General features: G+C 43.7%; 54 protein-coding genes and 1 pseudogene (1 of these 55 running past the window's edge). 25 read left to right on the top strand and 30 right to left on the bottom strand.

Going from position 1 to position 57671, the window contains the following annotated elements:
- From ahcY to WD077_11810, 3 genes are all read right to left on the bottom strand, one after another.
- A protein-coding gene (gene ahcY, locus WD077_11820; protein ID MEX0967919.1) for an adenosylhomocysteinase crosses the window boundary here: on the bottom strand, positions 1-543 show its beginning. Its footprint begins 774 nt before the window's first position; only the first 543 of its 1317 coding nucleotides appear in the window; it begins with the start codon at positions 541-543; the stop codon falls past the left edge of the window.
- Positions 544-762: 219 nt separating this feature from the next.
- Positions 763-2400, bottom strand: a complete 1638-nt coding sequence (locus WD077_11815) for an NAD+ synthase (protein ID MEX0967918.1) — start codon at positions 2398-2400, stop codon at positions 763-765.
- Positions 2401-2430: 30 nt separating this feature from the next.
- The gene (locus tag WD077_11810; GenBank protein MEX0967917.1) at positions 2431-3120 is read right to left on the bottom strand and encodes a porin family protein; all 690 of its coding nucleotides are present in this window, start codon (positions 3118-3120) and stop codon (positions 2431-2433) included.
- Between the two features lie 44 nt (positions 3121-3164).
- On the opposite strand from WD077_11810, the gene WD077_11805 reads away from it, so the two are divergent.
- Entirely contained in the window at positions 3165-4208 is a 1044-nt protein-coding gene (locus WD077_11805) for a hypothetical protein (GenBank protein MEX0967916.1), read from the top strand.
- Positions 4209-4305: 97 nt separating this feature from the next.
- Here the strand turns inward: WD077_11805 and WD077_11800 are convergent, their stop codons facing one another.
- Positions 4306-5610 carry a M23 family metallopeptidase gene (locus WD077_11800; GenBank protein ID MEX0967915.1) on the bottom strand — a complete coding sequence of 435 codons (1305 nt, stop codon included), beginning with the start codon at positions 5608-5610 and terminating at the stop codon, positions 4306-4308.
- Positions 5611-5901: 291 nt separating this feature from the next.
- Here WD077_11800 and recR point away from each other — a divergent pair, with 291 nt between their 5' ends.
- Genes recR through WD077_11785 form a run of 3 tightly spaced genes read left to right on the top strand, consistent with a single transcriptional unit; the run spans position 5902 to position 8883 of the window.
- Positions 5902-6507 carry a recombination mediator RecR gene (recR, locus tag WD077_11795; protein MEX0967914.1) on the top strand — a complete coding sequence of 202 codons (606 nt, stop codon included), beginning with the start codon at positions 5902-5904 and terminating at the stop codon, positions 6505-6507.
- Entirely contained in the window at positions 6504-8567 is a 2064-nt protein-coding gene (locus tag WD077_11790) for a glycosyltransferase (GenBank protein MEX0967913.1), read from the top strand. Before recR ends, WD077_11790 begins: the two co-directional genes overlap by 4 nt.
- Positions 8500-8883 carry a RidA family protein gene (locus WD077_11785; GenBank protein ID MEX0967912.1) on the top strand — a complete coding sequence of 128 codons (384 nt, stop codon included), beginning with the start codon at positions 8500-8502 and terminating at the stop codon, positions 8881-8883. Before WD077_11790 ends, WD077_11785 begins: the two co-directional genes overlap by 68 nt.
- 106 nt (positions 8884-8989) lie before the next feature.
- Here WD077_11785 and WD077_11780 read toward each other — a convergent pair whose 3' ends face one another.
- Positions 8990-9853: an RNA polymerase sigma factor RpoD/SigA gene (locus WD077_11780; GenBank protein MEX0967911.1), complete on the bottom strand. Its 864-nt coding sequence runs from the start codon at positions 9851-9853 to the stop codon at positions 8990-8992.
- 450 nt (positions 9854-10303) lie between these two features.
- On the opposite strand from WD077_11780, the gene WD077_11775 reads away from it, so the two are divergent.
- The 5 genes from WD077_11775 to xseB all read left to right on the top strand — a co-directional run bounded on the left by WD077_11775 (position 10304) and on the right by xseB (position 14799).
- On the top strand, positions 10304-10630 hold the full coding sequence (locus WD077_11775; GenBank protein ID MEX0967910.1) for a hypothetical protein: 327 nt from the start codon (positions 10304-10306) through the stop codon (positions 10628-10630).
- A 275-nt stretch (positions 10631-10905) separates the two neighbouring features.
- The gene (locus tag WD077_11770; protein ID MEX0967909.1) at positions 10906-12099 is read left to right on the top strand and encodes a M20 family metallopeptidase; all 1194 of its coding nucleotides are present in this window, start codon (positions 10906-10908) and stop codon (positions 12097-12099) included.
- 187 nt (positions 12100-12286) lie between these two features.
- Entirely contained in the window at positions 12287-13204 is a 918-nt protein-coding gene (locus tag WD077_11765) for a hypothetical protein (GenBank protein ID MEX0967908.1), read from the top strand.
- Positions 13205-13312: 108 nt separating this feature from the next.
- Positions 13313-14581 (top strand): exodeoxyribonuclease VII large subunit, encoded by a 1269-nt coding sequence (gene xseA / locus WD077_11760; protein MEX0967907.1) that lies wholly within the window; start codon positions 13313-13315, stop codon positions 14579-14581.
- Positions 14578-14799 (top strand): exodeoxyribonuclease VII small subunit, encoded by a 222-nt coding sequence (xseB, locus tag WD077_11755; GenBank protein MEX0967906.1) that lies wholly within the window; start codon positions 14578-14580, stop codon positions 14797-14799. Before xseA ends, xseB begins: the two co-directional genes overlap by 4 nt.
- A gap of 181 nt (positions 14800-14980) precedes the next feature.
- Here the strand turns inward: xseB and WD077_11750 are convergent, their stop codons facing one another.
- Both WD077_11750 and gyrA read right to left on the bottom strand, forming a co-directional pair.
- Positions 14981-16117, bottom strand: coding sequence for a tetratricopeptide repeat protein (locus WD077_11750; protein ID MEX0967905.1), 1137 nt, complete (start codon positions 16115-16117; stop codon positions 14981-14983).
- Between the two features lie 27 nt (positions 16118-16144).
- Entirely contained in the window at positions 16145-18724 is a 2580-nt protein-coding gene (gyrA, locus tag WD077_11745; protein MEX0967904.1) for a DNA gyrase subunit A, read from the bottom strand.
- 299 nt (positions 18725-19023) lie between these two features.
- Between gyrA and WD077_11740 the strand changes: the two genes are divergently transcribed.
- Entirely contained in the window at positions 19024-21363 is a 2340-nt protein-coding gene (locus tag WD077_11740) for a M1 family aminopeptidase (protein MEX0967903.1), read from the top strand.
- Positions 21364-21412: 49 nt separating this feature from the next.
- On the opposite strand, the gene WD077_11735 is transcribed toward WD077_11740, so the two are convergent.
- The 3 genes from WD077_11735 to WD077_11725 all read right to left on the bottom strand — a co-directional run bounded on the left by WD077_11735 (position 21413) and on the right by WD077_11725 (position 23367).
- Entirely contained in the window at positions 21413-21862 is a 450-nt protein-coding gene (locus tag WD077_11735) for a hypothetical protein (GenBank protein MEX0967902.1), read from the bottom strand.
- Positions 21863-22011: 149 nt separating this feature from the next.
- The gene (locus WD077_11730; protein MEX0967901.1) at positions 22012-22764 is read right to left on the bottom strand and encodes a hypothetical protein; all 753 of its coding nucleotides are present in this window, start codon (positions 22762-22764) and stop codon (positions 22012-22014) included.
- 447 nt (positions 22765-23211) lie between these two features.
- Positions 23212-23367: a hypothetical protein gene (locus WD077_11725; GenBank protein ID MEX0967900.1), complete on the bottom strand. Its 156-nt coding sequence runs from the start codon at positions 23365-23367 to the stop codon at positions 23212-23214.
- A gap of 215 nt (positions 23368-23582) precedes the next feature.
- Between WD077_11725 and WD077_11720 the strand changes: the two genes are divergently transcribed.
- Positions 23583-25028, top strand: a complete 1446-nt coding sequence (locus WD077_11720; GenBank protein ID MEX0967899.1) for an aldehyde dehydrogenase — start codon at positions 23583-23585, stop codon at positions 25026-25028.
- A gap of 75 nt (positions 25029-25103) precedes the next feature.
- Entirely contained in the window at positions 25104-25790 is a 687-nt protein-coding gene (locus WD077_11715) for a DNA alkylation repair protein (GenBank protein MEX0967898.1), read from the top strand.
- Between the two features lie 88 nt (positions 25791-25878).
- On the opposite strand, the gene WD077_11710 is transcribed toward WD077_11715, so the two are convergent.
- The 5 genes from WD077_11710 to hpt form a co-directional block, all read right to left on the bottom strand.
- On the bottom strand, positions 25879-26316 hold the full coding sequence (locus tag WD077_11710) for a septal ring lytic transglycosylase RlpA family protein (GenBank protein MEX0967897.1): 438 nt from the start codon (positions 26314-26316) through the stop codon (positions 25879-25881).
- Between the two features lie 10 nt (positions 26317-26326).
- Positions 26327-27490, bottom strand: a complete 1164-nt coding sequence (locus WD077_11705) for an AIR synthase-related protein (protein MEX0967896.1) — start codon at positions 27488-27490, stop codon at positions 26327-26329.
- 264 nt (positions 27491-27754) lie between these two features.
- Positions 27755-28762, bottom strand: coding sequence for an SRPBCC family protein (locus tag WD077_11700; GenBank protein ID MEX0967895.1), 1008 nt, complete (start codon positions 28760-28762; stop codon positions 27755-27757).
- Positions 28763-28883: 121 nt separating this feature from the next.
- Complete coding sequence (locus tag WD077_11695; GenBank protein ID MEX0967894.1) at positions 28884-29459, bottom strand: adenylate kinase; 576 nt, start codon at positions 29457-29459, stop codon at positions 28884-28886.
- A 53-nt stretch (positions 29460-29512) separates the two neighbouring features.
- Entirely contained in the window at positions 29513-30052 is a 540-nt protein-coding gene (gene hpt, locus WD077_11690; protein ID MEX0967893.1) for a hypoxanthine phosphoribosyltransferase, read from the bottom strand.
- A gap of 139 nt (positions 30053-30191) precedes the next feature.
- On the opposite strand from hpt, the gene msrA reads away from it, so the two are divergent.
- The 5 genes from msrA (at position 30192) to WD077_11665 (ending at position 36094) form a co-directional block, all read left to right on the top strand.
- The gene (gene msrA, locus WD077_11685) at positions 30192-30878 is read left to right on the top strand and encodes a peptide-methionine (S)-S-oxide reductase MsrA (protein ID MEX0967892.1); all 687 of its coding nucleotides are present in this window, start codon (positions 30192-30194) and stop codon (positions 30876-30878) included.
- Positions 30879-30998: 120 nt separating this feature from the next.
- Positions 30999-32435 carry a class I SAM-dependent methyltransferase gene (locus WD077_11680; protein MEX0967891.1) on the top strand — a complete coding sequence of 479 codons (1437 nt, stop codon included), beginning with the start codon at positions 30999-31001 and terminating at the stop codon, positions 32433-32435.
- Between the two features lies 1 nt (position 32436).
- Positions 32437-33354 carry a class I SAM-dependent methyltransferase gene (locus WD077_11675; protein ID MEX0967890.1) on the top strand — a complete coding sequence of 306 codons (918 nt, stop codon included), beginning with the start codon at positions 32437-32439 and terminating at the stop codon, positions 33352-33354.
- Between the two features lie 104 nt (positions 33355-33458).
- A complete protein-coding gene (locus WD077_11670; GenBank protein MEX0967889.1) occupies positions 33459-34748 on the top strand; it encodes a glycosyltransferase in 1290 nt (429 codons plus the stop codon).
- 11 nt (positions 34749-34759) lie between these two features.
- Positions 34760-36094, top strand: coding sequence for a flippase (locus WD077_11665; GenBank protein ID MEX0967888.1), 1335 nt, complete (start codon positions 34760-34762; stop codon positions 36092-36094).
- Here the strand turns inward: WD077_11665 and WD077_11660 are convergent.
- The 3 genes from WD077_11660 to WD077_11650 all read right to left on the bottom strand — a co-directional run bounded on the left by WD077_11660 (position 36091) and on the right by WD077_11650 (position 40486).
- On the bottom strand, positions 36091-37392 hold the full coding sequence (locus tag WD077_11660; GenBank protein ID MEX0967887.1) for a hypothetical protein: 1302 nt from the start codon (positions 37390-37392) through the stop codon (positions 36091-36093). The genes WD077_11665 and WD077_11660 overlap by 4 nt on opposite strands.
- A gap of 173 nt (positions 37393-37565) precedes the next feature.
- Complete coding sequence (locus WD077_11655) at positions 37566-38474, bottom strand: sulfotransferase domain-containing protein (GenBank protein ID MEX0967886.1); 909 nt, start codon at positions 38472-38474, stop codon at positions 37566-37568.
- Between the two features lie 101 nt (positions 38475-38575).
- Positions 38576-40486, bottom strand: a complete 1911-nt coding sequence (locus tag WD077_11650; GenBank protein MEX0967885.1) for a M1 family metallopeptidase — start codon at positions 40484-40486, stop codon at positions 38576-38578.
- Between the two features lie 132 nt (positions 40487-40618).
- On the opposite strand from WD077_11650, the gene WD077_11645 reads away from it, so the two are divergent.
- The gene (locus WD077_11645; protein ID MEX0967884.1) at positions 40619-40969 is read left to right on the top strand and encodes a phage holin family protein; all 351 of its coding nucleotides are present in this window, start codon (positions 40619-40621) and stop codon (positions 40967-40969) included.
- 4 nt (positions 40970-40973) lie between these two features.
- Here WD077_11645 and WD077_11640 read toward each other — a convergent pair whose 3' ends face one another.
- Complete coding sequence (locus WD077_11640) at positions 40974-41213, bottom strand: YkoF family thiamine/hydroxymethylpyrimidine-binding protein (protein ID MEX0967883.1); 240 nt, start codon at positions 41211-41213, stop codon at positions 40974-40976.
- Positions 41214-41390: 177 nt separating this feature from the next.
- Between WD077_11640 and WD077_11635 the strand changes: the two genes are divergently transcribed.
- The 3 genes from WD077_11635 to WD077_11625 all read left to right on the top strand — a co-directional run bounded on the left by WD077_11635 (position 41391) and on the right by WD077_11625 (position 46403).
- Complete coding sequence (locus tag WD077_11635; protein MEX0967882.1) at positions 41391-43466, top strand: hypothetical protein; 2076 nt, start codon at positions 41391-41393, stop codon at positions 43464-43466.
- Positions 43467-43549: 83 nt separating this feature from the next.
- On the top strand, positions 43550-44938 hold the full coding sequence (locus WD077_11630) for a sigma-54 dependent transcriptional regulator (protein MEX0967881.1): 1389 nt from the start codon (positions 43550-43552) through the stop codon (positions 44936-44938).
- Positions 44939-45143: 205 nt separating this feature from the next.
- Complete coding sequence (locus tag WD077_11625; protein MEX0967880.1) at positions 45144-46403, top strand: DUF389 domain-containing protein; 1260 nt, start codon at positions 45144-45146, stop codon at positions 46401-46403.
- Between the two features lie 83 nt (positions 46404-46486).
- Here the strand turns inward: WD077_11625 and WD077_11620 are convergent, their stop codons facing one another.
- Complete coding sequence (locus WD077_11620; protein ID MEX0967879.1) at positions 46487-47332, bottom strand: aminotransferase class IV; 846 nt, start codon at positions 47330-47332, stop codon at positions 46487-46489.
- A 187-nt stretch (positions 47333-47519) separates the two neighbouring features.
- Here WD077_11620 and WD077_11615 point away from each other — a divergent pair, with 187 nt between their 5' ends.
- Positions 47520-47951, top strand: a complete 432-nt coding sequence (locus WD077_11615) for a hypothetical protein (protein MEX0967878.1) — start codon at positions 47520-47522, stop codon at positions 47949-47951.
- A 33-nt stretch (positions 47952-47984) separates the two neighbouring features.
- Here the strand turns inward: WD077_11615 and WD077_11610 are convergent, their stop codons facing one another.
- Positions 47985-48608, bottom strand: a complete 624-nt coding sequence (locus WD077_11610) for an NUDIX domain-containing protein (protein MEX0967877.1) — start codon at positions 48606-48608, stop codon at positions 47985-47987.
- Between WD077_11610 and pyrE the strand changes: the two genes are divergently transcribed.
- On the top strand, positions 48607-49248 hold the full coding sequence (gene pyrE, locus WD077_11605) for an orotate phosphoribosyltransferase (protein ID MEX0967876.1): 642 nt from the start codon (positions 48607-48609) through the stop codon (positions 49246-49248). The two genes, WD077_11610 and pyrE, sit on opposite strands and share 2 nt — an antisense overlap.
- A gap of 31 nt (positions 49249-49279) precedes the next feature.
- On the opposite strand, the gene WD077_11600 is transcribed toward pyrE, so the two are convergent.
- The 4 genes from WD077_11600 to WD077_11585 form a co-directional block, all read right to left on the bottom strand.
- On the bottom strand, positions 49280-50491 hold the full coding sequence (locus tag WD077_11600; GenBank protein ID MEX0967875.1) for an AAA family ATPase: 1212 nt from the start codon (positions 50489-50491) through the stop codon (positions 49280-49282).
- Between the two features lie 129 nt (positions 50492-50620).
- Entirely contained in the window at positions 50621-51583 is a 963-nt protein-coding gene (locus WD077_11595; protein MEX0967874.1) for a glycosyltransferase family A protein, read from the bottom strand.
- The gene (locus tag WD077_11590; protein ID MEX0967873.1) at positions 51559-52716 is read right to left on the bottom strand and encodes a glycosyltransferase; all 1158 of its coding nucleotides are present in this window, start codon (positions 52714-52716) and stop codon (positions 51559-51561) included. The genes WD077_11595 and WD077_11590 overlap by 25 nt, the downstream gene beginning before the upstream one ends.
- A complete protein-coding gene (locus WD077_11585) occupies positions 52701-53993 on the bottom strand; it encodes a fatty acid--CoA ligase family protein (GenBank protein ID MEX0967872.1) in 1293 nt (430 codons plus the stop codon). Before WD077_11585 ends, WD077_11590 begins: the two co-directional genes overlap by 16 nt.
- A 216-nt stretch (positions 53994-54209) precedes the next feature.
- Here WD077_11585 and WD077_11580 point away from each other — a divergent pair, with 216 nt between their 5' ends.
- A complete protein-coding gene (locus tag WD077_11580) occupies positions 54210-54743 on the top strand; it encodes a T9SS type A sorting domain-containing protein (protein MEX0967871.1) in 534 nt (177 codons plus the stop codon).
- A 192-nt stretch (positions 54744-54935) separates the two neighbouring features.
- Positions 54936-55151, top strand: coding sequence for a DUF3185 family protein (locus WD077_11575; GenBank protein ID MEX0967870.1), 216 nt, complete (start codon positions 54936-54938; stop codon positions 55149-55151).
- 217 nt (positions 55152-55368) lie between these two features.
- Here the strand turns inward: WD077_11575 and WD077_11570 are convergent.
- From WD077_11570 to WD077_11550, 5 genes and pseudogenes are all read right to left on the bottom strand, one after another.
- Positions 55369-55651: pseudogene (locus tag WD077_11570) on the bottom strand (type II toxin-antitoxin system PemK/MazF family toxin).
- Positions 55652-55667: 16 nt separating this feature from the next.
- A complete protein-coding gene (locus WD077_11565) occupies positions 55668-55907 on the bottom strand; it encodes a hypothetical protein (GenBank protein ID MEX0967869.1) in 240 nt (79 codons plus the stop codon).
- Between the two features lie 79 nt (positions 55908-55986).
- The gene (locus WD077_11560; protein MEX0967868.1) at positions 55987-56955 is read right to left on the bottom strand and encodes a HipA domain-containing protein; all 969 of its coding nucleotides are present in this window, start codon (positions 56953-56955) and stop codon (positions 55987-55989) included.
- Positions 56945-57280 carry a HipA N-terminal domain-containing protein gene (locus WD077_11555; protein MEX0967867.1) on the bottom strand — a complete coding sequence of 112 codons (336 nt, stop codon included), beginning with the start codon at positions 57278-57280 and terminating at the stop codon, positions 56945-56947. The genes WD077_11560 and WD077_11555 overlap by 11 nt, the downstream gene beginning before the upstream one ends.
- Positions 57277-57486: a type II toxin-antitoxin system Y4mF family antitoxin gene (locus tag WD077_11550; GenBank protein MEX0967866.1), complete on the bottom strand. Its 210-nt coding sequence runs from the start codon at positions 57484-57486 to the stop codon at positions 57277-57279. The genes WD077_11555 and WD077_11550 overlap by 4 nt, the downstream gene beginning before the upstream one ends.
- Positions 57487-57671 lie beyond the last annotated feature (185 nt).

Here is a 57671-nt window from a genome sequence, read left to right as displayed (position 1 = left end):
CATTGGAAGTGTGCCTTTTTTCATGCGGTCGTAGAGGCGCAGTACGCCCGTGGTTGTTTCTTCGCTGATGCCTTTTACATGCTTGGCAATTTCAGGATATTGGTCGAGCACCACATTGGTGAGGTCGCCACCATCATCCAGGATCATGTTCAGTGGTTTGTCTTCACTGCCAAAAAACAGTGTTTGCTCAATGCACCACTCGTATTCTTCCTCGGTCAATCCTTTCCAGGCAAAAACAGGAACGCCAGCAGCGGCAATGGCAGCTGCCGCGTGGTCCTGCGTAGAAAAGATGTTGCAAGACGACCAGCGGACCTCTGCGCCAAGTTCCACCAATGTTTCAATCAACACGGCAGTCTGGATGGTCATGTGGAGGCATCCGGCAATCCGGGCACCTTTGAGAGGCTGGGTATCACGGTACTCTTCGCGTGTTGCCATCAGTCCCGGCATTTCAGCTTCTGCCAGTTCAATTTCCTTGCGCCCCCAGGCAGCCAGGGAAATATCCCTTACCTTATAATCTTCGGCTTTCACCTTGGTCTCGATCATTCTTAAAATTATTTAAAAGTTAGAAAACATTTTTTTGCGGCTGCAAAAGTACAAAAAGTGTTGTTTTACCTGTAAATATCAATGTCTTATAATGGTTCTTGCATCGAAGGCACTGTACTGAATTTACACAAATCCTTAAAGTATTGATGGAGGCGAAACCTATTGATATACAAGATATTCAGTTAATTAATGTATAGCATTTCACATGAAAATGTCCGGCTATCCCAGGTATTTGGCTACGATCGGCATTCTTCTTCCCATGCCGAAAGCTTTGTCAGAAACGCGCAGGATAGGAGGGAACTGCGCACGTTTGTACTCGCTTTGATTCACCATTTTCAGGATGCGTTTTACGGTGGCCTCATCATATCCGTTTGCTACGATCTCACGCGGACCCAGTCGCATTTCTATATACTCGTGCAGTATTTCATCCAGCACCTGATATGGTGGGAGGCTGTCCGAATCTTTTTGATCCGGTCGTAATTCTGCGGTAGGAGGCCGGGTAAGTATAGACTCCGGAATTTTCTCGTCATTGCGATTAATATAACGGCAGAGTTCGAAAACCTCTGTTTTATAAATATCTCCAATTACTGACAGCCCACCGGCCATATCGCCATACAGCGTTCCATAGCCCACGGCCAGTTCACTTTTATTAGAGGTATTCAGCAGGATGTACCCGAATTTATTGGCCAGTGCCATCAGGATGATCGCCCGGCTTCGCGCCTGCATGTTTTCTTCGGCAATACCAAAAGGCATATCTCCAAAGTAAGGATTCAATTCGGCCAGAAACGCCTGATAAGGACTTTGAACCGGAATTATTTTATATGAAATGTCAAGGATATCAGCTAGTTTCTCCGCATCTGACTTTGATCTGCCGGAGGTATATTCGGTCGGCATCATTACGGCCTGCACGTTTTCGTTGCCCAGCGCCTCCGTTGCCAGCACAGCAACCAGTGCTGAGTCAATTCCTCCTGAAAGGCCGAGAATAGCTTTTTTAAATCCCAGCTTCTGAAAATAGTCGCGAATTCCAAGCACAAGCCCATCATGGATAAGTTCATATTTTGAAGGTTTTGAATAGCGCACAATGGGCGATTGCTTCCTGACGTCTTCCAGATCATATATCCTGAGATCTTCTGTAAAACAATCCAACACATCATATACGCTTCCTCTCGCATTCATCACGGTTGAAGCCCCATCGAAGATCAGTTCAGTCTGAGCTCCCACATGGTTTACATAGAAGATTGGCAATTGATACTTCGAAGCGTTCTTTCGCAGTTCGTCCTTTCTGCGTTCATCATGTTTCCAGGCAAAAGGAGATGCGGCAATATTCACCATAAAGTCCGGAGCCTGGCTGATGAGCTGGTCCATAGGATTTACCGTATAAAGAGGATCTTCCAGCAAGTCCCAGATATCTTCACATATCGTGAGGGCTATCCGGCAGCCATTCAATTCAATGCAGGAATGTTCAATGGCAGGCTCAAAGTACCGGTACTCATCAAAAACATCGTATGTAGGCAGGAGCGTTTTGTGGTAGATATGCTCAATCTTCCCGTCTTTTAAATAAAATGCGGAATTGAAAAGATTCTTTCCTTCGGGCCGGGGATTGTGGGAAGGCCCTCCTACAATGGCAGCAATGCCAACGCATTCACGGGCAATGCTCTCCATACTCTGTTCGCAAAGCTCCAGAAAGTGATCAAACTCCAGAAAGTCGCGGGGAGGGTATCCACAAATAGCCAGTTCAGCAAAAATCACCAAATCGGCTTTTTCTGCTTTGGCTTTTTGAATGGCTGTAATGATCTTGTTGGTATTATAATCGAAGTGGCCCGTGTGGTAATTAAGCTGGGCAAGTGCAATTCTCATGTGTAAATTGAGTTGCAATTAAATTTAATATTAAAACAAAACACCAAGATTGAGGGCTACATAAGCGCTTTTTATAGGATGCTCTTTAACCACGTTAGTAAAACCGTTATTAAATGATAGGCCACCCAGCAAATAGGTAGAGCCTCCGAGCGAATATTGCGCACCTGCGCCAATTACCAATCCCAATCTGAAAAACCGGACATCCGGAGCCATCACCCCCGTACGCTCACCATCGCTTATAATCTCTTCTCCATTCAATACAATATCCTCATATTTAAGTACATTTTTCACCAGCACATCACCTTTTGCAACAGTGCGCATTCCTATGTCAAGTCCAAAATGTCCGAAATAAGTAAAATAGCCAATCTCATTCGTCTTTCCTTTAAGCATTACAGGAATTTCCACATATTGAACATTCATTTCCACAGAAGAATCAATACCTGAGGTAGTATATTTAAAACTGCCGGGAACCTGGCTCAGCATTAACTCAAATGCAACCGCATAATTCTCAGCCAAATTAAATTCAAGCATGGCTCCGTAGGAAAAGCCGAGTTTAGGCCCTGTGCCTTCCAGTGTATCAGAGTCTACTTTCAGAAAGGAGATCAGCGGGTTAAACCGCAATCCAAAATTTACCTTTTGAAAATCAGGTGTTGATTTTTCCTGGGCGGTCGAATTAAATGCAATGAAAGCGAGTATCAGGAAGGCAACAAGGTTTTTCATAGTTTTGCCGTTTGTCAGATTTATGGTGTTAAACAGATGATGATATGATTGGTTTTGCGTGGCGAAAATACCATCTTTTCCTTCCACAAATTATTTTCATTTTTTTCTTCTATGCCTGTGATTCCGGCAGGTATGATGTGGACGTGTCCCATATTGAAGCCCCCATTGAGGTGAAGCGTTTTGAGGTTGAGCTTTTTAATATTCCAGAAGAAAATTTTGAAAAGGAAATCGTCAGTCTTCAGGAAAAATATCCTGAAATGTTCCGTTTTTACGTTGAGCATTTGCTGCGTGCAGGTTCGGTTGAAAAGGAGAGCTATGTGGAAAATCTTAAGAAGTTCGTGTACGATCCCTACATGCGTGAACTATATAATGACCAGATGGCGCAGTTCCGCAAATTTGACCAGTATGAACAGGAGATTGAAGAAGGAATGCGGCATGTTAAATATTATTATCCCAAGGATACCCTGCCTGCAATTTTTACGATCATTACCGGAATGACTTATCAGGTCGTAACGTTTGAGGGCGCTTTTATCGCTATTTCGCCTGATATGTTTTTGGGCGCTGATTATAAATTTTATCCCAGCCGCGATTATTACAATTACCAGATGAGGCGATTCCGGCCGGAATATATTGATGCGCAGGTGCTGAAGGCATATTATTCAATGAAGTTCCCGGAGGCAGAATATGTGGATAATACATTACTCAGCGAAATGATATATCAGGGAAAAATGCTTTTTTGGCTGGACGTGATGGCTCCTGAAATGGATGATACTATTAAAATAGAATATACGGGTGAGCAGCTTGAATGGGCGCAGGAAAATGAGGGCGAAATGTACCAGCATTTTGTACAGGAAGAGCTTTTTTATATAACCAAACAAGTCATTAAGGATAGATACATGAGGGATGCGCCATTCACGATTGCCGAAGGTGTACCACAGGAATCATCGCCACGGCTCGGAGAATATCTTGGTTGGCAAATAGTCAGGAATTATATGGACGATAATGATGCGGTGACAGTTCAGGAATTATTTGCCGATAAAAATTACCAGAAAATATTTGACAGATCCAGGTATAAACCCAGGCTCTGAACGATCATTGGACGGGAAAACTTTCATAGGATTTGTCTTTGAATGCAGAAAAATCTGAACCCGCGCGGAATGATTTTATGCAGGAGCATCCTGATTTTCACTCTCTTTTCCAGGCCCAGTTATCCGTTTCAGTTTTTACCAGATAAAATTCATTGTAGCGCCCATACACCGGTAAAGAAGCTGACCGGGCCATTTGTACGAGCAGGGCAGAAGGGGCAGGCGCTTCATATAAAGAATCCGTGGTTTGAGCCGGAACATCAGAAAAAGGCTCCCCGGCAGGTGCAGCCAGCGATGAATGGAAGTAAGCCAGCTTCATGTCAGGCAACTGTATTCGAAACCAATCTTCTGTGGCAGCAAGTACGGTAAACGGTGTATTTCGCTCTGCGCCACCCAATACAGGCCGGGAGTTTTCCGGACTTCTCCTGAGATTGGCTTGCGCTGCGGTAACCCTCATTAACTTTCCTGGAGCAGAAATGTCAGCAGTGAGGGGTGCAGGTTGTGGCAAGCGGTTGTCAATAAAGGGAAGCGGATCTATTGCACCTCCTGATGTGTAAATCCCAAAATGCAGGTGGTGAGCCGTGTAGCGGGCGTTTCCGGTATTTCCAACCAGGCCGAGCGTATCCCCGGTATTTACTCTTTTTCCGGCTCCCACCATTTGCGAATCCAGATGGGCGTAATAATAACTGGCACCTTCGCCCCGGAGCCACACCACCTTTCCACCCAGCCGGTTGGTGCCGGTGCGCGTAATAATTCCGTTACTTACGGCCACTACCGGGGTTCCGCGCGGTGCAAATACATCCACGCCCTCATGCGATCGTGCTCCGCCATCACGGGGATCAGCCCAAAAACTGAGGATGGACCGTGTATCGCTTTCGGCAACAGGAAAACCGAGTGAAGGCTGTAAACGGATCGTAAGAGTGTAGCGGCCACCTTTTAATAATTCCGGCTGCATCCGGAGAAGATACTCCGCATTGCTTTTGGCTGTAAATTCCATCATGAACTCATCTTCGCCCAGAAAAGCCACCTGCTCAGGAGATTTCCCCTCCTTCAATATAAACAGATCCATGAAAATCCTGAAATGTGCTGGCGGAGTGGTTTCAAGACTAAAGATCATTTTCTGGCCGCGCTTTCCGGTAAATCGCAATCCTGTAGCCTGGACTTTATCCGCGAAAAAATATCCTTCTTCCTGATAGGGCAATGAAATGATCAGAGAATCGCTCAATGCTGCGCTGGCCGTTTGCTGCCATTGCCGCCCCAGTGCAGTCTGCTCCAGCCCGGCTTTTACCAGCGATTTGGTATATACTTCATGCGGACTGCTTTTTTTGATAACTTCTTTAATTTCATTACAGCCTGAAAGAATAAAAACAAAGGAGCAGAGCAGCAGGAAATACTTTCGTGTCATATTGAGTAATAAATATTTCCTGTTTAAATATGGATTTGCGTTTTAAGTTTTAGAAAATTTCATGATTCTCGATAAACTTGATTTCATGACGATCAGCATTTTCAGAATTTGGGAATGCTTCAACTGCCAGGGTCTTTCTACCGGCTTAGTAATTCGGAAGTAGTGCAAGGCGTCCGTCAACTTTATGAGAAAAGTTTTAATTAAATTTAAAATTGCCCCTACTTGTTATATACCTGCATTCCCGCCATTTTTTAGGAACTTTGAAGCCTTCATAGAGTGGCTAAACATTACATGCAATATCCTTCTAAGCTTATTGAAGAAGCAGTAAATGAATTTATGCGGTTACCTGGAATCGGGAAAAAAACTGCAACCCGGCTGGTACTAAGCCTGGTGAAACAGCGGCCTGCTGAAATTTCTCATTTTAGTGGTATTCTTCAAAAGCTATCTGAAAATCTGAAGCACTGCCAGGTATGTCATAACCTTACGGATGATGATATCTGTGCGATTTGCGGAAATCCGTACCGGGATGGAAGCGTGCTGTGCATTGTAGAGGATGTGCGCGATGTACTGGCCATTGAGAACACGGGGCAGTACCGTGGCAAATATCATGTGCTGAACGGTCTGATTTCTCCGATGGATGGAATCGGGCCGGATGATATTAATGTTAACAATCTGATCGTTCGCATTGAAGAAGAAAAAGTAGGGGAAATCATTTTTGCCCTCAGCGCCACAATGGAAGGTGACACTACCATGTTCTATATCTCAAAAAAAACCCAACCAATGGATATCCGGATTTCTACGCTTTCGCGCGGAATAGCGGTGGGAGGGGAGTTGGAATATGCTGACGAAATTACCCTTGGACGCTCTATCATCACCCGCATACCTTATAGCGTATGAAGCTCTCAGTAATTATAGTCAATTACAACGTAAAGTATTTTCTTGAACAGGCGCTCTATTCTGTGAGGAGAGCCGGAAAAAGAATGACAGAGGCCGGCCTGGGCGAATATGAAGTTTACGTAGTAGATAATAATTCGGTGGACGGTAGCGCTGAAATGGTGCGGCATAAATTCCCTGAAGTAAAGCTCATTGTAAATGAGAAAAATGCGGGTTTTTCTGCCGCCAATAATCAGGCAATATCCCTGAGCAAAGCGGAATATATTCTCCTGCTCAATCCTGATACGGTGGTGGAAGAAGACACTTTCACAAAATGTGTCAGCTTCATGGACGATTATCCAATGGCTGGTGGCCTGGGCGTAAAAATGCTGGATGGAAAAGGGCGGTTTCTGCCGGAATCGAAGCGCGCTTTCCCCACGCCCTCCGTGGCTTTTTATAAAATGTCAGGGCTTTCTTCGCTTTTTCCAAAAAGCCGGGTGTTTGGCCGCTATCATCTTGGCTATTTAAGCCCCGAAGAAGTACACGAAGTGGATGTACTGGCCGGAGCCTTTATGCTGATGCGCAAAAGTGTGCTGGATGAAATCGGCCTTCTGGACGAGACCTTTTTTATGTATGGCGAGGATATAGACCTCTCTTACCGGATAAAAAAAGGAGGTTATAAAAATTACTATTATCCTAAAACGCGGATCATTCATTACAAAGGAGAAAGCACACGCAAAAGCAGCGTGAACTATGTTTTTATCTTTTATAATGCAATGGTAATTTTTGCGAAAAAGCATTTTTCTTCCGGGCAGGCGAAAATGTTTTCCTTTCTTATCAACATTGCAATTTACCTGCGGGCAACAGCATCTGTCATTGCCCGAATCATTAAAACACTGGCCCTGCCGGCAACAGATGCAGCAATGATATTTGGCGGGTTGCTGCTTTTAAAGAATTACTGGGAAAGCACAGTAAAATATATTGATGGCGGTGAATATCCGGTTGAGCTGGTTTATTACAGTTTTCCCGCCTATACGCTGATCTGGATTTTAACCAATGCGCTTTCAGGCAGCTACCAGAGGCCCTATAGTTTAAGAAAACTGGTAAAAGGCGTGGTAGCAGGGACAATTCTTATATCTGTTATTTATGCATTTTTACCGGAATCATTCCGCTATTCGCGCGCGCTCATTATTTTGGGCGCTGCTATCGCAGCTGTAATTATGATGTTTAACCGGCTGTTATTGCACCTTGTGCGGGAGCGGAATCTTGATTTTGGAGAACCCAGGGAGAAGCGAGTGGCAATAGTAGGAAATCCACAGGAGGCCAACCGCGTGTTGGCCTTGCTTGAAAAAACCCGTGTTAATTTTAATCTAACCGGATTTGTTGCTACCGAGGAGTCGTACGAGAACGAAACAAACTTTGTGGGTTCCATCCGGCAGCTTAATGAAATTGCCGAAGTATATCAGGTAAACGAAATTATATTCTGCTCCAAGGATGTGTCTTCCCGCGAAATAATTCATTGGATGACGACAATCAGCAAAGCAAACGTAAATTATAAGATCGTTCCTGAGGAGAGCCTCTTTATTATTGGCAGCAATTCAAAGCATGCGCAGGGTGATCTCTATACTATCCAGCTTCATCTGGCGCTGTCAAGGCCGGATGTCCGCTTCAGAAAAAGATTAATGGATCTTGGTATTACGCTGTTTCTGTTTGTGGCTTCTCCGGTTTTAATCTGGAGAATTAAAGACAAAGGCGGATATTTCAGAAATATAATCCAGGTGCTTTCCGCAAAGAAAAGCTGGGTAGGATATGTGCCGGTGGAACAAAAAGAATCGCTGCCAAAAATACCACGGGGTATATTAACTCCACAAGATCGCTACGCCTACAGAAAAATGGGCCTTCCAATGTTGGAGCGGCTTAATTTCCTCTATGCAAGAGATTACAGGATAGAGCAGGATATAGAGATTGTGTGGAATGGTCTGAGGCACCTGGGAAGACAACAACTCAAATTGTTTTATGATGAAAGAGATCGTTCATACAGCCAAGGCTCCGAATCCAATAGGACCCTACAATCAAGCAGTTAAAGCAGGGAATACGCTCTATTGCAGTGGCCAGATCGCCATTGACCCTGAAAATGGCGAGTTGCTCCGGGGAAGCGTGGGAGCAGAAACCCGCCAGGTAATGGAAAACCTGAAGTATATTTTGGAAGAAGCAGAAATGGCGCTTTCTGATGTGGTGAAATGCAGCATTTTTCTAAGGAATATGGATGACTTCACCATCGTGAATGAGGTTTACGGAGCCTATTTTATTGAAAATTTCCCTGCACGGGAAACGGTACAGGTAGCACGTTTACCTAAGGATGCAAGGGTGGAAATATCATTGATCGCTGTTAAAGCTTAGCTTTAAATATGATGATCTGATCTAAATAAAAACGATCCGGAAAATCAATAAAAAAAGGCTGCCTATAAATAAGACAGCCTTTTTTACTTTCTGAAATGCAAAGGGGTTAACCCAAATAAGCTTTCAGCAGCTTGCTTTTTGAAGACTTCCTCAGTTTTCTGAGTGCCTTTTCCTTGATTTGCCGGACACGCTCCCGTGTCAGGTTCACCTTTTCGCTAATGTCTTCGTAAGAATGTGGGTAATTTCCTTCCAATCCAAAGTGGAGTTTAAGGATCTCCCTTTCTTTCTCAGAAAGAATAGACATTACACGAATGATCTCCTTTTGCAGCGACTCATGCAGCAAGTCCTTGTCAGGATCAGGTTCTTCGTTATTGCTTAATAATGCAAGCAACGAAGTATCTTCCTCATCGCTGATGGGTGCATCTATTGACAGGTGCTTGCTTGAAGTGGAAAGGGTCGTTTCAATTTCCGCCTGAGGAAGTTCCAGCTTTTCAGCAATTTCCTCTGTTGTTGCCTCTCTTTCAAACTTTTGCTCCAACTCGGCAGCCGCAGACCCGATTTTGCTGAGGGAACCAACCTTATTAAGGGGCAACCTCACCAACCGCGATTGTTCTGCCAGTGCCTGCAGGATGGATTGCCTGATCCACCATACTGCGTAAGAAATGAATTTAAAACCACGGGTTTCATCAAAGCGCTGCGCAGCTTTAATAAGTCCAAGATTTCCCTCATTGATCAGGTCGCCCAGGGTAAGCCCCTGGTTTTGATACTGTTTAGCTACAGAAACCACGAATCGCAAGTTTGCATTTACGAGTTTTTCCAGCGCATAGGGGTCATTTTGCTTAATTCGTTTAGCCAGTTCCACTTCTTCGGCAGGCGTTATCATTTCCACCTTGCTGATTTCGTTCAGATACTTGTCCAGCGATTTGTTTTCCCTGTTGGTAAACTGTTTACTGATCTTTAATTGTCTCATTCTACCTCCTTATGTAATTTACTTGTCATAGAAATACTTTTTAATCGAAAACACGTTTCAAATTTCCAGGCGCTCGCCTTAACAAATGCCATGCCCCTGTCCAGGAAAAAACATCCTGAAAAAAGCTTTGAATAAGTTTTAATGATGAAAAAGGCTGGATAGCTAAATACTGCGGGGAAAAAATTGGGGCGCAAAGTTAATAAAAGCGTTTGAAAATTTGATCGCATTATAGCAAAACCCGTGCAGCAACGGTCGTTTCAGGTAGGCTTAATCGCTTACGTATACATACTTGTTACTTCGGTCAGGCTGCCGTTAATATTTCATGTAAACACGCAAGGAGGTGTTTCCGTTTCCAGATAGGTTGAGCCCTTTCGAGTTTTTTGCAATGCTCGCAAAAATGAACATATCCTTTCGGCTGCGTTTTATATCAAAAATAAAAGCAAAGAACACATGACTATTAAACAGCATAAAAACCTTACCGGGAAGGACGAGACAATGAGCAAAACCATGCAGGAGCAAGGCATGACCGGAGAGCAGGCCGAGGAAGCAGCTAAAATGGAAAAAGGAAAGAACTATACACCGGTATCCAATCAAAAGGATGAAGAATCAGGAAACCCTGGTGAGAGACCACAATATGAGAACTGGACTGAAGAGCAGTTGAGAACCAAAGCCGCAGAAAAGAACATTGATAATTATCAAAAACTGGATAAAACAGAACTTATTGAGGCATTGCGCAATCTTCCACCCAGTGATAACCGTTACCGTTATAAAGTGTAGAAGATCGCTTTCAGAATTGCCGGCAATCAGCTATAGGAGCGGTTGAATGTAAGTTTTTCATTCAGCCGCTCTTTTTTTATCCTAATATCCTATACTTGAATAGACAAAGCAACCTGATAATCAATCCGGAATCCAGCTTAATTTAGAAACAATAACTTTGGGATTCAGGTTGAACATAGCATACTGTATATAATAAAACGATGCCTGAAGCAACTGCAGATTTCTGCCAATTATCGATGACATGAACTATCAGACACTAACTTAATATCTTAATGATGAATCTTGAACAAAGAATAAAAACACTGGCAGATGAATATCATCCGGATGTTGTAAGAATCAGAAGGCACATTCATGCCCACCCGGAATTGTCATTTCAAGAATTTAAAACAGCAAAATTCATAGCAGATGAACTGAGAGCTATGAATATAGAACATACAGAAGGTGTGGCAGATACCGGCCTGGTAGGAATCATAAAAGGTAAAAATCCAGAGCGCAGAACCATCGCATTGCGTTCAGACCATGACGCACTGCCTATAGTTGAACAAAACGAAGTTCCATATAAATCGCAAAACGAAGGAATAATGCATGCCTGTGGCCATGATGTCCATACGGCATCTCTTTTAGGGGCCGCACGAATTTTAAATGAGGTACGGGATAATTTTCAGGGAACCATCAAGCTGATTTTTCAACCCGGAGAAGAAAGAGATCCTGGCGGAGCTTCATTAATGATAAAGGCCGGAGTATTGGATAATCCACGGCCCGGTAAAATTTATGGACAGCATGTTTTTCCCGATCTGCCAGTAGGCAAAGTGGGTTTCAGGCCAGGGCAATATATGGCTTCTACGGATGAAATTTATGTTACAATTAAAGGAAAAGGAGGCCATGCAGCCCTTGCCTATAAGCTTGTTGACCCCATTCTCATTTCCTCGCATATTATAATTGCATTGCAACAGATCGTAAGCAGAAATGCCCGCCCTGATATTCCTTCCGTATTATCATTTGGAAAAATTACTGGAAAGGGATCTTTTAACATAATCCCCGATACCGTAACAATGGAAGGCACATTCAGAACATTAAATGAAGAATGGCGTGAAAAAGCTCATCGCCTGATGAAAAAAGTTGCGGAAGGAGTTGCCGCAAGCATGTCAGGCAGTTGTGATTTTGAAATCCGCAAAGGATATCCCTTTTTAGTTAATGATCCCGAAGTTACGCAACAAGCTAAAAACCACGCCATTAAATATTTAGGAGAAGACAATGTTGTGGATCTTCCGGTGCGAATGACAGGAGAAGATTTTGCTTATTATTCTCAGCAGGTTCCCGGGTGTTTTTACAGGCTTGGTATAGCAAACGAAAACAAAGGAATTGATGCCGGTTTACATACCAGCCGCTTTAATATAGATGAGGATGCATTAAAAATCGGAATGGGGCTGATGGCATGGATTGCATGTTCGGAACTCCCGTTAGATTAATTTTATTCACATATTAACAATGCTAAAAACAGACGTATTTTATAGCCTAATATGCTTTTAAACAGCATATTAGTTATTCAGCGAATCAAATAGCCAAATCAAATATTTTCATTTTGAACAATTCTTATGTTTATTTTTTAATCTTTTTGTTATAATATTGCCTTTTCAAATAAATGATCAAAAACCAATGAGAAATTTCAGTTTATCAGAGAACGAAGTATTGGAGATGAAAGCCTTTTACCAACAGGAAATGGCTAATCTCCGTAAGCGGCTGGACCATGTGCAGTCAATAATTGGCAAACTGGATACTGGCGGGTCTGAAGTAAAAGCACCGGCTCCTACAGCACCGGCTACCAGAACTGCAAGTGCCCCGGCCACAGGAAGTTCTGCAAGTGCAGCCACTACAGAACAGGCTCCTGCTCCACAAAAACGGAGAAGACGTAAAAGAACCACTGCTACTGCTGCTACTACAGCAGCCCCTGCAACTACTTCCAAACCAAAGGAAGCAAAAAACGAGGGTAGAAGAGGCAGAAAATCAAAATGGGGAACGTATATTTTAAAGACCCTGGAGAAAGAAAACGAACCCATGCCGGCCAATGAATTAGTGGACAGGGCAAGAACACGCTACAACGTTCCGGAGAAAGATGAGACTAAATTAAAAGCTGCAATTGCCGGTAGTTTATACCGCCTGCAACATGTAAATGACCAGATACAACCTTACAATGCTGAAGGCATCAGAGGTAATGTTTATGGTTTAAAGGATTGGTTTAAGGGTGATAATTTGAAAGAGGAATATCAAAATAACCTCAGGAAAAAATTAACTGAAAAAGCAACTGAGGAATATCTTGCAGCCAAAGCTTCTTCAGGTGACAGCCGCGCAAAAAAAGCCGGCAGACCAGCCAAAGCTGAAGCAGCACCAAAAAAGAGAGGCAGAGGAAGACCTCCTAAAAGTGCATCTCCGGCTGTGCAAGCTAAACCCACTGCTACTACCGGCAAGAGACGGGGAAGAAAAAGAAAAACTGAAACGGCTCCGGCACCTGCTCCGGCAGCCACTTCCGTCAAACCAAAAGGCAGAAGAGGCAGAAAGCCCAGAGCGAAATCCTGATGATTTTTTGTTACAGCAAAAGGCCATATTCTGAATATTCAGGATATGGCCTTTTTTTATCTGTTCATTATGGTATCTCTTAAACCTGTTACTTCCTAATCTTCTTTTATGCAGCAAGATCTTTTTGCCTTTGTATATTCCGTAACTGAAATTACATCTTTTGTAAAAGAATTACTGGAAGAAGAAGATTCCTTGCAGGATATTTTTATAAAAGGAGAGGTATCACAATTTACCCGAGCTCAATCCGGGCATCTTTACTTTTCTTTAAAAGACCCCGCGAGCCAATTATCTTGTGTAATGTTCAAGACCGGCCGTACCGCCTTCAAAATGCCTGATCTGGACAGAGGAGAAATGGTGGTGGTGCGTGGGTCATTTTCGGTTTACCAGGCGCAAGGCAGGTATCAGTTTTTGGTTTCTGAAATAAGAAAAACCGGGGTAGGGGACTTATACCAGCAATATCTCCGCTTAAAAGAAAAACTTGAAAAAGAAGGACTTTTTGAAGCCGCCCGAAAGCGTCCTTTGCCTTTTTTGCCCCATAAAATCGGAATTGCTACTTCTGCCCAGGGCGCGGTAATTCATGATATGATCAGAGTTTTCAGGACGAAATTTCCTCATATTGAAGTCGTGCTGTTGCCTACGCTGGTGCAAGGAATAGCGGCTTCCCGAGATATGTGCAGAAGTGTTGAAGTACTGAACCAGATATCAGGGCTGGAATTAATTATTCTGACCCGGGGAGGCGGCTCCTTTGAAGAATTGTTTTGTTTTAATGATGAAACCCTGGCGCGAACAATTGCTGCTTCGCGGCTCCCGGTAATAAGTGCAGTGGGACATGAATCAGATTTTACCATCGCTGATTTTGTTGCAGATTATCGTGCTTCAACACCTACGGCTGCTGCGGAAATTGCAGTGCCGGATGCAAAGGAATTGATGAATTACCTTTCCAATGCAGAATTGCTGCTGAGACGGCAGTCTGAGAGACTTGTAAAGGAGTATAGCCAGAAACTGGATGAGGAACAACGGAAACTTTCCTTCCTCGCAGAAAAGGTATTGGGGCAAAAAAGGTCAGAGTTGCGTTATTTTAAGGCGATTCTGAAGTGCGATGGGATGAAAGCCCAACTAAAGAAAAAGCAGGAAACGATAACAACCTTAATGAGAAACAAATTAGTTTCAGAAAAGCATCACCTGGCAGTGTTGGCGCAACGAATAGAGTTATTGGACGTGAAACAAAACCTGGAAAGAGGATATTCGCTGACGCTGAAAGACGGAAAGATCATAAAATCAATTGGCAATGTGGCTGTGGCCGATGAACTGGAAACTGTAACTGCCCGAGGCAGGATATTTTCAGAGGTTACCCGGATTAAACGATTAAGAAAATGAAAAAGAAAAGAAGTTTTGAGGAGCAGATTAAACGAATAAATGAAATTACAGAGGCAATGCAAAATGCTGAAATGGGACTTGAGGAAAGCCTGGCGCTTTTTGAAGAAGCTACAGAGTTGATAAGAAACTGTCAGGATTATCTTGATGATGCGGAGCTTAGAATAAAGAAAATAACGGATAAGAACTTTCCGGATGTAATGGAAGATTTTGAGCAATAATGAAAGTAAGCAGTGCTTTTAGTAAGAGAGAGGGATCATGTTGGTCAGAGATACGCTTGCTTTATTCAAATATCAACTTAACATAATATAAATTATATAACAATTGAATTTTTCACTTATAACAACAAAACCACCTGAACTACAACACGTTCAGGTGGTTTTGTTAAAGTTTTGAAACCAGTTACTTTTCCTGCATCAAAGCATTCAGCGCCTCAGCTTTTTCTCTTTTATCAAGCCTCAAATAAATTTCTCTGAGCGATATCATTGTATTTTTATCTTCAGGATCTATTTCATGTGCCTTTTCCAGGTAAGGCAAAGCTTCGGAGAAAATCTCTTTGTATTCAGCCTTTAATTGATTTGCCTTTTGAATATTGGTTTCATTCAGCTCTTGATTTACGATCTCAACACCCTGGTTATAGTAAATTATGCCCAGGTTGTAGTTAGCTTCAAAGTTATTGGGTTCTCTTGCCAGCGCTCTGCGGTTGATCATTATTGCGCTGTCAATTTTGCCCGCTTTGTCGTAAACATTGGCAAGAGCCACTAAAATACTGGTGTTGGACCGATCAAGTTCTGATGCTTTCCGGAGCTTTTCAATCAGCACATCCGTCTGGCCAAGTTTTAAATATAAATTCACCTCCATGTTGCTGAGTAACACATCTTCCGGAAAAAATTTTCTTCCTTGTTCGATGTATTTAATGGCCTCTGCGGTATCGCCATCATTGAGTTCCATCTGGTGTAATGAGGAATATACCCACGGATCCTGGTAATCCAGCTCAGCCAATTTCTTCAGGGTTCGCTGGGCATTTTCCATATCCTTTTCAATTACATACGCCTGTGCTGTATAAAAAATAGCGGCCGTATCTATCTGATCAGGATTTACCTTTTTGCTCATTGCAAGATAAGATTCAAATGCCTGAGACGCAGCCTTGAAATCCTTATCTGTATACGCCTTTGCTCCGGTATTGTAGGCATCTATCAGCAATTGCTTCAGGTTCTCATTTATTTCCTTGTCAAACTTTTCTTTCTCATCATACTTCCTTGCAGTGAGATAAGATTCAAAGGCAAGATCCGTCAGATTAGGATACTTCTCTCTCATTTCCTCATTGCCCATCGCAGTGGTATAAATAAGGCCACGGTAGTACCAGGTTTTAGGATCTTCAGCCGTTTTTTCATGCTTAATGGCTTCCTCAATCAATGCTATGGCATTTTCGGTCTGACCATTTTGTAATGATAAATAGGCGGAAGTTCTTTTACTGTTTTGTGCTGAGGCTATTGATACAATACCCAGGAAAAACAGTAAGGCAAAAGTGCTTTTCATAACGTTGTCGGTTTGAAATGGATTTGATTAGTTATTACTTTCTTCGTCTTCTGATCCGGTTTCATCCGGGTTCTCATTTTCTGGTTCATCAGGAGAAATTTCTTCATTGCTTAATTCGATGACTTCTCCTTCTATTTCTCCTTCAGCGGCCAGTTCCTCCTCTTCTTCGCGTGCGACTTTCGCCACGGAAGCGATTTCATCTTTGGCACCCAACCGGATGAGCCTTACGCCCTGCGTGGCGCGGCCAATCGTCCTGAGTTTGTCCATTGCAATTCTGATAGTAATACCGGATTTATTAATGATCATAAGATCATCCTGATCAGTAACATTCTTAATAGCAATCAGTTTGCCCGTTTTATCCGTGATCTGCAACGTCTTCACGCCCTTTGCCCCACGGTTGGTAATGCGGTAATCTCCAACTTGCGATCGCTTTCCGTAGCCTTTTTCGCTTACCACCATTACTGTAGATTCTTCATCGGCAACGCTCACCATTCCAATTACTTTATCATCTTTCTTGCCGCTGAGCCTGATCCCGATCACTCCCCTGGCGGTGCGTCCCATTGGCCTGATCGCGCTTTCGTGGAAGCGGATTGCCTGGCCTGAAGTTGAAGCTATCATCACCTCAGAATTTCCACTGGTTAATGCTACTTCCAAGAGCTGGTCATCCTCATCTATAGTAATTGCATTGATTCCTTTAATACGTGGACGGCTGTAGGCTTCGAGCGGAGTTTTCTTGATGATGCCTTTTTCCGTACAGAAAAGAATGAAATTATTGTTCAGGTATTCCTCATTCTCAAGATTATTTACCGGAATGACGGCCCGGATCTTATCATCCGGTTCAATATACAAGAGGTTTTGTACGGCTCGGCCCTTTGTGGTCCGGGTGCCTTCCGGTATTTCCCAAACCTTCATCCAGAAGCATCTGCCTTTTTCCGTAAAAAATAGCATGTAATTATGGGTAAAGGCAACAAACAGATACTCGGTAAAATCCTCCTGCCTGAAGCCTGCGCCTTTGCTGCCGCGACCTCCCCTGCCCTGCGATTTATAATCTGCCAGCGGTGTGCGTTTCATGTAGCCCATGTGGCTGATGGTCACCACCATCTCTTCATTAGGGATCAGGTCTTCTATCGAAATATCTTCATTTGTAAAAAGAACTTCCGTTCGTCTTTCATCCCCGAATTTCTTTTTGGTCTCAGTCAATTCATCCTTAATGATCTGCATCCGGAGTTCCTTATTTTCCAGCACACTTTTAAGGTATTCGATGGTTTTCATTAATTCATTATACTCATCCTTCAACTTGTCTCGCTCCAGGCCAGTAAGCTTTTGCAGCCTCAGATCAAGTATTGCCTTGGCTTGTATTTCAGAGAGTTCGAAGCGGCTCATAAGCCCCTCCCGTGCCTCATCGGGTGTACGGCTGCCGCGGATCAGGTTGATCACCTCGTCCAGGTTATCTATTGCGATAATAAGCCCCTGCAGGATGTGCGCACGTTTTTCGGCCTCGTCAAGTTCATATTGTGTGCGCCTCACGATCACTTCATGGCGGTGCTCCACATAATACTTCACCATATCCTTCAGGTTCAGCACAATGGGGCGACCCTTTACCAGCGCCACATTGTTGATGCTGAAACTGCTTTGCAACTGTGTGTACTTGAATAGTTGATTCAACACCACGTTGCTAACCGCATCTCTCCTAACCTCATACACCACGCGGTATCCGCTACGATCACTTTCATCATTAACTGCAGATATCCCCTCGATAACGCCACTTTTTACGAGTTCAGCGGTGGCCTTGATCATGTTCGCTTTGTTCACCTGGAAGGGCAATTCCGTTACGATGATTTTATCTGATCCTTTTTCAGAAGGTTCAATGTTGGTTTTACCCCGCATCATCACCCGGCCTCTGCCGGTCTCGAAGGCGCGTTTTACACCATCATAGCCATAAATTATTCCACCTGTAGGGAAATCCGGAGCCTTGATGAACTGCATCAGTTCTTCAATGGTGATGTCGTTATTATCAATGTAGGCGATGGTGCCATCCAGGACTTCAGAAAGATTGTGGGGCGCCATATTCGTGGCCATTCCCACAGCGATCCCGGATCCACCGTTTGCAAGAAGATTTGGAAAGCCTGCAGGAAGAACGACCGGCTCCTTGAGTGATTCGTCAAAGTTGGGCCGGAAATCAACCGTGTTTTTATCAAGGTCAGTGAGCAATTCTTCAGCAATCCGGGAGAGGCGGGCTTCTGTGTAACGCATGGCTGCCGGAGGGTCGCCATCCACAGAGCCAAAGTTTCCCTGGCCGTCAACAAGACGGTAACGCATACTCCATTCCTGCGCCATCCGAACCATAGTGTCATAAACTGCTGAGTCGCCATGAGGGTGATATTTACCCAGCACTTCCCCCACTATACGCGCGGACTTTTTGTAAGGACGGTTAAATCCAAGCCCTAACTCGGTCATTGCATAAAGCACCCGCCTGTGTACAGGTTTCAGTCCATCACGCACATCAGGCAACGCTCGTGAAACAATTACGGACATCGAATAGTCAATGTACGCTGAGCGCATTTCTTCTTCAATATTGATCGGGATGATCTTTTCGCCTTCTGCCATTTATCTCGTAAAAAGTTTGATGAATAAATTTGATTTGAAAAACTTCACAAAAGTACCCCGAAAAAGCCACCTGACCCTGTCCGTTTGTGGGTTTTATTGCACAAGTTGTGGAAAAGATCAGCATACTGCCCCGCTCCTTCTTCCGGATTGGAATTAAAGGAACAGGCCGGCTAATTACAATTTAAATGTTCAGCCTGAAAACCCCGGATCTGTTGGAATTCTCATATCAGAAGTAAAGCCTGCCTCTTTGCATCTTCATGTTCTTTAATTTTGGAGCTTAATTCAAAATAATTATAAAAATGAAATTCTCCCTGCCGTTGGCCATCTTGCTCCTCTCCTCTCCTTTTGCTTTCAGCCAGGTGTTTGATTCGGTTGACGTGCAGCATTATCATATTGCGATGCAGTTTCCGCAGCTATCTGCAAAAACTTTTACGGCACGTTGTAATATTTCTTTTAAAACCAACCAGAATCTCGATGAGGTAAACCTGCATCTCTCCTCTCTTACTGTGGATTCGATATTTCTGGGACAGCAAAAAATTACGTTCTCCCATACCGGTGACAATCTTCAGGTTTTGCTTCCCGCTTCAATGAATCCCGGTGATACCGCCACTATCGCTGTTTATTATCAGGGAACGCCTGCACAGGATCCCTCCAGATGGGGCGGTTTTTACTTCAATACAATACAGGATGGATATGCCTGGAACCTGGGAGTCGGTTTCGAGGTGGATCCTCATAATTTTGGCCGGGCATGGTTTCCGTGCCGCGACAATTTTGAAGATAAAGCAACTTACACTTTTGCCATTCTTACCGATTCAAATCTCAAAGCTTTTTGCAATGGAAGCCTGGAAAACGTAACGAATCACGGCAATGGCACCAGCACCTGGAATTGGAATCTGCGCGACTCTATTCCTACTTATCTTGCTTCAGTAGCCATTGCCAATTATCATGAAGTCTATTTTCCCTATACCGGCATAGCATCCACTTTCCCGGTTTCCGTGGCTGCACATCCCGAGGACACCGGCAAGGCACGGAAATCCTTTGAGAACCTGCCCCGGGGATTGCTTGCATTTGAGAATGCCTATGGTCCGCAACCCTTTGAGCGCGTTGGATTTTGTGTAGTACCATTTACCGGAGGAGCGATGGAACACGCTACAAACATTGCTTATCCCAGGTTTGCGACAGATGGCACGCTCGCCTACGAAAGCCTTTGGGCACATGAGCTTTCACACCACTGGTGGGGCGATCATGTTACCTGCGCAACAGCCGAAGATATGTGGCTGAACGAAGGTTGGGCTTCCTGGTCTGAAGCTTTGTTTTTTGAACATTTGAATGGCGCTGAAGCCTACCGGGAATATGTACGGGCGAATCATCTCCAGGTGTTGCGATATGCGCATACTGATCTTGGCGATGAACAACCGCTCCCCGTTTCGCCTGTAGGACATGAGCATACTTACGGAACACATGTTTATAATAAAGGAGCTGACATGGTGCATACACTTCGTAATTATATTGGAGATGCAAAATTTTTCCCGGCCCTTAAATTATATCAGGATTCTTTTGCTTTTAAAAATGCTTCATCCGCAGATCTCAGGGATTTTCTTTCCCGGCACACGGGCGTAGATCTCCAGCATTTCTTTAATGACTGGATATTTCAAGCCGGGTTTGCGCATTTCAGTATTGAAAAATGGAGCAGTTCACAAAGTTCCACCGGATACGATATTACCGTAAACCTGCGCCAGAAGCTGCGGTTTGCTGACCATAATTTCACCAATGTCCCGCTGGAATTGGTATTTATGAGCAGCGACTGGAAGATGCATGTAGAGACAATAATGTTGAGTGGAAACGGCATAGAAACGCAAGTAAATATTCCATTTGAACCTGTATTTGCCGGTGTAAATATTGACGGCAAACTGAGCGATGCAAAAACCCGCCAGCATAAAATAATTGCAGAAAAAGGCGTTTACGAGTTTTCAGATGCACTTATGGAAATAGATGTGGAATCAATCACCGATTCTGCTTTCCTCTTGGTGGAACATAATTGGGTGGCTGCAGATCCCTTCAAAGGCCAGAATCCTGGAATTCGTATTTCTGACTATCGCTATTATTCCGTGAGCGGGGTATGGCCCATCCAATTTGAGGCAACCGCCACGATTCCTTATGAGGGCCGCACCATAGCAGGTGGCTATCTGGATCATACACTTGATATATCAACTGAAGACAGCCTGGTTTTGCTTTATCGCTCCTCTCCTTCTCAGAATTGGACAGAATATCCTGATTATGAAAAAGAGATGATTTTAAAAACAGATAAGCGGGGCAAGATCATCATCAATGATCTGAAACAGGGGGAATACGTAATCGGATATCGCGACATTGCAGCAAGCGTTGAAGAACCCAAAGGCCGCGGACAGTTGCAGCTTTTCCCCAACCCGGCTGAAGGCTGGGTACGCATCAAAAGCCCGGTATCGGGTATGGCCACACTCACAATTTTTGATATGAGTGGAAAACAAGTAGACCGGCAGCACCTGCAGCTCGGAGATACAACTACGCTCGTGCAATTACAGGATTACCGCAAAGGCACTTATTTATTTGAGGTGCGGCAATATGACTGGACGGCACAGCAAAAAGTTGTCGTGAGATAGCGATCAGGTTCCAGCAATTTCAAACTCGGTTTGGTATTCATGATTCAAATCACTTCACGCGTCCTTTCGCTTCCAGAACGGTAGCACAAGCTTTTATCTTCTCGGCTTCTGAAGCAATATCATCCAACACTTCCTTTACATATTCTGAGACTGTAAAATTTCGTCCGGGAAAGATGACTTCAGATTCCTCCTCAAGCTCCTCAAGCTCTTCTTCCAGTTGGCTGCTACCATTTTTAATCTCACCCAAAAGATTTGTGTAGCCAGGGCTTTCAAGGTCGAGAACCAGATATCCCTTTTCTGTAGCCAGGAAACGCGAGAGCCTGGCGAGCAAGCCTGGAATGGCGTGATAATAACCAGTCGAGATCAGGGTCTTTTCTACTACCGTATTAAGTTCCTTGTTGTTGCTGACCAACGTTTGCGGTGCAAGGACCACTCTTCCTGCCGCTTCTATTGTTATCAAATTATGGATCAGCCTGTCTATAAACTCAGCATTTGTCATAATTAGCCTTTCATTGTTGCCTGCAAAGGTATTTTACTTTGCTTAGCTGTCCGGCCTTCCCAACCAGTACAAAATGAAATTTGCTTTGAATGATTAGTACCCAAAGCAATAATTTTAATGTAAAAACCGATGGCTGGCTTTGAGCGCAATCACTGTTCCGGAGTTTTGTCCTTTTTATACCGAGGAGCCAGGTTAAACGTCACCCCCAAATTTGCCGCTATTACCTTGTGGTGTACAGGAACACCGGTTAAATTGTTCACATACATCAACTGAAAATGCCCTTTAACCCACTCAATCCCTGCACGTACTGTTATTGCAGGTTCTAAAAAGAAAAACATTGCTTCGTCCAATCTATGCAGTTGAAAAAACTCCAGTTCGGATAAAGGAAAACTATCTTCCTCAATAGAGTGAAATTGCAGTCCAACTGCCCTTAAAGAAAAACCGATTTCAATATTTTTATCAACATAACCAATGGAGGGCTGAACGAAAAACTTATTATTGTTGGCTTTAAAACGAAATTCCGCACTTTTAGGATTGAAATTATCACCAAACTCAACTGAGCCTACACCGCCACCTCCAATTATTTCAAAAACTCCTTCATCCCCAAATGGCTGATATAATCCTAAGCCACCCTCAGCAAAAAAGCGCCTGGCACGGTAATTAAAATCAAGATCTCCATCTAATGAATTGTTGTTTTTATAGAAGCCATTTCCTACAACAAGAAAATTTTCAACAGGCGAGTAGGCAACCTGCAGGTTGGCCGGGTTTGCTGTTACTTTTAATTCTTCGGCTTCCTTTATCAAACTCGCATTGTGCATGTTCGGTATATAGACGTTGTAACAACTGCTCAGGCTCAGTGTAAACGCTATAAGTAGCAGGTAAAAAGATAATTTAGTTTTCATCCTGTTTTTGTGTTTGTTAGTTCAAATGTAATATAAGACGGCAATTATACCCTACGGTTCCATATTTTATGATTTGGCTACAGGATGGCAATTTCGGAATATTCACGAAACCACCAACTACTTTCCGATTTTTCATATCTGCTTCCGCCCCTATTAATGGGGCCTGGCATATTATATCCTGACGCACAGAAACCAGAGTGCATCAGCCTTGGGTGTTTAAAGGTTCTGCGGAGGCGGTAATGAGGAAAGGGCTTCATCTCGGTATCGACTACCGTAGGTTTCAGGCTCCGCATGCAGTTAGTGTTGTTAGGTTAGGCTTTCGGGCCGGCTACCGCTTCTGGTTTGGGAAGGAAAACAATTAGTAAAAATAGCCATTGGTCAGGTGGCTGGACCATTTTTACTTCTGATTTGCTATTTCTTTAGAGTATTTTTAGCACTTGATAATGCTCATTGTTCCAATATCTGTTTAAGTTTTTTAAGGTCTTTGGTATTTGCTTTTCTCATCATCCACTCTGGAGTATTATCCGGGTTGAAGGCATACTCTGAAACCTCTATGATGGGAACAGAAATAATGGTACTGGTTAAGACATCAACCGGTTTCATAGTGTGTTTATTTTAAGACGAGTCAATACTAAAAATTTGGACTTTATTCCTGATTCTCTTTTAAGAATGGAATGACTTCGTTCAGCCTGCTGTGCATCAAATATCCATCTTTCTTATGCTTTTCATACCCAGCAAGAACGTTTTGAACAAGTATAGGAATACATCCGATTTTCATCAATCCCTATCAAACCCTGCCGAAATCATAATTTTGCTACATGGAAAAAATCAAGAATTATATCGGAGGTACATTCCGGCCGGCACAGTCGGGTGAATGGCTGGACAATGTGAACCCTGCAACCGGAGAGATATACAGCTTTATTCCTGATTCTGACGAGCAGGATGTCGGGGAGGCTGTAGAAGCTGCCAAAGCGGCATTTCCCGAATGGAGCAGGACGCCTGCCGCAATACGGTCCAAATATATGCTTGACATTGCCGAGCGCATTGAGGCTCAGCTTGAGGAATTGGCTATGGATGAAACCAACGATAATGGCAAGCCAATCTGGTTGAGCCGCAACGTGGATATTCCGCGAGCTTCGGCCAATTTCAGGTTTTTTGCCACGGCTATTTTGCACTGGGAAACCAGTACCCATATGATGGATGATACGGCTGTAAATTACACACATAAAAGTCCGCTGGGCGTGGTAGGCTGCATTTCGCCCTGGAACCTGCCGCTCTATCTCTTTACCTGGAAAATTGCTCCTGCCCTGGCGGCCGGGAATTGTGTGGTGGCCAAACCTTCGGAAATCACGCCTCTTACAGCTTACCGCCTCGCCCAAATCTGCATAGATGCAGGATTACCTGCCGGGGTTCTGAATATTGTACATGGCAGCGGTCCAAAAGCAGGGCAGGCCATCGTGGAGCACAAGGATGTAAAAGCGATATCGTTTACTGGCGGCACTAAGACGGGTGAAGGAATTGCCCGTACTGCTGCGCCAATGTTTAAAAAGCTGTCGCTGGAACTCGGTGGCAAAAACCCCAACATCATCTTTGGCGACTGCGATTTCGAGGATGCCGTAAAAACAACCGTTCGCTCTTCTTTTTCCAATCAGGGCCAGATTTGTCTCTGTGGCAGCCGAATTTATATTGAACAAAATATCTACGAAAAATTTCGTGATGAACTGGTAAAAAGGGTGCAACAGCAGCTTGTGCCCGCAGACCCGCTGATGAAGGAAACCCGCATGGGCGCTGTGGTTTCCAAATCGCATAAGGAAAAAGTACTCTCCTACATTGAACTGGCCAGAGAGGAAGGCGGGAATATCCTGACGGGAGGAGCAGAAGCTGATGCAGGAGGCCGCTGCAAAAACGGCTATTTCCTGCAACCCACCATTATAGAGGGCCTTTCGGAAACTTGCCGCACCAACCAGGAGGAGATCTTTGGCCCGGTGGTGACCCTCCAGCCATTTGAAACGGAGGAAGAAGTGCTGGGATACGCGAACTGCACGCCTTACGGACTCAGCGCAACCATCTGGACCAGCAACTTAAAGCGCGCACACAACCTGGCCCATCGCCTTGACAGCGGTATTATCTGGGTGAACACCTGGCTGCTCCGGGACCTGCGAACACCTTTCGGGGGGATGAAACAATCAGGCGTAGGCCGCGAAGGTGGATACGATGCGCTAAATTTTTTCTCAGAAACAAGAAATGTTTGTATTAAACTATAATTGCTTTTTGAAATAAAAAAATACTTTTTATAAGTCTTCGTTGAATACGTTTCATTATTTAATATAGGTAAATTAATGGCTGATTTGAAAAGACGGCTGCATCCGTGGTTGCAACCCCTTAACAGCATGTTTTCAGCGGCTGGAGATCCTGAGATCGCACAGCAGCAAAAAGCCTATATGCGAAACCAGTTTGAATTCTTTGGAATAAAAACTCCGGAAAGGCGGGCAATTTTAAAGGAATTTATAACCGTTGCAGTTTTGCCGGAAAAATCATCGCTACCTGCTATTGTAAAAAGTGCCTGGCTACAGCCTGAACGGGAATATCAGCAATTAATGCTTGATATTTTAATGAAAAAACTGAAACTAAAGGAACCGGAATTTCTGCCACTCTGCGAATATATGATCACGCACAAAAGCTGGTGGGATACCGTAGATATGATTGCCAGCAATATTGTCGGCAGAATATTGCTTTTGCATCCGGAATTGCGAGAACCCTCTTCTGTAAAATGGATCGGGTCAGAGGATATATGGCTGAACCGTACCGCTATTTTATTCCAACTTATGTATAAAACTCAAACGGATACCGACCTGCTTTTCCGAAATATCCTGAACAGTTTGCCTACAAATGAATTTTTTATACAAAAGGCAATTGGCTGGGTGTTACGGCAATATTCCAAAACCGATCCTGCTGCCGTGGAGAAGTTTGTTAATTCACATCACCTGCCTGCGCTGAGCAGAAGAGAAGCTTTACGGCTCATGTAGAGATTATGAACACTTTGAATTTTAAATCGAGATATTATAATCCCGTGGAGGTAAATCCAAATGCTCACCGGTTTCGCCATTTTTCTGTTTAGCGGGTTTCCTCGGGTGCGGATGCTTTCACCTGGCTGGTATCCGGCCAGTCCAACAGCTCCATTGTTACAGGAACTCTTCCCTCTTCCCGCATATTTAATTGACGGGATGCGGCACGGGAGAGATCTATATACCCGGAAGGAATTCTTTTGTTGAGCCGGTCAGCAATGTGGACCACAACCGAACTGTCATTATTTAAATTGGTGACTTTTACCCTGGTCCCGAAAGGAAGCGTATCATGCGCGGCATGCATACTGTCGCGGTGGTAAATTTCTCCGTTAGCCATCATCCGGCCATGAAAGAATGAGGCATAATAGGTAGCCGTCCCTTCTAGTACGATATTCGGAACCTTTTCCTCCTCCTGGCCTGCACATCCCATGAAAAGTAAGATGCCTGCTAAAATGATAGAAAATCGCGTAAAATTCATTTTATACATAATTTATTTTTTAACTCTTGTAATTAAATTCGCCCTCCCGAACTGCAATCGTCACTTTCTTCTCGTCAGAAGCAAAGCATTTCCCGATAATCTGCGCTCTGATATTGAATTCCCTCAGTGTTGGCAGCAACTCTTCAACGTCTTTCTGCGGCAAATATATTTCCAGCCGTGTTCCCATATTAAAAACCCCGAACATCTCCTCCCATTTCGCCCCCGTCTGTTTCTGTATCATCCTGAATACTGGCGGAATATCAATTATATTGTCTTTTACGATGTTCAGATTGTCAATGAAGTGCAGCACTTTCGTAAGTCCGCCACCAGTACAATGAATAATACCGTGGATTTTCTTCCTGTGTTTCTTTAAAACCTCCTTCAGCACTGGAAGATAAGTCCGGGTGGGTGAAAGCAGCATCTCTCCTACTGTCATTCCTGTTTCTTGCACAACATCAGTCAGGTTCATGCGACCGGAATACACAAGATCGTCCGGCACCTGTGGATCGTATGTTTCAGGAAAGAGTGCCGCATATTTATGGCCGAGCACTTCATGGCGGGCAAACGTGAGCCCATTGCTGCCAATACCGCTATTGTAGCAGCTTTCGTAAGACGCCTGTCCGTAAGAAGACAATCCTATGACGACATCGCCCGGCTGAATATTATTCACCACAACCTCTTCTCTTGGTAATCGTGCGAATGCCGTAAATCCAACATCTGCCGTTCGCACAATATCGCCAACATCTGCCGTTTCGCCACCTGCATGGTGTATCTGCACATCAAGACTTGCCATCTTTTGGATAAATTCCTGAGTGCCTTCGATAATGGCTGCCAGCACCTCTCCCGGAATCAAATTCTTGTTGCGGCCAATGGTAGAAGAAATAAGGAAGTCACCGGTAACGCCTGCACATGCCATGTCGTCCAAATTCATCACCAGCGCATCCTGTGCAATTCCCTTCCAGACGTTTATATCTCCGGTTTCCTTCCAGTAGAGAAAAGCTAATGAGGTCTTGGTTCCGGCCGTATCCGCGTGCATAATGTTGCAATAATCCGGATCCTGAGCAGCATAATCAGGCAATATTTTACAAAAGGCATTAGGATAAAGTCCTTTGTCCAGATGCTTTATGGCCTCATGAACCTCGGATTTAGAAGCTGAAACGCCCCGTTTTTCGTATTTGTCCATTCCAATAATTTGAGGGCAAAAGTAGAAATTGCAAATTTCTAAGACCGGGTAATCACGCGGGTATTCGCGTTTATGATGTGGCCAAATTGAATTCAGTACCTTACTTCTGTGAATAAATCAGATCGCTGAAACGTAAAGGTTATTTTGAAGTTGAATCCATCTACGTTTGTCTGATCAGCAATGATGATTTTGATTAACTAAAAAAGCCCCACCCACAAGTAATACTGCTGCGGGTGAGGCTTTTGTTCTTGATTTTATAATTTTCTACTGAACCGGAAAGTAGATTTCCGTTATCCATTTTTCAGGATCTTGCTCAGAATCAGGACCGACCTGATAAACTTCCCATGAGTTTCCTGCCGGTTGCATTTCATTTTCCTGCATCCATTTCATGAGGGAAGTGTAGGTTGTCTCAAGGTTGTCATAAGGCCCATTATGTACAACGTAGGCTGCTTTCCCTTCAAGCTTTACGAGCCTGAGGGTGGTATCGGCCAATTCTATGGAATCTGCCACAGGCATTCCTGCCGCAATATCAGCCACAGGCGGTTCCCATTTGTAATTTATTGAAAGAGCTGGACCTGTAGCTGCCAGATCATTCTGGCCCATATAGGTTCCAACCTTTTGATACATCCTTGTAAAATTAGCGGTCATTGAATCCGGGATGGTCGGCATTGTTTTCCGCGTGGTAATTACCCATTGTGGCGCTACTTCCTTTACCGTCACTATTAGCTCCGGTTCGGGCGGTGTGGCTTCGCTTATCTCTTTAAGCTTTGACAGACCTTCCTCAAAATCACCCCCTAACCAGGAATCCATTAAAAGTCCCATATACTTGCCTACAGGATTATTTCCCATATCAGAGTCCATTGACCAGGTTACCCTGGTGCCGCTGTCGGTTTTTTCGAAAAGCCAGTCACTATAGGCCGTCCCCTGATCCATGAAATTCATTTCCGTTTCAATTCTTTCATAAGGCTCACTTTTCGTAATGATCAGCGAACCATTTCCAACGTCCTGATGCTCGCTCGTCCAGATGTAAGAAGATCCGGTGCCTTCTCCGCTGCCAGTGTATTCAAGCTGCATGTTTGAATCAATCTGATGCCAGGGAGACCATTCTTCCCAGTTGCGCAAATTATTCACCTGTTGAAAGACGACTTCTGGCGGAGCATTGATTTCTGCAGTGCGCTCCACATGCACCTGCGATGAAATGAAGAGCGAAGCAAGCAATGGCAGCCCTATGAACAAGGCCAGCACAATGCCGATGATGGCTAAAATTCTCATAAGTAAAATTGTTTAGGTTGATGATGGTAAAATTACCAATGCAATTATAGCAACAAGTTCCATAACTTATTTAAGTCTTTCTGCGATTAAACCTAAGTATATTTCATTAGCAGAGAAGTTATTATCTTTTCATTTCCTCAACCACTTGGTTTATTCTCCTGGCGATCTCCTCAACTTCTCCTACTCCGTCTACAGCAAAGTGTTTTTGCTGTTCCCGGTAATAGTCAGCCACAGGTTTGGTTTTATCTTCATACTCCCGGATCCGCTTTGCAATCACATCTTCAGTATCATCTGCCCTGCCTGATGTCGCTCCGCGCAATAGCAGCCGTTCTACCAATTCAATTTGATCTACTTTGAGTTCTATCATTCCTGAAACCTGCGTTTGATGTCGTTTCAACATTTCATCAAGCGCTCTGGCTTGTTCCTTTGTCCGGGGAAATCCATCGAAGATAAATCCCTGCGCCTCCTCATGTGCTTCCAGCTGGTGTTCAATCATGCCGATCACAACTTCATCCGGTACCAACTTTCCCTGGTTAATGAAGAATTCCGCCTTTTTTCCCAGGTCTGTTTGTGCTGACCGCTCCGCTCTCAGAAGATCGCCAGTAGACAGATGAATGAGCTTATGCTCCTTTTTCAGCATCTCAGATTGTGTTCCCTTTCCCGCCCCCGGAGGGCCAAATAGTATAATGTTTAGCATGTGCTTATTTTAATTTTTGCTGGTAAAATATTTATTCTGAAAAACTTTGTCTGTTACTCCTTCAGGCGATAAATGTCGCGGTAATTGCGTCCCAACTGGTTGTAGTCAAGGCCATATCCCACCAGAAATTGATTGGGTACTTTAAAGCCGATAAAATCAAGTTCCACCTGCTCCTGCAGGGCATCAGGTTTCAGCAGGAGAGCCGCTACGGCCACCGACTTCACCTCCATTTCTTTCAACATCCGTACTACCTGATTGATGGTTTTCCCTGTATCTACAATGTCCTCCAGCACCACCACGTTTCTGCCTGCCACTGCGCCTTCCAGCCCAATGAGCTCCCGCACCGTACCACTGGAAGAAAGTCCACTATAGGAGGCAAGCTTCACAAAGGAAATCTCACAGACGAAATCCAGTTCGCGCAACAAATCTGCTGCAAAGAAAAATGAACCGTTCAGGACTGCAAGAAACAACGGGTTCTTATCCCGCAATTCAACGTTCATCTCATCAGCTAATTCAGCAATGCGCTGGCTGATCTCTCTGGCAGGGATGGCCGGAACAAATTGTTTGTCCCACACGGTAATCACAGAAGGCATAATTTTGCTTTGGATGAAGGGGCAAAGGTATTAGATTAGCAATTTTAGATTCCCACGGATTTGATGACATTAAAAACCTGAATAACCTCTGAACTTTCCGTACTCCATAATCTTCTTTAAAAAAACACGACCTATAATAATGCAGACAACAAGAACGCTGACGAACATGCTCATGCTGCTATTGATGGCAGTCAGCATTTCATGCACGCAGCAAAATAATTCGAATAACCAAGAAGCAGAAGTGAAAAGCTCCGAAGATGATGGCCCGGAACGCCAGGACAAACAATCACTTGAAGGGTTGGAGAAAGCTGTTTTTGCATCCGGCTGCTTCTGGTGTGTCGAGGCAATTTTCCAGGAGGTAAAAGGCGTGAAGGAAGCCATCTCCGGATATGCAGGCGGGACAGAAAAGGACCCAACCTATGAGGAAGTCAGCTCAGGACAAACGAGCCATGCGGAAGCCGTACAAGTGTATTACGATCCTCAGGTGGTGGACTACAGCACCCTGCTAAAGGTGTTTTTTGGCTCTCACGATCCAACCACCCTGAACCGACAAGGACCTGACATAGGCCCTCAATACCGCAGCGCAATATTCTACGTCAATGAAGAGCAGAAACGACAAACGGAAGCATTCATTGGGGAGTTGGAGGCATCTGGAGAATTTAAGGAACCTATTACAACAGAAGTGTCACGGCTCACCAGATTTTATCCTGCCGAAGACTATCACCAGGAATATGAGGCAAAAAACCCGGATGATCCGTATGTCCGGAAAGTATCCGTGCCACGGATCGAACGCTTCAAAAAGCGCTTTCCGGAGTTGCTGAAATGACATTATATGCAACAATCCAGACTAGGTGGGTTTGAGCTGTCCGAATAAACCATCTTCAGCTACCTGATAAGTAGTAGTTTTGCAGACGAGAAAAAGCACACAATAATCAATTAGCATTAGATGAATGAAATTCTTGAAATTCCGGCAGGTTCAGTTCAATTTGCAGGATATGATACGGATGATTTCGGAAGAGTATTTATATGGAATGATAGAGTTTTCAGAGGGGTCAGGAAGGAAAAGGAAGTAATGGCTATGTTTGCCTGCGGATTGCTCGAAGAACTTCAGGAAAAAAACCTTATTCCTAAAACCTGGATTACGAAAATTCAGATGGAAGGGTTTAATTTAATTCTGGAACATGAAAAAATACCGGTGATCAACTATCCTTATGAATGGTCTTTTAATATGCTCAAGGATGCCGCATTAACCATTCTCAAGGTAAATAAGGTGGCCGAAGAATATGGATACCAAACAAAGGATGCTCACGGCCATAATATTATTTTCCATTTTGCGACACCCAAATTTGTTGACATTGGAAGTTTTATACCTAAGAACCCGGCAGCATCCAAACAGTGGATAGCTTATGAGGAATTTGTTAAGTTTTTTATTTATACCCTTGATATATGGAAATCTCAAAATTCATATATTGCCCAACGAATTTTATCATACCCGTTAAATAAAAATGCTCACGTAAATTATTTACTTTATACTTATCCCCTATTACGAAGAATCAATAAAAAATATCTTGAGCACTTGGTTTCAAGTTATTATAAAATACGGCTTCTCGGTGGTCAACAATATACTAATCCCAAATTGAGCGGATTCAAAGGTAAACTATTGCAACAACTGAAGAAACGAAATTTATTACCTTTTCAGAAAGTAAATTTTGATAAGTTAATAAAGAAAATTAATAAAATAAATATTAATACTTACAATACAGAATGGGATTACTATCATGATCAATTTACCGAGAAAGATGGAAAACTTAGCTCAACTCCCAGATTTGATTATATTATCAATATACTTAAAAAAATGGACATCACGGATGTTCTGGAGTTGGCCGGAAATCAGGGTGTACTTAGCCGTCTGATCCTCGAAAGAACATCAATAAACAGGGTGACTTGTAGCGACTATGACGAAATAGCGGTTGATAAGTTGTATCAACACGTCAAATTCACAGAAGTATCAATTACTCCCATCCTTTTTGATTTTGTATATCCTATTAACTTTAACTATTTTTCTGACACATTTTCCAGGTTTAAATCCGATGCCGTTCTGGCATTAGCGGTTATTCATCATTTGGTTCTTTCTCAGAGCTATCCGTTAGATTTTATTTTTAATATTTTAAAAGGCTATTCAAAAAAATACGTTTTTATTGAATTTATGCCTTTGGGCCTGTATAATCCGAAAGTACCCCATACGCCAAGTGTTCCCTCATGGTACAATATCGAATGGTTCAGAAAAACCTTTAATCAACATTTTTATTTAATCGAAGAGACTACCCTTGAAAAAAATCGAATTCTTTTTATAGGGGAGATCAGAATGAATGCGGAGGTTTAAAATGAAAGAAAAAATATTGTGTCCTTTAAATCTTAAAGTTACCGCTGAACTGGAAAGAACCATTAGCGCAGAATTTATTATTAATAAATATCAAAAAAGTATCGGGATTTCTATAGACCGCCTATTTGATAATATTCAGGAGGTAGGGCTATATCGTTGTTCAGATACAGGCTTCAGGTTTTATCGTCCTTCTACAATCAGCGGAGATGCCCAGTTATATGCTGATCTGCAAAATTTCGAGTGGTACTATAAGCCCTGGAAATGGGAGCATCAACAAGTCTTCTCAGAAATTACAGATGGAAATAAAATATTGGAAGTGGGTGCCGGAGATGGTTCCTTTATTCGGAAAATAAATGACAAGTTCCTGGTGCATACACTGGGGCTGGAGTTAAACACTGTAGCGGTCAGGGAGGCACAGGAAAAAGGGCTTAATCTGATTAATCAGTCAATTGAGGAACATGGAGATAAAAATGCTGATACCTATGATGTTGTGTGCTCTTTTCAGGTACTGGAACACATAGCTGAGGTACATGATTTTATTGAAGCTATGAAAAAGTGCCTTAAACCCGGAGGAAAATTATTTATTGGAGTGCCAAATAACCAGTCTTTTGTAAAACATGACTGGCAGCGGGATTTCTTAAATTTGCCGCCACATCACATGAGCTTATGGGATCCTACTTCCTTAGTATCACTGTCCGGTATTTTTGATCTTAAATTACTTGATATGAAGTTTGAACCTTTGCAGCCATACCATTTTGATTGGTACATAAATAACCTGCTATTTAAGTATAGTGGAAGAGTTGTCTCTAACGTATTAATAAAAACAGGCATATACAAAATCTTTCGTGGCATCATGCCTAAGGTAGCTCAGGGTATTCATGGACACAGCGTCCTGGCAGTATATCAGAAGGTTATATAGATTTGATCTGAGAGTTTATAAATTCAATTTACAAGATCAGGCTGTAAGTTTTTTTAGTACCATAACCACATTCATTTATATTTGCAGAACAAATCGAAAACCAAATGAAGATTGCTTTAATTAATGCGACTGATTTCGGTTCAGGGGCGGCAAATGCCTGTTACCGTTTGATGGCATCATTAAATAGTGCCGGGGCCTCCGCTAAAATGATCGTTCAGAAACAGAAAGGACCACCGCACCCTCACATCATCCCAATTTTAAAGAAACGTTGGCAAAAGTTTCCGTATTTACTCAGGCATTTAGGACAGAAGCAAGCATTAAAACCCTATCAGGTTGAGCGAGCCCATGGATTCTCTCTATCATCGGGGAACCCTTCTTTAATGAATCATCCATTTTTGAAAGAAGCCGACATTATTAACCTTCATTTTCCAAATGATTTTTTTGTTTCGGTCGCCCAAATAAAAAAACTGTCTGAGTTAAAAAAGCCGTTCTTTATAACCTTACATGATATGTGGTTATTTACAGGTGGATGCCACTACAGTATGGGCTGCGACAAGTATGTCGCCCATTGTAAGTCTTGTCCTGCCTTGAACAGCAGCATTGAAAAAGATTTGTCTTATCGCCTGTTTGAAAAAAAGTTGAACTATTTTGAGCATCTGTCTTGTCATATTATTACTCCAAGCCAATGGCTTCAGTCCAGGGCGCTAGAAAGCAGACTGTTCTCAGATACCCCGGTTTCTTTAGCGCGTTACGGCCTGGATTTGTCCTTGTTTAAATCAGAATCTAAAGAAGAATGCCAGCGATATTTTAATATAGAGCCTGACGAAAACAAAGTGGACATACTATTTGGAGGGGTAAATTCTGTTGATGATAAACGAAAAGGTATAGAGTACCTGCTTGATGCCCTGGAAGAAGTAATTAGAACCAGGCCTGAACTTTCCAAAAAAATAAGATTGCTCATCTTTGGTGTTGAGAGTGCAGATCTAAAACTGGCATCCACTCTTGAAATTAAATTTTTAGGAAAAATATATGATGAAAAATTAATCCCTAAATGCTATAATGCTTGTGATATTTTTATTCTGCCTTCTTTAGAGGACAATTTGCCCAATACGATAATTGAAGCAATGGCCTGCGGTATACCCATCATTGCATTTGATGTGGGAGGCATTCCTGAAATGATCGTGGATAGAATAACCGGCCACTTAGTGAAACCACGGGATAAGATTGATCTTGCGGTTAAAATCATATCCCTAACTGAGAATTCCGCACGGAAGCAGATGGGCGAAAAGGCGCGCGAGAAAGCAACAAATATGTTCAGTTATGAAAAATGTGCTAGCAGCCATCTCAGCCTATTTCAAAAGGCACTAGACGCATTTCAGAAAAGCTCCTTGTAAAAAAAGAAGATTTGAGAGCATTATTTAAATCTGAATATTTTCTTAATTACTTCTACAGTATATCATGGCAGTTTTTTGAAAAAATATTGACCCTTATTTCAAATATGCTTATAGGCATATTATTAGCGAGGTATTTGAAACCAGAGGGATACGGAGCATTGAACTACGCTGTTGGATGGATGCTGATATTTCTTCCGATTGCCAATTTTGGGCTCAACAGGATAATAGTGCGGGAGCTGGTCAACGACCCTGAAAAAGAAGACGTATACCTGGGTACGGCTTTAGCTCTTAGCCTGGGGAATGCTGTGTTGGCTTTTGGCCTGGTAATGTTCCTTATTCATCTGGTTCTGGACGAGGACCCGGTCTCTAAATTGTTGATATTTATTGTTTCCACCAATCTTATTTTACAATCAACAAATGTTTTTGAACCTTACTATTATGCTAAAGTAAGGCTCAAATTTTTGTCCATTGCCAAGATAATTGCGCTGATACTATCAGGTTCTACCAAGATTGCATTGATAATAATGGAAATGCCCCTGGAATACTTTGCGATTACCTTTTCCCTTGAAACCTTAGTAATAATCACAACACTGTTTTCTTTCTATCGCTCCAAAGAGGGTAAATCCGTTTCGAACTGGAAATTCGATTTAAAGGTAGCTTTAAATTATTTGAAAGAAGGGTGGCCTCTTATTTTGGCAGGAGCATTTAGTACTTTAAATCTGCGTGTAGATCAGCTTATGATTAAAAAACTATTGGGCAAGGCCGATACCGGATACTATTCAGCAGCCGTAAAAATTAGTGAAGCATATATTTTTATTGGAATAATACTAACAGAAACTTTATTTCCGGCAATTATAAATGGTAAAAAGCTGGGCCAGCAAATTTATCACCAGCGCATTCAGCAACTCTATGATCTTTTGGTCTGGACAGCTCTTTTCTTTAACGTCAGTATATTCATATTTGCTGAGTATCTGATTGTACTTCCCTTTGGCGAAGCCTATGCACCGGCAGTCGCTCCCTTGAGGTTTTTATCATTTGCCGGCCTCTTTACTTTTATGGCTTTGCTCAGCCACAAAATATTGATCGTTGAAAAGTTGCAACATCTGGTAACTGTGAGCTACCTGGTGGGCAGTATTTTCAATATTGTCTTTAATTTTCTGTTGCTACCTGTATTAGGTATTAGTGGTGCCGCAATTTCTTCGATAGCTACCTATGCGATAGTTTTATTCTATTATAATATTGTATTCAAATCCTGTCGATTCAATTTAATCCTGATGTTAAATTCATTTAATATCGTCAGAATTTCTAAGACTCTAATAAGAAGTATCAGGAAGGATAAGCATTAGATTTTCCTTTCATCTTTAAATTTAAGGACAAAAAGAATGCGATCTACATCTAAGCTCACTTCTTCGATAACCTCACAGTAGATTTTAACACTAGCCCTGAACCACTCTATTGAATACCACGAGGGCGCTTGTGATCCCCCACTACCTTTCAGACCCAACGGCATAAATTCTATCAGCAAAAACTTCCGGGTATACGTCAGCAATACTTGCAAAATAGCATGAATGGAATATCGCTCGGTTAATAATAAATTATGTATTTCTGCCAAAACCAAAACTGCATCGGAACAGAGCCGGATAGAGGCTGATAAATGATGAATATTGTTGATGGGATTTAAAAAATTCAGTAATAGGGGTGAAACAGTGATATTGCATACTTTAATCGAATTATACAGCCTTTCTACTATGTGATAATTATAACCAGCATAAGTTATTCTGTCGTACCTTTTTTGATCACTTAGTGCGCAGGACAATATACCTTCCATGCCTCCAAGTTCGAGTACTGTCTTGACTTGAAGCCTGGACAGTACCTCTTCTATAGTTTCTAATTTAGAAGAAACAGATTCAGAATTCCTGGCTAAGAATGTGGTTCCTGAGTTCCCTTCCTTTTCGTTGGATTTGATCTTTATCCTTTTAATTGTTCTGCTAAGTTTCGCAAAGCTCACAGATTGAAAGGGTAAAAGATTATTTCTCAGCAACCATGACAACAAATCAATTCTTTTCCCCTTTTTGCTCAGCAGGCCTGAATTCAGAGAAATCTTTCTGAATTTATAAATATTGGTAAGGACTTTATCCACTGTACTTGCTTTTAAATATCTTAAAACCGGATATTTATATAAATAAAAAGTAGTATGTGCAATTAAATTCAACCGACCGGACAGCATATATCTCGCTAAAAAAGTGCTCTGATCAGCCCACATTCGTAAAGGATAAAGAAAATATTTTATGAATTCTTCATAAGCCATCCAATTCATTTTGTTGGTTCCCAAAGGAACAAAACTTCCAATATCAACAAACTTGGGAGTACCATAGTGAAAGAGCACGTTCAGGCCATGTCCGTCTTTAGTTTGATAACCGTAATTTCTTGCAATTTCATTTACTTTTAATATCGTGATTCCTGCATCCTGCAACATTCCAAAGGTCCACTCATAAGGATAGGAAATAACCGGTATTTTCTCATGACTGAGAACTAAGCCGAAATTTTCCAGTCGATATTTGGATATACAGGTCTGGGGTATAAGTTCTTTGGAATTTAATTCTTTGATAAGTCCTGAATCAAATAAGCTGCGAATCTCATGCACAAAATCTTTCCGTATTGCCCTGAAAATGCCTCCCTTCCATTCAAAGACGACTCCTACCTCATCGCTGCGATGGGGCCCGAAGTTGACTTCCTCTGTAGGTATTCTATACTCCACATTCATAATTCCTCGTGCATTTCTGCCAGTCCGTTCCTTTGGCTTAATTGCATCGCATCCTATTCATCCAGCCAAGTATAGAAGTCCTTCCCTGTAAGCTTGCACAATCTATTTATGTCCGGCTCATATTTTTTTAACAGTCTTTTTCTGAGATCCGGATCAAGCTTAGGAGGTTTAGCGCTTATTTGAGTAAGCCTAACAAGAGAGTCCCTTTCCTTTTTAGATTCCTTCTCTCCTAATAAATGCCCATCAACAACTTCTTTAATATTATTCAATTTTCTTAAAGCAAAAGTAATATAGGAGGAATGGACCAGCTTGCTATCGTTCAATATTTTAGGACTCAAAGAAGTTGGTTCAGCTTCCAGAAACGCACAAACTTCATTGTAAACCTGGCGGGAATTTGCCACCAAATCCTCAAATTTTAATATCAAGGTAGGAAAAAGCTTCAAATATCTTTCAACTTGCCTGGAATATAAACCTGATGCAAAATAGCGGTAATTCCAATAATATTCCGGTTCCCAAAAATTAGGTATTCTTTTGCTTTTCCGCCTGTTTCCGGCTTCAAGCGCTTTTTCAAATGTATTCAAATACTCATATCCTTCCTGCACCATCCAGTTATAGAGGGAGTAAGCACGATCAGCAGGATTTCTCAGAATTATTATAATTTTTGCTTCAGGATTAAATTCGTAAATATTCTTGGATGCCGAGGGATCTGTTAAATAGGCGGTGGAGGCTTCACCGATCACTTGACCAGGATAAGCCCCGGAAAATAATTTCAGATACCTTTTAAAGGTCATTTTTTCTCTCTTGGCTAAGTCAGAAAAAAACTTTGGTTCTTTAACCAATTCATCTCCGGGAACATATACACTATCATTTTCCTTCAGATAATACCAAAGGCTAGTGGTTCCACTCTTAGCCGCTCCAACTATAAAAAAATCAGGTATTTTATTCTCTGCACTGGTGTTCATTTTATCGGTTTAACGTTAATATCGTTTTCCTTTAAATTAAGAAGTGCTACTGAAATTAAAATGTTTCGCAATTATTTCTCTCTGCTTAAGAATTCCACCCCTCACTCTCTCTCCCACTCCACTACGTCATCAATAGTTCCTGTGGAGACGGAATGATAGCTGGGGCGGGCTTGATTGTAAATTTTCAGAGCCCTTTGTTTTCCTTCAGGAGTTGCCACCATCTCGGTGTAGAGTGGGGTGAGGAACTTCCTGCGGCCTATTTTGGTCAGGAATCTTTCCAGGGCGGGGTAGGCTGCGGTGTAGTTGTTACGGATGGCGGTGCGGTACCAGGCGGCTTGTATTTCTGAATTGCCGGAGGTGGTGAATCCAAAGGATGTGTCAAGTTCCGCCATTTGTTCCTCGCTCATTTCATGAGGCAACTGGCGAATGAAGCGCAACCATTCATGCGAACTCCATCCTGATGTATCAAGGTTGCCTGCCGGTTCTCCTTCTTTCCAGGCTTCTACCTGGCTCTCTACATGAGCAAAGCGCTGGGATTCAACTTCTGCAATATTGTCCGGCAATCCTCTGCCATATACCCATTTGCCCACTTGTAATTGCTCATACAGCGTATCATCATTGTTCAAAAGATTTTCCTTCATATAAGCCAGAAAATATGAGGTAGTCATAGGTTCAAAGGCAAATTTGTCAAAATACTTTTTCAGGAAATTGTCAAATTTTTCGCGACCTGTATTTTCCTCAAGCATTCTTAAAAAGAAATATCCTTTTTCATAGGCCACGTCCGTGAGGCCGTCATCAGGATTTCGGCCTTCAAGGTCGAGTTTCAACCTGGTATCATCAGGATTTTCCCCCATCAATCGTTCTACGGTGCTTCGCAGATCCTGAATACCGAGCAGGGCCAGCATCTCTGAATATTCGCGGCCATAAAGCGCTTCCATTATGCGCCTTTCCAGGTATACCGTAAAGCCTTCGTTCAGCCAGAAGTCATTCCAGTTGGCATTGGTAACGAGATTGCCGCTCCAGGAGTGTGCAAGCTCATGTGCCACAAGTGCTGTGAGCGATCTGTCTCCTGCCAGAATGGTAGGCGTGGCAAAAGTCAGCCGCGGATTTTCCATGCCTCCAAAAGGAAAGCTGGGAGGTAAAACGATGAGATCATACCGCTCCCAGCGATAAGGGCCGTAGAGCTCCTCCGTTGATTCCAGCATTTTCTCCATATCTGCAAATTCATACACCGAGGCATCTGCCATACTGGGTTCAGCATATATACCCGTGCGCCTGCCGATAGGCCGGAATTCAAGATCGCCCACCGCGAGCGCCATGAGGTAGGAAGGAATGGGCTGCGACATCTCAAAATTGTAAATGCCATCTTCCGTTTTTTCCTGGGGATTTTCTGCGCTCATAACCGCCATCATTTCGCGGGGCACGGTAACTTGTGCATTATAGGTGAACCGGATGCCTGGGCCGTCCTGCAACGGGATCCAGGTGCGGGCAAGGATTGCCTGGCTTTGGGTATAAAGGAAGGGATGTTTGCCGCCAGCCGTTTGCCGGGGTTCAAGCCAGTCGAGCGCGTCTGCTTCGGGTCCGGTAACATATTCTACCGTTACCTTCTTTACATTCGATGTGATCCTAATGGTAAGCGGCTGTCCCATCATCTCATTTCCCTCTCCCAGATCCCAGACTGCCGGTTCTTCGCTTTTGTCAATGGTAACACTCTTTATTTCCAGGCCTCGGGTATCAAGAATGAATTGCTCTGCATCAGATGCCGTTTCCAGCGTGTAAATGCTTTTGCCCAGAAGTCGTTTTTGCTCAAAATCCACCGTTAGCTCAAGGTCCAGATGTTGAATGCGGGCTTCATCCGGATTTGCATAAGAATGCGGATCAGAAAATGAGGTATTGCTCATGGTGGTGTCAGCAGTAGTTTCTCCGTTTTGGCCCTGCCGGTCCTGGCTGCCTGTGCAACTTGTGGTCAGGGTGCCTGCCAGCAGGCAGCTTAAGATCATCAGGTATCTCACTTCAGTTTGTTTTTTTGATGGTAAAGAGCCGCGAATTTAGTTATTCTGCTTTCATTTATTTTCAATGATCTGCAAAACAGCCCAGGTCCGTATGATGTACCTACCTTTGATCATTCATATAAAATCCAAAAGATGTTAAGATTTATTTTAAATATCGCTTTATCGGCATTGGCCGTAATGCTGTGCGCCTGGCTGCTGCCGGGGGTTTCGGTTACCGGATTTTGGATTGCCGTGGTAGTTGTGGCCATTCTTGCGCTGCTCAATGCATTTGTAAAACCTGTCCTTATTCTTCTTACTATTCCTCTTACGGTTTTTACGCTTGGACTCTTTTTACTTGTCATCAATGCCGTAATTATCATGTTGACGGATTGGCTCATTCCCGGCTTTGTAGTGCGCAATTTCTGGTGGGCACTGCTCTTCAGCCTCATCCTTTCCATTGTGAACAGCCTTATTGATACCTTCATTCCGCGAAGCAAAAGTTAACTCTTTATCTAAGATCTCGGGCTGAGAGCTTCATTACAGCAATTGAGGGCTGCCGGCTTAATACTTCCTTCAGCTCAGTGGAAAGTAATTTCATTATCTCGTCATAATCCCCAAAAATCTGGGTGCTGAATGAATTTACCTCTACTTCCAACTTCTCATTCTTTTTTATGCTGTTTATAAAATCCAGGATTATTTCCTTGTAATTTTCTTCCAAAGGATAAAAACTTATTTCCAAAGATGCCATGATTTTTTATTTATTAAATTTAATATACCATAAAAAGTTTATAATTAAACAGGTAAAATAATAGCGGCAATGGTTCTGGTATTTTCCCTTGTTTTCCGTTCCTCAATCGCATGAATTCATGGATTTTTAATATTCGTCCGCTTTATCCTGCTGTTCTTTTCATCTAATTTTGCAGGTATGATCATGCTTCGTTTTGCGCTTTTTATTCTCCTCTCCTGCATTGCTTTCAGCGGATATAGCCAGCCCTATCTCTCCGACTATACCGATGCGGGCAATATCGGACTTAGCATCAGCAATACCGGTACGATTGGCCGACCCAATGTGAGGAATGATCCCTCCGGCCCTCCTTCAATGGAATATCCCTTAGGTTCCGGGATAGAGCATCTGTTCGAGGGTGGGATCTGGATCGGGGCACAATTCAATGGCAACACCACAGTATCTACAGCCGCTTTCGATGCGCCTTCAGGCTACACCACCGGTGCAAGCGGATTTGAGTTTACTACCCTGAGTGGCATTGTTGAACGCAGCAGCCTCCCCGGCAGTGAGAACTTCTCCTCCGCTGCCATTTCTCACCAGGATTTTGTTACCAATTTTACTGACAGCAACGTGATCGTGCCCGGCACTAATATCCCTGTGCAGGATCATAACCTACCGCTCATGGCCGTAGTTAACCTCGAAAGTTACGCCTGGAATTTTTCATTTGCCGATTTCTTCGTGATCCTGAATTATTCTCTGACAAATCATTCTAATTCGTCCTGGGATTCAGTTTATTTAGGAATGTGGAGCGATTTGGTGGTGAGGAATGTAAACGTAACGCAGGAAAGCGGATCAGCCTTTTTCAATAAAGGCGGTGGTGGTTTTTCAGATTCTGCTTCGGCTATTTATGCATATCAGGTAAGCGGAGATGATTTTGATTATACGCGATCCTATGGCGCTTCTCAGATCCTGGGCGTAACCTGGCGAGACCAGTATTTTCATCCGGAAAATGATACGACCTTCACAACTCAGGGATTATCAGCTCCCCGGATCAACGGCAATTTCTGGAATTTCCGGTCTTTTGATGGCAGCCTTTTCGGAGCTCCCGAAGACGATCTGGAACGCTATACTAAAATGAAAAACGGGATGGATTTTACTGACCAATCCACTCAATCCACATTAAAAGCAGCAACCAATAAAATTCAATTGATCAGTATCGGGGCCATTCCTGAAATTGCTCCGGGTGAGACCGTTCAGTTCACAATGGCGATGGTGGCGGCCCGACAACTGGACGATCCGTCATCTCCGGAGCTTGATACCCGCGTGGCACGGCAGGAACTCATGGAACACCTCAACTGGAGCAAGCGAACCTATCTTGGCGAAGACCTGAACGCAAACGGGGAGCTTGATGCGAATGAAGATCTGAACAGCAATAATTCGCTGGATCGCTTCATTCTTCCTGAACCACCTGCATCACCAAAAGTAAAGATCCAGCCGCGAGACAATGCCGTGGATATTTATTGGACCAATAATTCCGTCAGCTCCATTGATCCCATTTCCAAGAAACAGGATTTTGAAGGATTCAAATTATACCGTACGAAACCGGGAGATGACTTGCAGGGAACCGGAAGCAATGAACCTATACTCATTGCTCAATGGGACAGCGCTGGGAACAATGTAGGATTTAACAATGGTTTCGAAGACATCAGTTTGCGACATCCCGTGCCGATTGATTCATTACATTATCATTTTAGATATACAATTAATGATATGCTCAATGGATGGCAATACCGGTTTATCCTGACGGCTTTTGATGAAGGCGATGAAAACCTGGGCCTGGAGCCGCTGGAATCCAGCTTTACTGAAAATACTTTCCGTGTATTCCCTGGAACCCCTCCTGCCGGAGAAAATGAAAATGTGGAAATTGGCGTGTATCCTAATCCTTATCGCACATCAGCCGCATGGGACGGCACTTCTTCCCGCACCCGGAAAATATATTTCTATAATCTTCCTGAAAGATGCGTAATCAACATCTACACGCTGGCAGGAGATGTAGTAGCAAAGCTGGAACACGATGCATCCAGCTATAATGGAGAAGACATTCGGTGGTTTCAGGATTTCAGTGGTAGCGGCAGCCGCGTGTTTTCCGGAGGCGAACATGCCTGGGATCTGCTATCAGAAAGCGGCCAGCAAGTAACGCAGGGGGTTTATCTCTTTGCGGTTGAAGATCTGGGTTCCAGTGAAATTAAACATGGTTCCTTTGCAATTCTCAAGTAGTCGGCTCTTGAGCAATTCCCTTTCACCTTATCTTGCGCCTTCCAACAACCCCGTCAGGTTGTTGTTAAATCCGTAAATATTTCATGATAAAATCAAAAGAGCCGATGAAAAATGCGCCCAAAATCCTGATCGTGGACGATGAAGAAATGATTCGTGAAACGCTGAAGGATATTTTGCAATCGGAAAAGTACCAGGTGGAAGAGGCCCGCGATGGTGCCGAAGCAATAGGCCTTATCAAGAAAAACACATTCGATGTAATACTTTGTGATATAAAAATGCCGAAAGTAGATGGGATGGAAGTATTGGAGAAAACCATGGAAGTTTCACCCGATACGCCTTTTATAATGATCTCCGGCCATGGAACAATTGAGACAGCAGTAGAAGCCACAAAAAAGGGCGCTTTCGATTTTATTGCCAAGCCTCCTGATCTCAACCGGTTGCTGATCACCATTCGAAACGCTATGGAGAAATCGGACCTGATTACTGAGACCAAGACGCTGAAACGCAGAGTGAGCAAAACACGGGACATCATCGGGGAATCAAATGCCATCACTCACATCAAGGAAACCATTGATAAAGTAGCACCTACGGAGGCCCGGGTTCTCATAACCGGTGAAAATGGCACAGGCAAGGAACTGGTGGCGCGATGGCTCCATGAAAAAAGTCAGCGGGCAGATGGTCCACTGGTGGAGGTGAACTGTGCGGCCATTCCATCTGAATTGATTGAAAGCGAACTGTTTGGCCATGAAAAAGGCTCCTTTACATCTGCCATCCGCAGGCGCATAGGGAAGTTTGAGCAGGCCAATGGGGGCACCCTCTTTATGGACGAGATCGGAGATATGAGTCTCTCCGCCCAGGCTAAGGTGTTGCGCGCGCTGCAGGAAAATAAGATCATGCGCGTGGGTGGCGATAAAATGATTGATGTAAACGTACGAATTGTGGCAGCCACAAACAAAAATCTTTTCAAGGAAATTGAAAAAGGCAATTTTCGTGAAGATCTTTACCATCGCCTCAGTGTAATTGTAATTCACGTGCCGCCACTTAACCAGCGTACCGAAGATATTCCCTCGCTGGCCCAGGAATTCCTCGATGAAATCATCACAGATTATTCAATGCCCAACAAGGAATTGACAGATGAGGCAATTGACGAGTTAAAGAAGCTGGAATGGACAGGAAATATTCGTGAACTACATAATGTGGTGGAACGGCTCGCCATCCTGAGCGGGGATAAAATAGTGGGCGATGATGTGAATGCTTTCGCAAAATCCGGAAAAGCCTCCTCCACTGGTAACGACCTGAACGTACACCGGTACGATACGCTGGAAGAATTCAAGGTTCACGCAGAGAAAGTATACATCCGAGAAAAGTTGAAGAACAACCAGTACGACATTGAAAGCACAGCCCGCCAGATAAACATGGATGAGAAAGAATTGCAGAAGAAAATGACGCTGTATGGCATTACGCTAACCTGAGTTGGTTGGCCCCTTCTGCTTCATTGGCTGCATAAAAACTTCAAATTATAGTTTATTTCAGTTTTAATTAAGCATTAAATTTTTAATTAAAAAACTGATATAAAATGTTTTAATTCAATACCGTATTTTTTTATGTGAGGTAAAGGAATGCCTAAACATCTGCGGCTAAGCCGGGTTTGGTAAAAAAATCAAAAACCCGTGTGCGATGCGCCAGCTCATACTAAAAGTTCCGAAAGGCCACAGAACAGGAATTGAAATAGCGGTAGAAAAATACGAGGGAAAAAACACTATCGTATTCCCGTCTGATGACAAGGAAGTATATATTTTATTTCTTCCAAATAAAACCCTCAATGGATTTCTAAAAGAAATTGACTTCGTGGAAAATGCGGAGATAAACTGGATACCACGGGGCGTGCTTTCGCTCTATCCGCCAAAAGAAGAGGCGCCCGATGAGGTGGCCGATGTGCAGCCAAAAAGCTCAATGGAAATATACCTGGGCGGTATCCAGAGTGTAGGTTCTATTTTTGGTTTAATAGGATATTCAATGGCTGCAGGAATCATCGTCTGGATTGGACTTTTTACCACCACCACTTATCTGCTTGTGGCCGCGATGCTGATAGCACCTTTTGCCGGCCCCGCCATGAATGCTGCATTGGGTACAGCAGCCGGAAAATTATCGCTGCTCAAAAGCAGCCTCCTCCGCTATGGCCTGGCGATAGGAACCGGCATAGCGGGCAGTTTTCTTCTTTCCGTAATTTTTAATCTTCAGATCCTCACTCCGCTGATGATCGAGATCAGCCATGTATCCAAGGTAGCTATATTTCTTCCAATAGTAGCAGGATTTGCAGGCGCACTCAATGTCTGCCAGTCAGAAAGGGACAGCTTGGTTTCGGGAGCTGCGGTCGGCATTTTGGTTGCGGCTTCACTTGCTCCGCCCACCGGCCTTCTTGGTGCAGGCATTTACCTCATGAACGGTGAGGTCGTTCTCAGCAGCCTTTTCAGAATTCTGATCCAGTTACTGGGAATTCATTTAGCCGCCACGGCCGTGTTTTACTTTTATGGAAAAGTCACGCCCGGAGGGATTCGTTTTCTGAAAGGAAAAAGAATTATCACCATTCTGACTGTTGCGGTAGTAATCGCAGGAATTTCCATGATGATGTATTGGCAATTCAGCAAACCACCATTCCTCCGCAAAGCCAGCATGAATACCGAACTTACAGAAGCGCTGCAAAAGGAAATGGAGAACATTGAGGGCATCCGGGCGCTGGAAAATAACGTTACATTTTCTGATAAAAAAAAGAACGGCAAATCCATTGTTACTTTTAAATCAACTGTTCTCTCTGCTGATACGCTTGCTGCACCTGCCGAAATAAGGCAAAGAATAATCAGGCACATGAAGAAAACCCTTCGATTTCCTGACAAAAATATTTATGAATCGTACTCCGTGGAAGTAATGGAAGATTAGCGCTTCCAGGCACGAACCTTATCAAATTCACTGCTCCGGCCAGATTGCGGTTTCAAATTAATGAAGCCGCTTTATCTAACTTATTAAATCGCCTTATTCAGCATTTTGGCCAGCTTCTTTGCCACCTTAAGTTTGTATTCGTGGATCTTATAATTCTTCACCCACCGGATTCCCTGGATAGTATTGGTGAGGAATAATTCATCAGCCTGAAAAAGTTCTTCGAGTGTAAGGGGAGTTTCCTGGACCTGCATTCCTTCCTTCTCCATGAGTTGCAGCAGGTGGGTGCGCATAATTCCAGAAATGCAGCCTTCGCTGAGCGGAGGAGTATATATCTTCCCGTCACGAATAAAAAAAATATTGGCGCTGATTGCTTCTATTACTCTCGATTTGGAATTTATAATAAAGCAGTCATCAAGATTATGTTCCTTCCGGTAAAGGCTGGCCATAACGTAAACCAGCGAATTTGAAGTCTTGAAATTTGAATAATGATTGGTGGTTTTTTCTATTTCGGTGTAAATATCCACCCTGAGCCCTTCTTCATTGAGCGGAAATCCTTGCACGTCATGTCCTCTTGCCTCCAGCACATATTCGCCCCCGTTTCGCTTGGGCGAATAAAGCCCTCCCTGCTGACGAAAGATGCTCAGCCGCAACCGTCCGTTTTCTGCCACGCCATTCTTGTCTGCAAGGCGGAGGATGGCATCCTGAAAAAATTCATAATTCCACTCTTCCGGTAATTCTATTTTGAGAAACCGTGCAGCATTAAAAAGACGCTGAATATGAAGTTCGAGCAAATGGGTCTTTCCATTAATGATCCTGATGGATTCAAACACACCGTCTCCATAACGAAATGATCGGTTTGCCACTGTGAATATCCTTTCATCTTCAGCGAAATAAGTTCCTGAAAGATCTACAAAACTTGCTTTTTCCATGTGGCTTTTTTCTTGGGAAATTTTTCAAATATAGGGGGAACTTTTTCAGGAATGAGCCTTTATCCCTTCGCGTCTTTCCTAAAGATCAATCCATCAAAATTGTTTACCTGTTCATAGGCTGTTAAGAAAATTTTTTATTTACCATAGCAATGAGCATCTTTCGCAGCTAAAGTCAGCGATTAATAATATGAATGTTTTCAAAAGCCGTTACCTCCCAAAAAGGAAAAACAAATTTGTAGTGCTGCAGGAATATGCTTCGCAAAATTATTTCCTTTTGTTTACCCTATTCATGCTGGTGCTTTTTTACCGGCTGGTGTATCACATGCCAATCCTTTGGACGGGCGTCATAGGCATTGCGCTCCTCATCATCATTTCAAACTTTATAGCCATTGTAAATATGAAGCGCAAACCCGTGATGATCGGTTTCGAGGGGCCATCCTTTTTTATTATGAGCGTCCATGATCTGGTATTCAACCGCGATGTGGAGACTTTTCCCATTCCTTATGCCAATGCACGATTCAAAAACGGCCAGCTCACCATCACCTATTTTGATAAAATATTAGAATTGAAGCAGGAGGACTGGCCGGATTGGGAACATATAAAGATCAATTTTATGTGAGGTCGGAAAAGGCTCGGCAGGACTTCTCTCGCTTCACTTTTCTTTTAGGTGCGGCAAAGCGGTCTTAGCCATGTCGCGAATACCCGGATAGGTCTTTTTCAGGGCTTCTTCCACTTTTGCGGCTGCCAACCATTCAGCATGAGTAATTCCTTCATTGGCCTGCGGAACAAGCTGCTCCTGCCCCGTTGTGGCAAAATACCAGTGAGTACGCTTCAGTTTGCGGCTGCCTCTCCGTGTGTAAGTATGATAGGTTACACCTGCTTTCTCCTGCAATTCCAGACTCTTCAGTCCACATTCCTCCATTACCTCCCGCTTGGCTCCTTCCCTGAACGATTCTTTTTTTTCCAGCTTTCCCTTGGGGAGATCCCACAAACCCAGGCGCACGATCATCAATAGCTTCTGCTCTCTGATCACCAGCCCGCCTCCGGCTATCACCAGTTCATGCATTTTTACAAACCGCTGAAAAATTTTCTTTGATTCTTTATCCAGAAAACAATACCCCTGATGAGTTGTCTCTTTCTCCAGTTCCTCAACGGCCTTTCGTATATCCTTTTTACCAGGGTGGATGAGCAGCTTCATCTCCGGATCCTTCATCAGCGGATTGTCCGTGATAATAAGAGGAGCGTTGTTTATGTAGATTTTATAGGTTTGCGACATGAAAACTGAGGATGAAATTGCGGTCAAAATTGCTGATTTTCTTTTGGAGATTAAAGCAGTAATTCTGCGGCCTGAAGAACCTTTTACCTGGGCATCGGGCTGGCGTTCTCCGGTATATTGTGATAACCGGCTGCTGCTCAGCTACCCGGAAATACGCAACTATGTGGAAAGCCAGTTTTGCTATAAAATCAGCGCAGACTTTCCCAACGCAGAAGCCATTGCAGGTGTTGCTACGGCAGGAATTCCTCATGCTGCTATCATTGCCAATCAAATGAACTTTCCTCTGGCATACGTGCGATCCAAAAAAAAGGAGCATGGTACGGGAAGCCTGATAGAAGGGCGTCTTGAAAAACGGCAGCGCGTAGTCGTGATCGAGGATCTGGTCTCCACGGGCAAAAGCAGCATTGAAGCCATTACAGCCTTGCGGGAGGCAGACGTAGACGTGCTGGGCCTGCTTTCCATTTTCAGCTATAACTTTCCGGTGGCTGCGGCTAATTTTTCTTCAGCATCCGTTAAGGCTTTTTCGCTTACCAGCTTTCCTGTGCTGATACAAAGAGCTGTAGCCCGGAACTATATTAAATCCGAAATGCTGGAAACCCTGGAAGAATGGCGTGATAATCCCGCATCCTGGGGAAGATGATTTTTTTGGAATACCTGAATTTCCCTCGTCTTTAATATAGAAACCCAAACATCCATAGCGGAATGGTCCTGCCTGAGCCATATTCGAGATCATCAAGAGCCCGGAATCCGTTTTTCACTCCTTTAATCTGCCGCGTAGTTTTGCTTTTCCCACCTACTTCAAATATATGCTGACCATTTACCAGGAAATCTCCGGTTGCCGGAAAATTGAGTTGCTCCCGGAAGCGTACCTGATTGGCAAAAAATGTTTCGCGTAGCGCACCCTTATCAGTATTTGAAAAAAGCATAAAGCTCAGATTTGTATTATCCAGGAAAATTTTATTCGGCTTCTGCAATTGAGAAATGCCCTGACTTTTCCTGTACAGGTTCGTCAGCAACCCGGCATCTTCCAGGTGGTGAACGTATTGGAGAAGTGTAGTCCGGTTAATCCCGATGCGCTCGCTCAGCTTGCTGATATTGGGTATAAACGGAGATGATTGCGCTATTACGGCCAATAGCTGCTTTATTTTCGGGACATATCCAAGATCCAGATGCCGCAATTGCGGTAATTCTATTTCGAGGATCAGGTTCGCCACTTCTTCCAGTTTATGGTAGTAGAGCTTTTCTGATTCTTTAAAAAACGGGTAATAGCCTTTTTGCAGGTAATGCTGGAAATGCGCCAGGGGTTTTACCTTTTCAAGAATGTCCGTTGCAATTTCTGCATGATGTTCAAGAATTTCAGGCAATGTAAGCGCAGGTATCTTCACCTTGTGCTGCAAAGCAAGGTACTCCCGAAACGAGAGTCCCTGAAGGTTGAACACAACCGCTCTTCGGCTCAGGTCCGCCCTGGCATTCAAAATTTCCAGCAATGACGAGCCGGTGAAAATGACTTTTAATTCCGGCAGGTCATCGTAAATATTTTTCAGTTCCTGCGCCCATCCGGAGTATTTGTGTACTTCATCCAAAAGCAAAAGGCAGCCATCCCGCTTCAGGAAATCATCTGCCAGGCTGTAAAGGGTGTTGGTAGCAAACCAGAAATTATCGAGGCTGACGTACAATACTTTAGTTCGCCATTCCGGCTGCATCCGGGCATATTGAAGCAACAAGGTAGTCTTGCCTGTTCCGCGCGGTCCTTTTAAGCCCAGCAGACGATGGTCTTCATCAAAGAATTTCAGCGCTGATCGCTCAAAGGGGAATTTGAGGGAACTAACTTGTTTTATGTATTTTTCAATAATATGCTCCATTATGTTCGTTTCAGTAAACAAAAATACGATATTTTGCTTATCACAACAAACATTTTTTGGATATTTTGTATAGTGGAGTATACATTTTTAGAATTTATTGTTCATCACAGTGAACAAAATACTGGGATATTGTTCCAAAAGATTTAAATACTATTCGTTAAAATCCCGTTTTTTCCAGACCAAAATTTTTATCAGTGCTTTGGAATACAACCAGGTAGAGAATAATTTAACTACCACCCACTCCCGATAGGTAAATGCCCCTGATTGATAAAGCGGGATTCGTGAAGCAAATAGCAGTGATTTTACCAATCCGTAAAAGTTGTGGAGAAGCTGCATAGAAGTGGGACGCAATTGGGAATAGCGCTCAGGATACCGCTTTGCCAGGTCAAGCATTCCTTTGTAAATGCGCGTCTGCACCCGGAATTGCTGCTGCCAGTCCTTAGCCGGATGCAATGCCATAGCCGCATCAAAGTACGTTTGAGACAATCCCAATCCGTGCAATCGCTGCCCAAACTCCCGGTCACCTCCCGAAAAGATATGGTCGTCAAACAGCCCGGTTTTCTCAAAAGCCTGCTTTTGCACGGCCAGGCAGCAGGTAAGGCCAAAGTTATGCGCCTGAACATAACGGGCAGTCTGGAATGCAGTCAGCCGGAAGAATTTCTCGCTCAACTTCTCTTCATGTTCTTTCTGAATGCGCACTTCGCAAGCTATGTAGGCGAACTGTGCGAGCAAAGGCTTCAGCTTCAAAAACCAGTCTGGCGGCAGCAAAATCGAATCATCCAGAAAAATGAGATAAGGCGCGGTAGCCTGCCGGATCCCAAGATTCCGGGCATTGTAAGAACCTTTGGATGTGTGAACAGGAATTTCATAAACAGAAAATGGAAACGCTAAATTTTTGAGAAAACCGGAAATGGCCGGGTCGGCTCCGTCATTCACCACAATTACTTCTGCCTGGGTCAATCCTTCCTGAGCCTCCAGGCTCACAAGCGTAGTACGAAGACCTGAGAGTTTTCTGCGAACAGGTATGATAAAGGAAATTTGCAAAGGAAATAGCGTTGGCGGCAAAGGTACACTGCTGTAAAAGATGACTATTGTCCAAATTTCTGCGCCCACAGTGCATTGATCAACTGTGCCTGCTTTGGACCGATGTCGTTCCAGAAAAAATGAGCAGCCATGCGGTCTATGGCTGCGGCTGATTTCCGGCTGAGCACATCCGGTTCCAGCATTTCCAGCACTGCCCGCTTTATCTCTTCTACATCTCTTTCTTCGCAAAGAATGCCGCACGGATCGGTCACCACTTCCGGAATGTCTGCATGGCGGCTGGTAATGAAAGGCAGCCCGCCAGCCATCAGGTCCATCAGCACCACGGGCGATCCGCCTTCTGTGTCGCCATCTGCCGCGCTTACGCTGGTGTGCATTCCAAAGTGGCACTGCAAAGCCAGCGCGCGCAATTGATCGAACTCAAGGTATCCGTGAAATATCGTATTTCCCTCCAGCACAAACTCCCGGATGGTGGTTTGCATCCGGTTCCAATATTCCCGGTCAGGCAGATAATCTTGCCGCTCTGCTCCCACCAGGTTGATCGTAAAGTTCTTCAGGCGACCTTCCTGTTTTAGTTCGCCCAACGCCTGTAGCGCATACACGATCCCTTTCTTTTCCGTAAAACCGGAAGCGATCAGGATTTCTACCTTGCCGCCCTCATAGTTCCGGATTATCGTCTTTTCCGGCTGCGAAGTGCCGAGAGGGATTACATATATTTTTTTCTGGGAACAGCCCATTTCACGAAGCCTGGCCGCCATAGCATTTCCTTCCGCAATAAATGCATCGCACTGTTTAAAAAGCCTGTGGTAGCGCTCTTCCCAACGTCCATCCTGCTGAATGATCCTTTTAAGATCATAGCCATAAAATCGGGTAATGTGTAAATCCGCCTTTAGCTTTAGATCGCTCCAGCCACGGTTACCAAAATGGGAAAACAGCACAACCGGAGTCCCGATCTTATCAAGTTCAGCCTGGCGCCAGGGCTTGGGGTTTCGAAATTTCCGTGATAACCTGCTGAGCAGATCATTGCTTTCGTCCGGCTTCACGCGTATTTCGCTGGCCGGTGGCGAAATGGGTAGCACTTCTTCGGCAAAAATTATTTGATTTGAAAAGGGCAGGTTACGGTATTGCTCCCAAATCCAGCGTTGCGTAACGGGCAGCCATTTATCCACACTATGAATGAGGCGAAAAGTCATTTCTTCTTCCATCGGTTTGAAATGCCAATCTTCGCACTGAACCTGAATTTGACCGGAACCTGATGAGGCAAAAGCCGCTCACGGCAATGCTTTCGCAATTCAGTTCTGAGGTCAGCACCTTTTTCTTCGGTCAATACTTCTGCACAAATTATTTGGCCGAGGAGCGGATGAGGCTCTGCAAAAACGCGCACCTCCTGAATTTTGGGATGTTCGAGCAATACAGCCTCCACGACTTCCGGATGTACCTTTTCTCCCCCTGTATTGATAATGCGGCTGCTCCGGCCCAATATCCGGAAACTACCTGTATTTTCTTCTGCCAGGTCATTGGTAGAAATGTATTCGCCAGGATCATCCTGGTTCAGGTAGCCGAGAAATGCCGGATGCCGCTTCACTTGTAGGGAGCCGTTGGTGATCCGCATCCCGTTTTTTATGGCTGTGAGACTTTCTGTCCCCGAATTGCTCATTGCCACCACACCGCTTTCCGTGGTTCCAAACGTCTGGCGGATTTCTGCCTGTGGGAAAACCTGGCTCAGCCGCCTAATCAAAGCGGGAGCAATAGCCTCGGCCCCCAGATTAATCCAGCGCAGATCCGGTAGCGGATGCAACACAGGAATTCCGGCTGCCAGCGCCATCCTGAAGAAGCTGGGCGTAGCGCTGAGAAAATTTGCACGGTGATCTTCCGCGGCTCTAAAAATTTCGGCCGGTTGCGAAATTTCAGGTATTACCAGAGTGCCCCCGGAGCAGAGCACGCGCAGACACACGTCCAGCCCACCAAAATGATCGAACGGCATCACAGGAACAGTAACCAGATTTTTCGCAGAACGATGCAGGTAATCCATGATAAAATCCTGAAAACTGTACATAACCTGCTTGGATGGTCCTTCGCTCCCGCTGGTAAGGAGAATCAATGCCGCTTCGCCTTTATGCTCCAATGCAAGCAATTTTTGCGGCTTTTGGCTTTTCCCCTGCTGAATTAAATTAATTTTATCAGAAGAAAAATTAATTTGATAACTCCAAAAAACATCATCTGTGGTAAAGCATAAATCCCGGGGTGCCAATACCAGGTGAAAACCTGCTTCGAGGGCAGCAAAAAATGCAGCAATGGTATTTATTGAATATTTGCCTTTTAACAACAAAATTTGTTGAGCGTGATATTGCCTTCGCCAGGTCTCTGAAATCTCCCTGATCTGCGCTATCAGCTCTGAAAAAGTGATGCTTTTATTTTTAGAAACAATCGCCTTTTGAGCATCAAATTGTGCAAGATGAGTAAGAAGTTGTGAGGCGTCCAATTAATTCTAATTTAATTCTGTGCGTAATTCTGGTGATTTTTTAAATTAAGAATATTTCATTTGAACCTGATCGTTCTACCTCGAATTTAGCCACATATAGATGTAAAGTTCAAAATGGTAATATTAAGAATTTTGTTTGTTCCGACAACAGCCTCGCGCCCGGTACATTGGTTATGGATACCATTACTGTCAACTTAACCGCGTAGGTACGAGCGAATGCTCGCACCAGTATGGGGTTCACAGGGCAGCAGCCAGTATACGCCTAACATTCGCAACTACGACATTTACGTAGCCAAAGACACAGGCGTGTACCAGCTATGGCTTCCCAACACCACAGCTAAATTCACCGGTACGATTGACCATACCTATCGCTTCTTTTCCATTCCCAAGAGTGAAGATGGACAAGTGGAGTTTGCCCCGGCACAATACGATGCCATTACCACTATAACCGATACCCTTACCGGCATTCATCGAAAGTCAAACACCGCAGCACTCAGCTTAAGCCTCTATCCTAATCCATCTACGGGAGAGCTGAACCTTGCCCTTGCGATTCCGGAAAGCGGAATTGTGCAAGTAGAGATGTTGGACATGACCAGCAGGAGAATCACAGCGATGCAAGAGAAGCACTTTAGCCACGGAACCCACAACTGGCACCTCGGCCAGGCCACCACGATACATCCCGGCATCTATTTCGTCCGGCTTACCATCAATGGCCGCCAGGTAGTGAAGAAGTGGGTGAAGACGGAGTAGCAGTATCCCTGACCTTCCGTTTGGAACAGTAAAAAAGCAGCAATCTCATGTGTGGTTGCTGTTTTTTGGTTTAGATGTAAAGGAATGGACGAGGCAGGATTGGGATAAATGAGGTCATGGACAAGATGGCCCTTACAGGTTTTAAAGAACAAACTGACCGATTGTGGCCTTTCATCCTTACAATAAACCAACATGAAAAAAATTATCGGAATCATTCTCCTCGTAGCAGGCATCATCATGGGCGTTGCAGGCTTTATGCAAATGGACGACAGTCAACATGAGGCCAACCTCGGCCCCATTAGCATTGAAGCCACCGACAACAAAGGCATGAACTCCGGCCTGATGCTCCTCATCGCAGGCGCTGTGGCCACGGTTGGCGGGATTGTCTTGTTGGTGGGGAAAAAGTAAGGGGTGGTCTAAATTGCCTTTTTCAGTTGTCCGGTTTTTTGGAATATTGCCTTCCGAGCCTTCTGCATTTCGCCTTCAGGTCGCTCCCGTATTTTGTGGGCGGTCGGTTTGGGTCAGGACTTCTATACTTTAACTTGAGGAGTTGTAAATTTTGAAGGGCGAGTAGTGTTAAATCTCTCACGGATTTACTAAACCTGCACCAACCCTACCTCCCCCACTATTCAAAGTCAAGCACCGCTTTCAAATTCTCCTTCACTACAGTTGCGGTAAGTGGAGGTATTGTGCCGATTTTCCTAATCCATCGCTTGTTGTCAATTGCCCGAAGTTGGTCCATCATAATGTCGCAGTCCTCCATTACGTTTGCCACACCGGCCTGGAGATGCACCCTAAGGATTTGAGAACGCTTGATAATGTTGGTGGCCAACGGAATTTAGCAGGTTAGTTTGCACCACCAGTACAGGCCGCGTTTTGCCTGGCTCACTTCCGAGTTGCGGGTTCAGATCAGCAATCCATATTTCATATTGCTAAACCATTTTCCTCCAATCCTTCGAATTCTTTCAGGACTGACATGGAATCCTCTTGTACCAGTGCTGATTCTTCCTTTAACTTTTCTGATAGCAACAGCCGCTTTTGATATTGATTATAATGATCAATCGCCTCGTTGATGTACCGGTTCCTTGGCTTTTGCAATTTTTTGAGGATGGCTTCAGTAGTTGCAAACACGGCTTCATCCAACTTTAGCGATAAGGTCTTCATCTGATTTTCTAAGTATTTAATTTTTGGGGAATACAAAAAATAAACTTTGCGGATGACAATTCAGGTTCTTAAGTCTCATTTATGCACCATTATTTGGCGATTTTAGTTTTAATCCCAATTGCTCACACCTTAAGTCAAATACTTCCTTGTAGGCAGTTTTCATATCATCTGACAAGAATGAGTGCTCAATCCAGTTAAATGCGTTTGGTTTGTTTTTGATCATTCGTTGAAATGCCCCTTTGACCTGCTTTCCGGAAAGCCCTAATACTTCGCCTAATTGCTCGAAATGTTCCCGCTTCAATTTCTTTTTCTTTCCAACCAATGTCAGGGCAAGCTCCTCCTTATCTTCTGGTAATACGATAGCCACATTCAATAAATCATAAGCAGACGCCAGTACCCATCCAGAAGGACTTTCGATCATCGAAAAATTTTTTAAATGCATATCATTGTTTCCGGTAAGAAATGAGAAAAGGACTAACTCAAAGTAGAAGACTTTATCAAGCAATGTATTGTCAGAATAACTTCCGAGTGCCTTACCAACTTTCTCCAGGGAGCTTTTATATTTATCAAATGCCTCGGTGATCTGAAACATATCTATCATGTGGATCTTCTCGCCCGTTGCTGTACGGTCAACCCGCTTGGTGATGTAGGATAGCTCACCGGAAGACAAGCGGATCAATGATGAAGGCACTACTCGGATCCCGAAACTTTCGGCCATGCGCATGGTCACATGTTCGTTTTGGGGAATTTCCGGAAAGCGGTCTGATGGCGGTTTCAGAATATATTGCCCGCCTAAAGCCCCGACTACCGTCAACCGTGTATCAGCACTCTCTGTGGTTTTCTTCACCAATGACATGGAGAGTTTTGGCTGAACACCCGGTACGGAAATGCTACGTTCCACCACATTCTTCGCTAGTTCATCCATTTGATCTAGCGAATATTCTATTTCAGGTGGTGTGGAAGTGCCAAAAAATTCCAGTGAACACTTTTGATGAAAGTTGAGTCCTTCTTCAACAGACACATAGCAATATAAACATCTATTCCCCATCACCTGCTACTATTGGTTCAACGCTTACGGCCCCTATACAATCCTTACAGCATGCCAGCAATAATCCCATCCGGTCATTCTTATTGATCTTCCAATTTTCGGAGGCAATGTCCAATAGCCATCCCTCAGGAATCAGCCCTTCAAAAAAGGGAAAGAGCCGTTTATCCTCGTAAGGCTGAGCTGTAACCGGCATTGTGAATGTGATGAACCCATCCGGATGATCTTTTACGTATTGATCATCATATTGAAATACGTACTCTCCATCATTTGTTTCCGTAATAACCCCGGCCAAATGATCTTTATAAAATACCTTTCCTTGTCTCATTCATCCAGGTCTTTCGTGCTAACCGGAGCCAGCTCATGTCCAAACATACGGAGAACAAGGTTCACCTTATCCATATTCAGGTTCGTTTTGCCCTGCTCTATTTTCCGTACAACTGTGAGGGCAACACCCGCACGTTCAGCAAATTCTTCCTGAGTAAGCGATACCTCTTTTCTACGCTCTTTGACAAACTCCGCCAATTGCTTCATTATATGCTTTTAAATATAATAACAGTCAAATGTACTAAATTATATGCAATTAGATATACTCAGGTGGAAGATAGTAATATTGTATGCGTTTGCATATAGTAAAGTGAATTGCAATTTTATATGGATTCTTGAATTTTGACTAACGTCAAACCTCATCATTGCAAATCAGGCAGTTACAATTCCGA

Source organism: Bacteroidia bacterium (assembly GCA_040880525.1).
Lineage (GTDB): Bacteria > Bacteroidota > Bacteroidia > CAILMK01 > JBBDIG01 > JBBDIG01.
Note: the sequence above shows the minus strand (reverse complement) of the source record. Positions and strands in the feature narration are given on the sequence as shown.

Coding starts and splice junctions, on each gene's coding strand:
- WD077_11815 (MEX0967918.1), bottom strand. CDS start 2,400: ATGAGAATTGCACTTGCCCAGCTTAATTACCACACGGGCCACTTCGAT.
- WD077_11810 (MEX0967917.1), bottom strand. CDS start 3,120: ATGAAAAACCTTGTTGCCTTCCTGATACTCGCTTTCATTGCATTTAAT.
- WD077_11805 (MEX0967916.1), top strand. CDS start 3,165: ATGATTGGTTTTGCGTGGCGAAAATACCATCTTTTCCTTCCACAAATT.
- WD077_11800 (MEX0967915.1), bottom strand. CDS start 5,610: ATGACACGAAAGTATTTCCTGCTGCTCTGCTCCTTTGTTTTTATTCTT.
- recR (MEX0967914.1), top strand. CDS start 5,902: ATGCAATATCCTTCTAAGCTTATTGAAGAAGCAGTAAATGAATTTATG.
- WD077_11790 (MEX0967913.1), top strand. CDS start 6,504: ATGAAGCTCTCAGTAATTATAGTCAATTACAACGTAAAGTATTTTCTT.
- WD077_11785 (MEX0967912.1), top strand. CDS start 8,500: ATGATGAAAGAGATCGTTCATACAGCCAAGGCTCCGAATCCAATAGGA.
- WD077_11780 (MEX0967911.1), bottom strand. CDS start 9,853: ATGAGACAATTAAAGATCAGTAAACAGTTTACCAACAGGGAAAACAAA.
- WD077_11775 (MEX0967910.1), top strand. CDS start 10,304: ATGACTATTAAACAGCATAAAAACCTTACCGGGAAGGACGAGACAATG.
- WD077_11770 (MEX0967909.1), top strand. CDS start 10,906: ATGAATCTTGAACAAAGAATAAAAACACTGGCAGATGAATATCATCCG.
- WD077_11765 (MEX0967908.1), top strand. CDS start 12,287: ATGAGAAATTTCAGTTTATCAGAGAACGAAGTATTGGAGATGAAAGCC.
- xseA (MEX0967907.1), top strand. CDS start 13,313: ATGCAGCAAGATCTTTTTGCCTTTGTATATTCCGTAACTGAAATTACA.
- xseB (MEX0967906.1), top strand. CDS start 14,578: ATGAAAAAGAAAAGAAGTTTTGAGGAGCAGATTAAACGAATAAATGAA.
- WD077_11750 (MEX0967905.1), bottom strand. CDS start 16,117: ATGAAAAGCACTTTTGCCTTACTGTTTTTCCTGGGTATTGTATCAATA.
- gyrA (MEX0967904.1), bottom strand. CDS start 18,724: ATGGCAGAAGGCGAAAAGATCATCCCGATCAATATTGAAGAAGAAATG.
- WD077_11740 (MEX0967903.1), top strand. CDS start 19,024: ATGAAATTCTCCCTGCCGTTGGCCATCTTGCTCCTCTCCTCTCCTTTT.
- WD077_11735 (MEX0967902.1), bottom strand. CDS start 21,862: ATGACAAATGCTGAGTTTATAGACAGGCTGATCCATAATTTGATAACA.
- WD077_11730 (MEX0967901.1), bottom strand. CDS start 22,764: ATGAAAACTAAATTATCTTTTTACCTGCTACTTATAGCGTTTACACTG.
- WD077_11725 (MEX0967900.1), bottom strand. CDS start 23,367: ATGAAACCGGTTGATGTCTTAACCAGTACCATTATTTCTGTTCCCATC.
- WD077_11720 (MEX0967899.1), top strand. CDS start 23,583: ATGGAAAAAATCAAGAATTATATCGGAGGTACATTCCGGCCGGCACAG.
- WD077_11715 (MEX0967898.1), top strand. CDS start 25,104: ATGGCTGATTTGAAAAGACGGCTGCATCCGTGGTTGCAACCCCTTAAC.
- WD077_11710 (MEX0967897.1), bottom strand. CDS start 26,316: ATGTATAAAATGAATTTTACGCGATTTTCTATCATTTTAGCAGGCATC.
- WD077_11705 (MEX0967896.1), bottom strand. CDS start 27,490: ATGGACAAATACGAAAAACGGGGCGTTTCAGCTTCTAAATCCGAGGTT.
- WD077_11700 (MEX0967895.1), bottom strand. CDS start 28,762: ATGAGAATTTTAGCCATCATCGGCATTGTGCTGGCCTTGTTCATAGGG.
- WD077_11695 (MEX0967894.1), bottom strand. CDS start 29,459: ATGCTAAACATTATACTATTTGGCCCTCCGGGGGCGGGAAAGGGAACA.
- hpt (MEX0967893.1), bottom strand. CDS start 30,052: ATGCCTTCTGTGATTACCGTGTGGGACAAACAATTTGTTCCGGCCATC.
- msrA (MEX0967892.1), top strand. CDS start 30,192: ATGCAGACAACAAGAACGCTGACGAACATGCTCATGCTGCTATTGATG.
- WD077_11680 (MEX0967891.1), top strand. CDS start 30,999: ATGAATGAAATTCTTGAAATTCCGGCAGGTTCAGTTCAATTTGCAGGA.
- WD077_11675 (MEX0967890.1), top strand. CDS start 32,437: ATGAAAGAAAAAATATTGTGTCCTTTAAATCTTAAAGTTACCGCTGAA.
- WD077_11670 (MEX0967889.1), top strand. CDS start 33,459: ATGAAGATTGCTTTAATTAATGCGACTGATTTCGGTTCAGGGGCGGCA.
- WD077_11655 (MEX0967886.1), bottom strand. CDS start 38,474: ATGAACACCAGTGCAGAGAATAAAATACCTGATTTTTTTATAGTTGGA.
- WD077_11645 (MEX0967884.1), top strand. CDS start 40,619: ATGTTAAGATTTATTTTAAATATCGCTTTATCGGCATTGGCCGTAATG.
- WD077_11640 (MEX0967883.1), bottom strand. CDS start 41,213: ATGGCATCTTTGGAAATAAGTTTTTATCCTTTGGAAGAAAATTACAAG.
- WD077_11635 (MEX0967882.1), top strand. CDS start 41,391: ATGATCATGCTTCGTTTTGCGCTTTTTATTCTCCTCTCCTGCATTGCT.
- WD077_11630 (MEX0967881.1), top strand. CDS start 43,550: ATGATAAAATCAAAAGAGCCGATGAAAAATGCGCCCAAAATCCTGATC.
- WD077_11625 (MEX0967880.1), top strand. CDS start 45,144: ATGCGCCAGCTCATACTAAAAGTTCCGAAAGGCCACAGAACAGGAATT.
- WD077_11620 (MEX0967879.1), bottom strand. CDS start 47,332: ATGGAAAAAGCAAGTTTTGTAGATCTTTCAGGAACTTATTTCGCTGAA.
- WD077_11615 (MEX0967878.1), top strand. CDS start 47,520: ATGAATGTTTTCAAAAGCCGTTACCTCCCAAAAAGGAAAAACAAATTT.
- pyrE (MEX0967876.1), top strand. CDS start 48,607: ATGAAAACTGAGGATGAAATTGCGGTCAAAATTGCTGATTTTCTTTTG.
- WD077_11610 (MEX0967877.1), bottom strand. CDS start 48,608: ATGTCGCAAACCTATAAAATCTACATAAACAACGCTCCTCTTATTATC.
- WD077_11590 (MEX0967873.1), bottom strand. CDS start 52,716: ATGGAAGAAGAAATGACTTTTCGCCTCATTCATAGTGTGGATAAATGG.
- WD077_11580 (MEX0967871.1), top strand. CDS start 54,210: ATGCTCGCACCAGTATGGGGTTCACAGGGCAGCAGCCAGTATACGCCT.
- WD077_11575 (MEX0967870.1), top strand. CDS start 54,936: ATGAAAAAAATTATCGGAATCATTCTCCTCGTAGCAGGCATCATCATG.
- WD077_11565 (MEX0967869.1), bottom strand. CDS start 55,907: ATGAAGACCTTATCGCTAAAGTTGGATGAAGCCGTGTTTGCAACTACT.
- WD077_11560 (MEX0967868.1), bottom strand. CDS start 56,955: ATGGGGAATAGATGTTTATATTGCTATGTGTCTGTTGAAGAAGGACTC.
- WD077_11555 (MEX0967867.1), bottom strand. CDS start 57,280: ATGAGACAAGGAAAGGTATTTTATAAAGATCATTTGGCCGGGGTTATT.
- WD077_11550 (MEX0967866.1), bottom strand. CDS start 57,486: ATGAAGCAATTGGCGGAGTTTGTCAAAGAGCGTAGAAAAGAGGTATCG.